Raw genomic sequence first — 41560 nt, 5'->3', positions numbered from 1 at the left:
CTTTTACATCAATTATGGCTACGTCTGATGCCAGCATACTTTTTAGAACACCACCCGATAATCATCTAGCTGATAACCGTTGTTTAACGCTTCATGGTAGTAGGTGTCAAATAATTGTACCAAGTCTGCTCTTGGATGTGTTTGGATATCGCCATCAAACCAGTGTTTTAAACCTTCTTTTTTTAGGCGAGGTAGCGAATATTGGTGGCTAAATTGGCTACCCATGTCTGAATAATGCAAGATCTTCATGTCTTCGATTGCTAAATTTTCGCCATCAACACAATTGTAACTGTCTTGATAAGGCTCAATCAGCTGAGGATTTTTTTTGATGACTTTCATGAGTTTCCGATGACTACTGGCATCTTTTCTCAATTTTTCTATGTTCGGAATAACTGTTTTTGCTTTTTGACAATCCCATAGACAGGTACATAATCGCGTCATATCGCTGTGAGATTTGGCAGCAACAATCGCTTGCCCTTCAATAGGATGCTGCCATAATGATGCGAGGTCATCTAATACGATCATATCGGTATCCATATAGATGGCGCGTCCTTGATAGCCACAATACTCAGGAATCGCCCAGCGAAATCCTGAAAAAGGCGTTGCCCATTTCACCGTATTCCAACCTTCACCTGTTTCAGGGTTAGAATACCAATAACTATCTGGATTGCGTGATAGCTGCATCCAAACAATCTCAACAGGTAAACTTGTGTGCTTATGGATGCTGTAATCGAGCACCATCATCTGCTCTAGATCACAGTTGTTAGGATCACAGCCCACAAAAACCTTAATAACTTCATCACTCATAATTAAATCCTAATAAATACAATAAAAATTACCATATGTTAATGCTGTTTAATGATTACAAACTCATAAGACGATTGATAAAAAATCGTGTTCGGCTATGCCTATCTATTAATAATCTCTATAATACGGAAAAACTTCTAGGCTAGACTCATTTTAAGTTGATTGTATTATTATAAGGCTCGTATTATGACACCCACTGAACAATCGTCCTCTTATGCTCAGCCTATAAATACTGGCTTAGATAACAAGTCTGAACAGCCGCATGCAAAATCCAAATCTTGGCGCTGGTTTGGGTTATTTTTAATGGCTTACTTTTTGATTTGGTCCATCATACCAAGCTTTCTCGCTAGTAGTGTGCCCTTTGATGTTAGCGAAGGTATCAACTGGGGCAGCGAATGGCAGTGGGGCTACTATAAACATCCTCCACTATCGTCATGGGTATTATACAGTTTTTATCAGCTATTTGGTCATGTCGGCCCTTATTTACTCAGCCAATTATCTGTCTTACTGACCTTAGTCCTAATTTATCACTTAGGTAAGAAGCTTTGGTCACCGACCACCGCTCTAATTGGTAGTGCGTTAACTTTAGCGGTTCTGTACTACACTTACCCTAGCCTTGAGTTTAATCACAATGTCGCTCAATTTCCCATTTGGGCAGGGTTGTACTTAGCGTTTTATCAATCTTTGACTCAAAACCGTCTCAGAGATTGGATATTACTGGGTGTGCTCGGTGGACTTGGGATGTTGACTAAGTACACGGTGATATTTTTATTAATACCGATGGCATTCTATTTAGTACTGCCAAGACAGTGGCCATTATTAAAACAACCGAAACCGTGGATAGCGGCTTTTGTCATGTTGGTTATCTTCGCACCGCATTTATATTGGTTAGCAACGCACGATTGGTTGCCACTTAGTTATGCCAGTGGACGCTCGCAAGAGGTTGCTGCGGGGGCGTATAACATCAAGCGGCATTTTAGCTGGATAGGATTTGTCATTGCTCAGCTTGTTGCTCATATTCCGTTACTCATTATGCTTGCTGTTAATCGCAAGCGTTTATTAAAGACTGATGACTACAAGCACAGCTTGCCGCAGAACGCAGCATTACTTTGGTATATGTGGTTATCGCCAATCGCAGTATTGGTTGTTTTAAGCTTGGTATTTGGGGTGGGCTTGCGTGATATGTGGGGTATGCCAATGTGGGCACTGTCAGGGTTGCTCGCTGCCTCCTTGATAGCACCTGCCACTCAATTATTAACCGCCATCAAGCTAAGAAAAGCACTGACTATTTGGTTGTCCCTTGTTACCGTACTAATGGTAGTATATGTGGGCTTCGGCGACAAGATTCGTCATAAGCCTTCTCGTATGCAGTGGCCGGAGCAGGTATTGACAGTTCAAGCACAGACTACTTGGCAATCGTTGAGTAGCTGTACACTTGATAGCGTTTCAGGTGATCGCTGGCTTGGCGCATTAGTCGCGATGAATAGCGGCTTTCCCTCACAAATGATATCCGGTCCTGCCAGCCACTCGCCCTGGATGAACACCCAGCGCCTACAAGAAAATGGCACGTTGGTCATGTGGCAAGAGGGCGAAGAAGATATCGTCCTGCCGTTGCTTGATGATGTTGATGCTATTGCCACTACTGAAGTAGACAATAGCCATAACAACGCTAATGCCTTAATTAAGCAGCAGGGTCAATGGCAGATTGATTGGCGTGACGGCAAGATAGAAAAGCCGTTATTGATAAACTGGGTGGCTTATGTTCCAAGTCGCTGCTTTCAGGATTAAAAATAAAGCCTTATTTTTCAGTGGCTGGTAAATAGCCATTTATATGAATAAAATAATTGAGTGTTTATGCTAGATCAGTTGTCACAATCTCGCCCTTATTTGTCGATTATTATGCCTGCGTATAATGATGCTGAAGCCTTACAATCCTTTTTGCCAGAAGTCTTCGCCTTTACGCAGACACTACGCGTGCCAGTAGAGATAGCATCGGCCGAGCAAAATATAGAGGGCTCAACATCAAGAATAGCGAGCTGTGAGATTATTATTGTTGATGATGGCAGCCGCGATAACTTAGTCGAGGTAGTCACACAGTTAATGCCTACTCGTCCAGCAAATACCGACTTAGAGCTCATACGTTTATCGCGTAATTTTGGTAAAGAGCCGGCACTCAGTGCTGGTCTAGCAGCCGCGCGAGGCGAGATAGTTGCTATGATTGATTCAGATGGACAGCATCCTTTACCAGTATTAGCACAAATGCTAACGATGATTGAGCAAACGGATATTGATATGGTCGCGGGTATTCAAGCCAATCGCCCGCATGAAAGCCGGCTCGCAAAAACTTTAAAAGGCAGTTTTTATCATTTTATCCAGGACAGTCAGCGTTATGAGATTCGTCCTAATGCCGGTGATTTTCGGGTGATGAATCGCAAGGTGCTAAATGCTTTACGCTCATTACCCGAGCGCCAACGCTTTATGAAAGGCTTGTATGCTTGGGTTGGCTTTAATACTGTTTACTTGCCCTTTACCGCTGCCAATCGCGATACTGGTGAAAGTAAATTTAACTATGGCAGCTTGTTTGAATTGGCACTTGTAGGTATTACCTCCTTTTCTCAGCGACCACTGCGGCTGATTTCCCGCATAGGTTTTGCAGTCTCTGCATTGGCTTTTTTATACGGCTTATATATCGTGATAGATACCCTAATATTTGGTAGCGATGTCGCAGGCTGGGCAACGGTTGCCGCAGGAATTATGTTTTCTACTGGTATACAACTGGTTTGTATTGGCGTAATTGGCGAATATGTCGGTAGACTCTATGAAGAGGTTAAGCAGCGACCACTGTATTTAATCGATGAAGTCATCAATAGCAAGTCTGCGCATACTACTCATCAATACGCTAATAATTACCTACAGGCGACGGCCAAAAGTGCAATGGACAAACCAGCTGATGAATAACACAGCAGAAACGCAATCGAATGCTATGCAAGCCCTTTGGTTTTTAGCCGTTGGTGCCAGTGCGGCTTTGGTTCATTTTTTAGTACTGGTCAGTATCGTCAATCTCACGACTGCCACGCCAGCATGGGCCAACGTAGGCGCTTTTTTAATTGCTTTTATCGTCAGCTTTTTCGGGCATTTTTATTTTACCTTTAAACAATCAGAGTATTCAGATAAGAGTATTCGGCCAAACAATAATCATATTCATAAAAAAAGGCATCTTCCTGCTTTAGGAAAATGGTTTAGCAGTTCCGCAGCAGGATTTATTGCCAATCAAGGCTTATTCGTTTTAGGGCTACGTTGGTTTGGCGAGCAGTATTATATGCTGATATGGCTGCTGGTCACGGGCGTTATTACCGTTATGACCTTTGCCTTGGGCAAGTTTTGGGCGTTTAAATCATGAGCCATCCTCATTATCAAAAGCAAGCTGCTTCGCTCTCTAACACTGCCCGCCCTGTGATTATTAACGTTGATGATTTAGGACTGTCTACTGCCGTCAACGATGCGGTCATTCATCTTGCCGAACTTGGGCGTATTGGTGCCAGCAGCTATATGGTTGGCGGTACAATTACGGATAGCAACATCAATCGTCTGAACCAACTCAATGTCGATATTGGCTTGCATTTAGATCTGACGGGTATATTTGCTTCCGCTCTGCGTGGTTCATTGAAATCAATCATTATCGCAAGCTACTTGCGTCGTTTGAATCCCATGCAAGTAAGCGATGTTATTAAACAGCAATTAGATGGATTTGAAGAACGCTTTAATCGTGCGCCTGTATTTATTGACGGACATCAACATATTCATCAGTTTCCTGTTATTCGTGAGGGTTTGATTAAAGAGCTCACTAACCGCTATAGTGATGAGATAGCAAAAGGCATGCTGAGCGCACGCGTTACTACACCGCTTATCAATGACGTAAAGTCTTGGATCATTTATATACTAGGTGGTTATGCTTGGCGAAGATCTTGTCAGCATCATCAAATTCTAACCAATGATAAATTTGGTGGGGTTTATGGTTTTGATGCTGATCGTCAGCAATTAGCAATGTTATGGAAAAAGTGGCTGCAAGCTGCACCCTGTCATACAGCTAACGTATCACCTACACTGATTATGTGTCATCCTGCTGTTCCTGAAAGTAGAAGTAATAGCTGGCAGGATGACATCAAAGCGGCTCGTGAGATTGAGTATAAGTGGTTAATCAGTGACGAGTTTGCAGAGTTATTAGCTCAGTATGAAGTAAAATTGATGCGCTGGTCAGATATAACATTAACCTCTTGAACCTTTAATAATTATCAAAGTCATAATAAAAGTGACGCAATGATAAAGAGAAAAAAGCTAAGACTGAAACAGTCTTAGCTTTTTTATTTGTACGATATAATTTTAAAAATAAAATGCAGCTTTAAAAATTAATCAATAAAGCTTAACCAATCCATATACTGCTCATTGCGACCATGGACCACATCAAAGTATAAGGTTTGCAATTTTTCAGTCAAGGGTCCACGACTACCGTTACCGATAACCCGATCATCATATTCACGAATAGGTGTCACCTCAGCCGCGGTGCCCGTCATAAAGATTTCATCTGCTAAGTAAAACTCATCACGAGTGATGCGGCGCTCAACAACCTTGATACCCAAGTCATCCGCAAATTCGATGATAGTACGACGCGTGATACCATCTAATGCACCGCCACCTAAATCAGGAGTATGTAACACGCCATCTTTTACTAAAAACAAGTTCTCGCCAGCACCTTGGCAGACATAGCCTTGTGGGTCCATCAAGATGGCTTCGTCATAACCATTACGCGTGACTTCTTGATTGGCCATGATAGAGACTGGATAGTTGCTTGAGGCTTTTGCCTTACACATAGTTACATTGGTCATATGGTGGGTAAATGAAGAGGTTTTGACACGGATACCATTTTTGATACCTTCTTCACCAAGGTACGCGCCCCAATGCCAAGCCGCAACCATCGCATTGATGCTATTGTCACGTGATGACAGGCCTAGTTTTTCTGCACCCACCCAAATCAGTGGACGAATATAGGCTTCTGCGAAGTTGTTTTGCTTGACCACGTCTTTGTGCGCTTGCTCAAGCGTTGCTGCATCAAACGGCACGTCCATCTGAAAGATTTTTGCTGAACCCAATAGGCGCTCAGTGTGCTCTTTTAGACGAAAAATTGCTGTGCGATTGTCAGCCGTTTGGTAAGCACGAACGCCTTCAAACACCGCCATACCATAATGTAAGCTATGCGTCAGTACATGGACTTTGGCATCTGGCTGTTCAATCATCGTGCCATTCATCCAAAGCTTACCATCTTGTGTTGCCATGTTCATTTTATAATCCTTATGCTAGCACTAACGGCTAACTTTTTTAGGTATAGTCAACGCACTTGAAAATGGCCACAATATTAACCTCGTGCAATGTAATATTTACGCTCGGTTACCTTGTACCCACCTTAAACTGCTTCGACTAGAGGTTGTATTTAGTCGTATTTATCAACATCATATGATAACACCGCAGCGTCAATTTTTACTGCTAAAATACCGCTTTATTATTAATGACTGACGACAGTATTACCATGAGCAAGCGATTATATCACTGGCAATGCTGACAAATGCAACCTTTTGGTTTGTGGTTAAATGATTTTTGTTTATAGTGGTGCCTATTCTTCTTCTATTGAGTCGACGCCCATCAAATGTTGCCATTGATCTTGTACCAATGTTCGCGTCTCCTTCCATAGCGATTCATCGACTAACAATGACTGCTCTGACAATGCCAGCTGGTGAGTGGCAGCACGTATTCTTAGATAAGCATCGGTCAAATCCTGACAAACTTGCGCGTCCCAAATTCCTAGTAACGCAACTTCTTCAAAAATACGGACGTTGTCACTCCACTTAGTCAAACTTGGATATTCGTGCGAATAAGCCAGCACCGCAAATTGTGCTAAAAACTCAATATCAATTATGCCGCCTGCGTCTTGTTTAAGATGAAACTTGCCCGCTTGTTGTTGCCACTGACTGGTGCCTAGATGTTTTTGCATCTTAATACGCATACTGGTGACTTCACTACGCACTTGTTCTATCGTGCGCGGTAGGGCCAGTACCTCTCGTCGGATATCACAAAAACGTGCTGTCACACGTTTGTCGCCACAAATCGCCCGTCCCCGCACCAATGCTTGATGCTCCCACGACCATGCTTTGTCCATTTGATAGGTTTCAAAAGCATGGCAAGATACTACCATCATGCCAGCGTTACCCGAGGGGCGCAGACGCATGTCAATCTCATAAACGCGGCCATCTCGAGTTTGAGTATTGAGGTAATTCATCAGCTTTTGTACCAAACGCGCAGCAAATTTCATCCCACTGACTGATTTTTCGCCAGTAGTCATGCCCTGCTCTTTTATCTTGTGTAAAAACACCAAATCTAAATCGGATGAATACGACAACTCTAACCCACCAAGCTTGCCGTAGCCAATGATGGCAAAGCCGCAATCAGCCTCAGTCACTGGGTCACCATCTTGACCAATGGGGTAACCGTAGCGTTTGACGATTTCTGCAAAAGCACGCTCTAGTGCCGCTTCTAATACCACAGCAGCGATATAGGTTAATGAGTCCGACACCTTCATAATTGGACGCTCAGCCAATACATCACTGGCAGCGACCGCCAATACTTGGTTCTTTTTGAATAGTCTTAATACGCTGAGCAACTCTTCTTCATCATTGGGCTCAACCCGCAAAAGTTGTTGGCGCAAAATATCACGAAGCTCAGGCTTATCTGGCAAATGACGATAGCGTTGCTGTAAAAAAGTATCTAAAAGCACCGGATAATGTGCCAACTCTTTTGCAATCCAAGGACTGGCCGACAGCATCGGAATCAGCTCAATCGTTGCGTTGGGGTTCTCAGCAATCATGACCAAATAGATAGAACGGCGACAAATCGCTTCGAGCAAAGCAATGAGACGCGGTAAGGCGGTATTAGCCAGTTGCTGCTGCTCTTGATGAGCGAGTAATGCATGGATAATGACAGGATAAGCATCGTCCAAACGCTCTCTTGCTTCGTCACTTAAGTTGGCAACCATCTTTGATTGCCAAAAACCCTGCAATAGCTCGCGATTTTCTGGGGTGAGTACTTCATTCAACCGCGCAATCTGCTCATCGAGGTGTTCTGGCTCAAGATTCATATCGTCTTGGTCAGGTATCTGGCGCTCGGTGACCATACGCTCAAACGGAACATTGACATTGTCGCGATGATGATTAAGCGTGCTTAGCAATGCTTGCCAGTTATCAAACCCAAGTGTTATCGCTAAATTGCGCTGCCACTGTAAATCATGTGGTAAGCGCTGAGTCTGCTGGTCATTGATGGCTTGAATACCATGCTCCAATCGGCGTAGAAAACGATAAGCCACTTGCAGCTGCTCATAGGTGACGGTCTCTATATACCCAAGCTTATGTAATGCCTGCATTGCCTGTAAGCACGATTTAACCTGTAGTTGAGGATGCCGCCCACCATAAATCAACTGGAATGCTTGCACAATAAACTCAATATCCCTGATACCACCAGCACCAAGCTTAATATTATCCAAATCTTCACGCTGTACCACTTGGTTTTGGATAAGCGACTTCATTTCTCTGAGTGCTGAAAAAGCACTGTAATCAACATAATAACGAAAGACAAATGGTTTAATAAGCACCTGCAACTCATCATAGAACGGCTGCTCTATCTGCCCAACCACTCGAGCTTTTAGCCAAGCAAAACGCTCCCATGCACGGCCATGCTGCGAAAAATACTTCTGTAATGCCGATAAATGGATGGCCAAGTCGCTACCGTCACCCCACGGACGCAGACGCATATCCACTCGAAACACAAAACCATCAGCGGTCTTGTTATCAAGCAACTTAATAATACCTTGACCCAGCCGAGTCATAAAACGCTTGTTATCTATGCAGCGGGTGCCTTTGGCTTTATCGCCATTGGTCTCACCACGTGCCTGATGGACAAAGATAAGATCGATATCACTGGATAAATTTAGCTCATGAGCGCCAAGTTTGCCCATGGCCATAATCGCCATATCGTCAATTTGTACATTGCCTTTAGCATTAATAAACGTCGGTTCGCCATACTGTTTGATAAGATGCTGATAGGTATACTCTTTGGCAAAAGAGATACAACCATCTGCAAACTCAGACAGCTCATCGGTTAACTGCTCAAGCGTAATCATTTGTAATGCATCTTGCCATATCCAGCGCATCATCAGCAGCGTACGCAAATGGCGCAAACCACTCATCACCTTCATTTCAGCGGCGAGTTGGTAATTATCATCCAAGGTATAGTCTTGGATTAAATCATCAATTTGCTGACGTGTTAGGGTTTGGTCTAATGGGTAACTGCGCAAAAAAGTCTGGCATGAAATGGTCCGACTTTCCCAAATTTGATAGGCAAATTCACTCGCCGTCTGCAATACTTGCAACTGATCTGCCGTAGGCTGATAATCTGTCCCATGAGTCGCACGTAAAGACATAGCAGATAACATAGAGGAATGAACTCCTTACATAGAATAATAAGACGACGTAAATCTAGAACCTAAGTCTAGATTTTTTCTGCCGAGCCAATCACAGCATCAAATAAGCTTACTCAATATCTGAGTGTTCAGCAACGTTTAACAACACGGACACTATTTGATTCTAGCGGCTTTATGGTAGCATGAATAACTTTAGCACGAACAGCCATAACCTTAGGCCACCAGCCGTGATGAATAATAATGAAAGTGTCAAATTATAAAAAACAAACTATAAAAATCAGGATAATAAAATGAATCATTCAAATTTAAAACAACAAAACCAGGAAATTGTATTGGCTGAACACCCTTCAGGTTTGCCAACAGAAAACACCTTTAAAATTAATGACATTGATATGCCTCAGCTCAAAGCGAGCGAGGTCTTAATAAAAAGTATTTACGTCTCTGTCGATCCTGGTATGCGCGGCTTTATGAATAAAGGCGATGACGATGCTGCTGGCAATAAATTTCAGTTAAACAAGCCGATTACCAGTCGAACGGTTGCACAGATCATTGAAAGCAATGATGATGATTTTGCAGTAGGTGATATTGTGCATGGGCGCTTTGCATGGCAAAAATATCAAACCGTTAAAATTGCAGACATTGAAAAAGTAGACCCGACGCTTGCACCTATTTCCACCGCTGTCAGTATGCTTGGTATTCCCGGCCTCTCCGCCTATTTTGGTATGCTAACTATTGGTCAGCCAAAAAAAGAGGAAACAGTCGTTGTCTCTGGTGCAGCAGGCTCAGTAGGCAGTATTGCTGCGCAGATCGCTAAGATAAAAGGCTGTAAAGTTATCGGTATTGCAGGCTCTGCCCAAAAAATTGCGTTCTTAGAAGATGACTTAGGCTTGGATAAAGGCATCAACTATCATCAAACTGACGACATGGAAGTGGCGATCAAAGAAGCCTGTCCCGATGGTGTTGATGTGTTTTTTGATAATGTCGGCGGAGAATTGTTCGATGCGGTTTTTGCCAATATTAACAAACACGGCCGTGTCGCTATTTGTGGACAAATTGCAGAATACAACGCAGACAATCCGCCACAAGGTCCAAGACCCATGCAAACCTTAATCAAGAAAAGCGCCCGTATGGAAGGGTTTGTTGTCTACGATTTCGCAGATGAGTTCGATGCCGCCAAAAAGCAAATCGCAGAATGGTATAATGCTGGGCAACTGAAATACAAAGAAAACCTTATCGAAGGATTTGAAAACATTCCTTCCGCCTTTATTGGTCTCTTTACCGGTGAAAACATCGGTAAGCAAATGATCAAAACTGGCGATTTAGAAAAATAAATTGAATCTGGCTTTTAGACTTGAACGGTTGACCATGAACCGTTCAAGGTCGGTTTATTAAAGACTTTTTAGTCACTACCTATCAATCAACAACCACCTATAAATTGCGATGCTACCGTTATGACCACGCCTACAACCACGGCCTCTACCCCATTACTTCTAATCACCGCTGATCCTAGTCACCCGCTTGCTCAACTAGCGCTACGTTATGCACGCGCTTATCTTCAGAGCAGCTCAAACCAAGAAGAGGTGGGCAGACGCAGCCCTTTAAACGTCTTTTTTTATGCAGACGCAGCGCATACTGCCAATCGTTTACGCTGGCAGTCGGCAGACCAAATCGACTTGACCAAAGAATGGCAAACGCTCGCTGAGCAATATCAGTTATCACTGCCCGTTTGCGTCAGTACCGCACTCAGTCGCGGTATTAGCGATAGCGATAACAGCAAACGACATCAGCTAGACACTGAAAATCTGGCACAAGGTTTTACATTGGTAGGATTGAGTGAGCTTGCAATGATGATGCAAGAGGACTGTCGCTTGGTGCAGTTTTAATACAATTTTGATGCAGGTTTTATAAAATTGATGACGCCAAGACAATACTTATTAGCGAGTAACATTCTAAGCCAGCAATCAGATTAGGAACATACCATGAAACTATTAATTCAGCTGCATACCCCGACTGAAATGGTCAGTTATGAAGGCTGTGCACTGGCACTAACGCTGGCAACCTTTGGGCATGAAGTACAGTTGTATTTAGATGCGCCTGTTTTTGGCTTTTTGATGCAGCATGAGTCACGTTTGCACGGCATGATTCAGTCACTTGAGCTCTATGATATGCCAGCGGCTTGGTTACCAGACGATGTGTTTAGTGGCTGGGTCACAGGTATGTTGCCAGCCGATTTGGCCTCGCAGCTAACATTGATACCAGAAGTGGTGAACTCAAATGACTTTGAGCAAATACTGACTTTTTAATAAAAAAAACAATGAATACTATCAAAGCAAATGGATACCGTTATGGCAACCTTATATCAATTACACAGTAAGATAGACACCCTCAGACGCAGTGTCGAAGAGATGTCGCGCACATGGTGCAAAGGTGACAGTATCGTCTTACTTGGCACCACGGTCGCTTTTATTGACTGGTTTGATGCCTACTTAGGTGATAGCGAGATACAAGGTATTACGGGTATTTATGCGCTAGCCGATGATGTGGCTCAACTCACGACCAATACCAGAGCCAAGCTAAACTTAGAGGCCAAGTTAAGCTGTATCTTAACCGATAGTGAATGGGTCAAACTGACTCAAAATGCTAACGTTAGTAATGCTGGATTTGATAAAGTAGTGACCATCGCCTTATGAATAATAACGACAACACTATTAACGACAACGCTATTAAAATTATGACAACAATCGATGTTGAACTGGATCAAGACGGCCACTTATGTGATTATACGATTTGGACGGCTGATATTGCCCAGCAATTAGCCAACACCCTAGAGGTACATTTAGAGACTGAGCATTTGCAAATCTTACAACAGGTACGGGCTTTTTTTACCAAGTTTAATCATCCACCAGCGACGCGACCACTTATCAAGTGGCTACAGAAAACGTTGCCTGAGTGTGACATTAGCAATCAAAAGCTGCAGCAATTATTTAATACAGGCTTGGTTGCTCGTCATGTCAATCGCTTGGCTGGTTTGCCAAAACCCCCTAATTGCTTATAATTTTCTCAATCCATAAATACATAGTCGGTTCAATATGAACCGCTATTTTGGGTCGTATACTGTCAAGGTCTCATAACCGATGCTACGCCCTTCATCGCCCTCAAACCCTTGCTGCCGCCACACCTCATACAGACATATAGACACGCTATTAGACAAGTTCAAACTGCGTGAATCCGGTAGCATGGGCAACCTAAGCCAGTTACCGCTGCCGATATCTTCACGAATTGAATCCGGCAGACCTGCTGTCTCAGAACCGAAAACCAGAGCAACATTAGATCTCACATTGGCATTCCCTTTTAAGCTTGTAAAATCATAATCATAAAATGGCTTGCTAAGCTTGGTAGTCATTGCCGTAATCATATCGCAGTCCGCTGCTAGCAATGATTGTTTTGCAGCTGCCCAATTATCATGGACTTGCAAATGGGCGTATTCATGATAGTCCAACCCTGCACGGCGCAGTTTTTTATCATCTAACTCAAACCCCAAAGGTTTGACTAAATGCAGCTGCGCACCAGTATTGGCACATAGGCGAATAATATTACCGGTATTGCTCGGCATTTTTGGAGCTACCAGTACGATGTGTATGGTCATAATATTTCCGTAGATGATTTTAGACTCACCGTAATCAAAAGTTACAGTTTACTGTCAATAATTACATTTTGATACTGTGCAGCGTTTTTAACTTTCACTATGATGTCTGTATTAGATAACAAGACGATATGTCGATGTCGGTATATTGTGGCGCTATCTTATACCAAACCAATAATGTTCGCGCAAATCGTTTAACGTTATTGGTATAACACGCCAGAATCCATTTATTTTTGAGGACACTATTATGAAAAAAGTAATCATTGCATCTTTAACAGCTATGTTCGTATTGACCGGTTGCAACACTTTTAAAGGTCTAGGCCAAGACGTGTCAAGCGCTGGCGATGCTGTAACTGGCGGCGCACAAGACGTACAACAAAAAATCTAAGTCTTAGCGTTTTAGATTTAAAGCTAAAAAGGTTTGCCATTTATTTGGCAAGCCTTTTTTTATTACCTATACTAAGAAAGCTTCGTCAAAACTAAAAAATCTTCGTCAAACAAGCTTACAAAAACACTCGTAATATTTGATTGAGGTAACGCTGCCCCAATTTTGTTGGTTGCAAATGCTCGGCACTGTCGACCAATAAACCTTGAACAACCAATTTATCTACCTGCTCCGCAATATCGCTATATCTCAATCCTGTTCGTGCCTCAAAAAGCGACCACATCACCCCGTCGTGCAGACGTAGCGCATTCAGCATAAATTCACTTACCAACTCATCACTATCAATCACTTGCCAACCAACCATCTTTGGTGCACTTTGGCTTAATGTAGATTGCTCGGCGTCAGCTTGGTAGTCCATGTCTTGATGACTTATGTCCTGATAATTTACATAGTCTTTAGGCAAGCGTGACTTACTAAAACGATAAATGCCAGAATCTAGCAACAACTCATTTCCATTTAATTCTGTCGCTTTACCTGCAACCGTTAACTTGCCATGTGCCCCAGCACCAATGGCGAGATAATCCCCAAATTGCCAATAATTGACATTGTGCCGGCATGGCTTATCGGACGCGCCTGACCAAGCAGATACTTCATAATTGTTATAACCCAATTTTTGGAGTAACGCCTGCCCTGCCTGCTCAATATCTGCCAAGTTATCCTCATCTGGCAACACGGGCTGACTGCGATAAAACACGGTATTGGGCTCAATCGTCAGCTGATACCACGAAATATGCGTTGCACCTGCATCGTGTGCCATCTGAATATCGTCTAGTGCTTCATGCATCGTTTGCTGCGGTAAGCCATGCATCAAGTCGACATTGACTCGCTCAAACCCCGCTGTGCGAGCCGCATGAATCGCTGCGAGTGCCTGAGCAGGATCATGTATACGTCCCAGCGTTTTCAGCTTATCAGCCGCAAAGCTTTGCACACCAATCGACAATCGATTGATACCGACATCCAAATACTGCGCAAAAGGCGCATGCTCTAGCGTACCTGGATTGGCTTCCATAGTAACCTCTATGTCAGCAGAAAAATCAAAACACGCCCGCAGCCCAGCGAATAAGCGTTGATACTGAGCAATCGGCAATAGCGATGGCGTACCACCACCGATAAATATCGAGCTGATTTTGCGCCCTTGAGTCAACGTCTGCTGCACCTTTGCATCTAACAATAATGCATCGACATACTCGTCATACATCAATGACTGACTGTCTATCGGCAGCTCATGCGAGTTAAAATCACAATAAGGGCATTTTTTGACACACCAAGGAATATGGATATATAGCGCCAATGGAATAGTGTTTACCACTATGGTATTCGCAACAGAATGATTCAGAGCACTAGAACTAATGGATGAGTGAGCAGGTTTGATATTTAACATAAAAGGATTTATCTATAAATAGGTAACTGCTGTCATTAGCAGAAAGTAGCGCTAGGATAACGGCTAAGCTCATTAAAAAAAAGGCCTTGTTAAAGAAAGTTAGATTAATAACAAAACCAGTAACAAACGCTCATGTTAATGGCACTTCCGTACAGGCAGAATAGTTAAGAGTGATAGTATAAAATATACTATAGGTTAAACGACCTATCATAAAAAAGTGCATGGTTAACGATAATTAATAGGATAAAAAGATGGCTTACTGGTTGATGAAATCCAACCCCAAGTTTTTTGGTATTGATGACTTACAGCGCTTGAAAACCGACAGCTGGGATGGCGTGCGCAATTATCGCGCGCGTAACTTTATGCGCGATGATATGAAGGTCGGTGATAAGGTCATCTTTTATCATTCTAGCGCCAAGCCTTCTGGCGTCGCTGGTATCATGACCGTCAGCAAAGCAGGCCATCCTGACCCCTCCCAATTCCATCCTGAGCATAGGCACTATGACCCTATCGCAACCGAAGACGAACCGCGCTGGTACATGGTAGATGTCACTTTCGAGCAAGCTTTTACCGATATACTCCCACTAGCAGAGCTTAAGTTTCTGCCTACGCTTGAGGATTCCTTATTGTTAAGAAAAGGCTGTCAGCAGCTGACCGTCATTCCACTAGAACCCAAACACTGGAATACCATTATGAACATGGCAGAAGAGCTGGAGCTAATACCAGATGAAACAGACTCTATTTAACCGTTTTCAGCCCATTTAGAGACTAAAGATGGTTAAAAATATTTAAGTAAAAACTATTGATTGAACTGAGGACAGGCCCTAATAAACGCTTCCAAAATATTGACTTCATCGCTTAGTTTCTTTACCATCTTATTTGTTTATGACCTGTCAATTCATCGCTTGAATTGATGGGTTATTTTTATTTTAGCCTCGTCGATTTTATTTGTACGCGCAGACTATACAGCCTTATTCATAATCTACTTGCTCATATTATTTATCAGAGTATTATCGTCGCACCACTATAGTCACTGCACCATAAAAGAGTTATGCCTTGGACAAATATCATAAAATAATTTAGATAAGTCGTTTTCCATCCAACCTTGACGTAGAAACTTCACTTGAGCCCATTTCTTTTCAATGGGATTTAGATCAGGACTGTAAGGCGGTAAGAATAGAAGCCTGTGACCGTGCCTGTTGAGTAGTCTTTGGACTCGCTTATGAAAGCTAGCATTATCCATGACAATCACACATTTTCTCTTAAGGTTTGGGATTAGCGTGTACTTGCACCAATCATAAAATATATCCCCATTGATGTTCTTCTCGAAGTAATCTAGCGCAAACAGCATCTTGCCATAGAGAGCACCAATGACGTTGGTTCGTTTTTTACCTTGCCAGTTATAGCGGTCGATGCAAGGGGTTCCGATGGCAGCATAGCCGTAGAGTCTAATAGTCTCGGCCTCAAAGCCACTCTCATCCATATAAACAATGGGATAGCCTTGAGCGATGAAGTCGTTAAGTTTTCTTAGATACTTAGCTCTCTTTAGGGGGCAAGCTTTGGGATGCTCAAGTGTCTTTTTTTTTGCTAATACCAATACGCTTTAAGGCTTTACTGATGCCTGTTGGGCTACAATTAAAACGCTGTGCCCGCTCATAGTGATAATCGTCAGGGTGGTCTTTGACATCTTGAGCTAAGGCTTCATCTTCTATTTTGTAGGGCTTGATATCTCGAGTAGTTTTGCTGTGAAGACGTTTTTTCCACTTCTGGATAGTCGTTGGACTGATATCATAGAAAACGGCAGCTTCGGCAAAAGTCATGCCCTCATCTAAGCTTTTGAGGACTTGTTTGCGATAATCTAGGGAGTAAGTCATGGTCATTTATAGTGGTAATCGTTTAGTTGATTTGTTTTATAACATTTTTGAAGTCATTTGACTATACTACATTACTGTCTTACTATTCATTTATTAACGGCAGTATTTGCTCATCAATACCATTTTTTAACAAAAATAATTACCGTAAAGAATAAAAAGTTGCTCACTATGGCTTTCCCATTATCTTTTAGAGATTTCAAGAGCTACAGTTTACGCTTAGGCGTGCTCGCGCTACCTATTTTGATTACTCAATTTTGTCAGGCAGCGCTTGGTGTTGTTGATGCCATTATGGCCGGTCAAGTCTCTGCACTTGATTTGGCCGCCGTGGCCGTTGGCTCTGGCATTTGGCTGCCTCTGTTTTTATTAGCCACTGGTATTTTAATTGCTACCACGCCACTCATTGGTGAAGCAGTCGGTCAAAACAAACATGACCAAGTCCCACATATTACCCAGCAGTCTTTATGGACGGCTGGTGTCATTGGTATTCTTGGTTTTATCATTGTCAATTTAGCCCCCAACATCCTTGGGGTAATGGGAGTACCTGAAAATATTCAGCCCATAGCGACGCAGTACTTGCATGGTGTATCGTTCGGTTTCCCTGCCTTGGCAGTCTATGCGGTGTTGCGTAGTTATTGCGAGGCGCTTGGTCGGCCTGAGCCAGTCACTATTATCAGCATCATTGGGCTATTGGCAGATATACCACTGAACTATATTTTTATTCATGGTTTGTTTGGTATGCCTGAGCTTGGCGGCGCAGGCTGCGGGATCGCAACGGCCATGGTACTATGGATAAATGTCCTATTACTTGGTGCTTATACCAGCTTTACTAAGCGTAAGCAATTTGCTACTACGCGCTTTTTTTATGGTTTCGCCAGCCCCAATCGTGCACAAATCAAAAAGCTACTTAAGCTTGGTATTCCTATCGGCGTCTCTATCTTTTTTGAAGCCAGCCTATTTAGCTTAGGGGCACTCGTTATCAGTCCACTAGGTGAGTTGGCAACGGCATCGCATCAAGTAGCATTAGCAGTGACCTCGCAGCTGTTTATGATACCTATATCGGTCGCGATGGCGCTAACCATCATGATATCCAATCGCTTTGGCGAAAAAAACCTTTTGGCATTACGTCAGGTGCAGGCCACTGGTCTAATATGGACTGTCATGATTGCTTTGACTTCTATGCTCGGCGTTTGGCTATTTAGACCACAATTGGCAGCGGCTTTCACTGACAACCCAGTCGTCAGGGCCCAAGCCATGCACTTACTTATTTTTGCACTGGCTTATCAGCTGTTTGATGGCTGGCAAGTGAATGTTGCAGGCATATTACGCGGTATGCAAGACACCACTATACCGATGTGGGTCACGCTATTTTGTTATTGGATCGTTGCTTTACCGCTTGGTATATACTTGGTGCGCTTCACTGATCTTGGGCCAGAGGGATTTTGGATGGCATTAATTACTGGACTATTCCTAGCTTCTATTTTATTGACATTACGTCTGCGCTATCAACAAAAGCGTTTGACAGCTTTATGGGGCTGATAGTGTGGCTTTGTTGATATAAAACCATCCGAATGTCATAACGAATAGCATCTATTAGCATCTAATAACCGTTACTCATCACTGGGACTGGCGCTAAGTAGCCACTTAGACTATGATAATTTATTAGATATTTCTTACGCGTAAGAGTACTAACGTCATAATATGTAAAAAAACTCAGTTAACAACTGTACATCGATTGCTCATTGCCGTGAATATAGGTATCATTAGCAATTACCTACACAATATTTAGTTACACTATTTCTTGAATTTAGTACAAGGCAAAAATAAAATTATGGATATCGAAAAAATACGTACCCTAATCGCCCTCATGGAAGAAAGTGAACTGGTTAACTTAGAAATCAGCTCAGACGACGAACACATCAGTTTGACACGTCACTATGATGCACCTGCACCAACGATGATGGCTGCTCCTACTGCTGGCGCGGCTCCTATCGCTGCTGACGCAAAAACAGCTGTTAAAGCTGGTAGCGTTGAGACATCACCAATGGTTGGTGTGTTTTATTCTGCACCAAGTCCTAATGATCCGCCGTTTGTAAAGGTCGGTCAAAAAGTGCAAGCTGGCGATACCTTAGGTATTATCGAAGCGATGAAAATCATGAATCCTCTTGAAGCCACCCAAAGTGGTGTTATTGATGAGATATTAGTGGATAACTCTGAAGTTGTGCAGTTTGGTCAACCTATCGTAAGCTATAAAGCGTAACTATATTTGCCAATCTTTACTTCGTTATGATTGAGACTCGTTATGGTTCGGCATCTTAGTTTAAGTTATCTTAACTATCTTCGCTTAACTTTATAATGCCAATAATAGAGACTCTATCAGTGACTGCCGCTTCGACAAGGATGACCCCATGATAAAAAAACTGCTCATCGCCAATAGAGGTGAAATCGCCCTGCGTATCGTTCGAGCTTGCAAAGCGCTTGGCATTGAAACCGTAGGCGTCTACTCCACAGCTGACGCTAACTTGATGCACTTGCGCTTTGTTGACGAGGCAATCTGTATCGGCAAGCCTAATGCCAATCAAAGCTATCTTGACATCAATACTATTTTAACCGCTGCTGAGATTGCTGGTGCGGATGCTATCCATCCTGGTTATGGTTTTTTAGCTGAGAATGCTGAGTTCGCTGAACGCGTTGAAGAAGCAGGATTAACGTTCGTTGGTCCTAACGCTGACCATATTCGCCTAATGGGCAATAAAGTCTCTGCTATCAATGCGATGAAAAAGGCTGGCGTACCAACCGTACCCGGTTCAGTTGGCGCGGTGACACTCCACAACGCTGAAGAGCAAGCACGTAATATTGGCTTTCCATTATTGATTAAAGCCGCGTCTGGCGGTGGTGGTCGTGGTATGCGTGTAGTTGAGCGTTTTGAAGAGGTTATCGGTCAAGTACAGGCGGCCAAGCAAGAAGCTGAGCTATGGTTTGGTGATGATACCGTTTATATGGAACGTTACCTACAAAATCCGCGCCACGTAGAAATACAAGTGCTTGGCGACGGTAACGGCAATGCCATTCATCTGTATGACCGAGATTGCTCGTTGCAACGTCGTCATCAAAAAGTATTAGAAGAAGCCCCTGCCCCTGATATCCCTGATGACGTACGCGAGCCTATCTTAAGAGCCTGCGTAAAAGCTTGTGAGTTAGTCAAATATCGCGGCGCTGGTACTTTTGAGTTCTTATTTGAAAACAATGAGTATTTCTTTATTGAGATGAATACTCGTGTGCAGGTTGAACATCCAGTAACTGAGATGATTACCGGTATCGACGTGGTCGTCGAACAGCTCAAAATCGCGGCAGGTTACGGTTTATCTTATCGCCAAAGTGAAATTGAAATTCAAGGTCACGCCATCGAATGCCGTATCAATGCTGAAGATCCAGCCACATTTATGCCCTCTCCTGGTAAAGTGACGCAGCTGTTTGCCCCAAGCGGTGCTGGCGTGCGTTTTGATTCGCACTTATATCCTGGGTATGACATTCCAAGCTATTATGACTCATTGATTGGTAAGCTTATCTGTCATGGACAAACACGCCAGCAAGCCATCTCTAAAACGCTTCACGCACTTGATGAGCTGGTAATCGAAGGTATTAAAACCAACATCCCATTACACCGTGACGTGATTTTAGCAGATGATAATTTTGTTAACGAAGCACAAAATATTCATTATCTTGAAAGAGAGTTGTTAACTGGCAATAAAGAAAAGGCTGATTCATAATTTGCCTCAATATCTTTATAAAAAAACCGCTATCTGTAGAGATAGCGGTTTTTTTTGGTTGGCAGTAACTCAATTAACGCAAATGGCTAAATTAACGCAAATGGCTACGGCAGAACTCTATTAAAGTTCATAAAACATTGTGTCCCTTCAGGATCGGCACACCACTGCATCTGGTTGCCATCATGGTTTAAAAACGCAATCAACGCCTCATCAGTTTGGTCTACTTGATTGCCTGAACAATCCACTTCATTGTTATCATAGAGCGTCTTGAGCGCGATAATGGGCAGTCCTTCCTCACGGTGCGTAATTAGGTAGCGGCCATACGTCCACTCTTTACCGCTGACTGCCCACATCTCATTGTCGGCTGCAAAATTATATAACTCACGGCACTGATTGGCTTTCTTAGCGGAGGCAATTAATTTGTTTTTAGTGTTCGGCTGAATGTTGAGGACACGCTTTTCATTTTGAGTCAGGACACCGCCATCTGCACCAGCGATTACTTTAGGTTCGTCACTTTTTGCACCTTTCATATTTTTTGATGCTGCTTGCTTCGCTTTGGCTTCTTTGGTCATGGTGATACTGCTATCTAAATCTATCTCCCATTGTCCAGCGATGGCCGGACTAATATGTGTGGTGATGGTCGGTTCAGTAACGACTTCGCCATTTACGGGCAGTGATGCCAAAATAGATGCCAATGAAAATGACGCAAATGATATAGGTTCCATAATTAACCTTTTATTTATAATAGTATGTACAACGTACATTAGCGTAAGTCTTCGTCACCAAAAACACAAGTAACTTTATGCTATTAGGCGCAAAGAAATAACGCCATCGCTTTGCTTGCGAAGGGCAAGGAGCCATGACGTTATTAAACTTAAGTATTTATTATTACTCACTACCTTGCATTAAGCGGCAGCGGTGCTAATTGCTTGGGCAAAGGCTGATAACGCGCCTTTAAGCATTGCTGATACGGTACTGCTACAAGTACCAATACCTGAATATACCTCACCATCAACATTTAATTGAATATAAGCTGCCGCGTTGGCGTTGGTTTTGTTGTCAGTATTAGTGCCATCGTCGATACCGTTACCATCACTATTAACATCGTTGTGCTGCGGATTGATCGCATGCTCAGCATAATTAATGACGTGAATTGATTTACCCGTATGCTGAGCAAGTCCATCGATGAATGAAGATAGTGGCCCATTACCCGTGCCAGCGATGGTGATGCTGTCACCATTCATCTGCACCTGACCATCAAAATAGACTTCACCGCCTTTATTGTTGACACTATAATCTAGTAGCTCAAATTGGCCTTGCTGTAGATAAGTGTCCTCAAAGGTTTGTAAAACCTCATCATTCTGTAATTCACGAGCAGCTGTTTCGGCTTGTCTTTGTACCACACCACTAAAGTCAATTTGCATCCAACGTGGCAAGTTAAAACCATAGTTACGCTGCAAGATATAAGCTACGCCGCCTTTACCAGACTGGCTATTGATGCGTACCACGTCTTGATAGCTGCGACCGATATGAGCAGGGTCAATAGGTAAGTACGCGACGTCCCAGACGTTTTCAGTCTCTTCGACATGCTTCTCATTATAATCAAGGCATTTTTTGATGGCGTCCTGATGCGAGCCACTAAAGGCCGTAAATACAAGCTCACCAACGTAAGGATGACGCGGATGTACTGGTAAATTATTACACTCGCTCACTACCTGTACAATCTCGCTCATATTACTAAAATCAAGCTCTGGATCGATACCTTGGCTAAACAAATTCATCGCCATGACCATGATGTCCATGTTACCCGTACGCTCACCATTGCCTAGCAATGTACCTTCGATACGATCCGCGCCAGCAAGTACGCCAAGCTCAGCGGCAGCCACAGCACAACCACGGTCATTGTGTGTGTGCAAACTGACGGTTACATGCTCGCGTTTGGCAAGGTTACGGCAAAAATACTCGACCTGATCAGCGAAAACATTAGGTGTTGATGCTTCGACCGTCGCTGGTAAGTTTAAAATAACTTCTTGACCATTTTCAGGCTTCCACACATCACAAACGGCATCACAAACCTCTACGGCATACTCAGTCTCGGTTTGACTAAAGCTCTCAGGTGAATACTGGAACACCCACTCTGTTTCAGGATATTTGGCAGCATATTCAACCAACAAATTTGCCCCAGTAATGGCAATCTCTTTAATCTCAGCTTTATCTTTGCCATATACTTTTTCGCGTTGGATACGGCACGTTGAGTTATAAACGTGAACAATGGCACGTTTTGCCCCTTTTAATGACTCAAAAGTACGAGCAATCAAATGCTCACGAGCTTGCACCAAAACCTGTAAAGTAACATCATCTGGAACGTGGTTTTCTTCAATCAATTTGCGGGCAAAATCAAACTCAACTTGGGCAGCTGATGGGAAGCCAATTTCAATCTCTTTAAAACCCACGTCTACCAAGGTTTTGAAAAAACGCATTTTTTGTTCGATAGTCATTGGATCAATCAGTGCTTGGTTACCATCACGCAGATCTACACTTGCCCAGATGGGTGATTTCTCAAGCGTTTTGCTCGGCCAAGTACGATCTGGTAACGAAGGTGCAAACGCAAACGGACGATATTTTTGGAAATCGAAGGCGGCATTTTTTGGGGTAATCTTTGCAGTCGAAGTACCTGCATTGCGTGTTGCTTGATTAGACATAATCAATCCTTAGATAATAATAAGTTCGTATTTATAGTGAGGCAACCAATGCCTAAATCATGCTTTATCATACGATGATAATAACAGTTTATACCATTATAATAGCAAAGTTTATAAGGTGAAAAACAACTTTATTTTATGTAAATTACTATTATTTTAGTGATAAACCCTACAACTATAGTTATAATTAAATTAATCCACTAGTAACGAAACATATTATGCCAAATAGCCATCTTGCGGACACATTGACCATCGATATTGATGAAACGGATAAACAGTTATTACGCTTATTACAGACCCAAGCACGCATGAGCATCACGGATCTTGCTGAGCGCGTCAACCTCTCAGCCACCCCTTGCGCCCGCCGTATTAAGCGCTTAGAGGATGCAGGGGTCATCACTGGTTATCATACCCAGACCGATGCACAAAAGCTTGGCTACCCCTTGGCGGTATTTATCGCTATCAGTATGGATCGCCATACTGCCGAGCGCTTTGAGCAGTTTGAGCGTAAAATCCAGAGCTTTGATGAGGTTATCAGCTGTAGCATCGTTACTGGCCGCACTGAAGATTATCTTATTAAGGTACGCGTGCGTGATATGGCACATTATGAGGAGTTTTTATTGCACCGTCTTAACCGTATCGAAGGTGTGGCCCAAGTACATACCAGTTTTGAGCTACGAGAAGTATTTAAGCGTAGTGTGGTTTAAATAATATGGTTTAAGCAGTTATCACAGCCTGCCGCCGAAACCATAAAAGAAGTACTAAACCAACAATCAATCCAGTGGCAGCAACCAGTAACCCAGCATTAAAATTGTCATTTTTCCCCGCCAATGCCACAGTCACCAAAGGCCCCAAGAATTGTCCTAACGCATAGGCCAGAGTTGCCAACCCTATGAGTAAATTAGAGTAAGCAGGGTTAATATTTTTAATCAACGTCAGCGTCATCGACACCATACCGACAAAGGTCAGTCCTAGAATAACGGCATTGCCATAAAGCCCAACAGCCCCCTCAAACCATATGGGTAAAAACATCCCAAACGCCTGTAATATCGTTAAACCCATCAAGGTTTTGACTTCACCAATACGCTTGGCAAGCGCGCCCCAGATAGGGTTTGATAGCATGGCAAAAATACCAACGATCAACCAAATAATCAATCCTGAATAAGTCTGGGTAGTTAATCGCTGCGCTGCCATCACTGGCAAAAAAGTCGCAGACGTAATGTAACCAAACCCTGCCAGCATATAGCTTGCCGACAGTAAGACAATAGCCTTCGTGTGACCGGAGGCAGCTTCATATAAAGAGCGTTTAAAATTAAAATAGGTTTGCTGCACGGATATGCGCTGATTGCTGTGATTTAATTCCGCTGGTTTTGAGTGGGAGAGCTGTAACTTAGGGGATTGTAACTTAGAGGCCGATAATGTAGATGCTTGCGACTCAGGTGATGTCGAGCTTTGCGGTCTAATGGCATAAAGCAGCCATAATAGCGGAAGACTAATAACACCTGCCACCAGCCAAATGACATCGAAATGATAGCCAAGCGTCAATAACCACCACGTCAGTACAGCAGAAGCGCTGATACCGACCCCAATACCTGCATAATGCAAGGCTGAAAGTACAGAGCGACGCTCGTGACTAAAGCTTTGAACCACCAGCGACGAGCTCAAAATCATCGCCACACCGCTTGCGATACCAGATAGCAGCCGAATGACATACCATAGGTTTAATGACATATTTGGCACGACCAATAGCATGGTAGTGACGACACTGACAACTGTCCATAAGAGGAGCATCCGCCATGTCAAACGCTGCGGCACAAACATCGCAATAAGCGCGCCAATGAAATAACCAATATAATTAATCGATGCCATCCAGCCTGCAATGGTCGTCGATAGCGATAATTGGGTCATAATATCGGGTAAAGTCGCGGTAAATAAAAACCGTCCAAACCCCATGACCACCGCCAGACAATACAGTCCTATCCAAGCGATGGCTATTTCATTGGTAATGGTAATAAAAGCACGGCTTTTGAGAGCAGTCATCATGACAGAGCCATTTTGTGGCAGTGAGCACACAATCCTTTGTGTTAAAAACAGTCAAAAGCAATCATATATAATCAAAGACAGGATTAAAGAAAGCATTAAAGAAAATACTAAATGCTAACGTTAATACTAAGAAACATCCAGCGTTGGCGTACTGGATTGGTGATCTGTCTCTTCTCGTCCTAACATCTGTACTCGCTGGTCGCTAAACATATCCATGTCAGGGGCAAGCGTACGCATAAAGCGATCAAAATATAACATCTGCTTGGTTAGCAAGGCAAAATCGCGTGGGAAATGAATACCGTGACGCTTACCGACTTCAACAATCTCAAGCATCATTGTATTCAGCTCATCAGCCTGCTCTTTGCTATTAAAAGGCACGCCACTGGTAAAGGCTTTGTCTTCCGCCATGATGGTTTTCATCATCCGCTGCAAGTCGCTACCTAATGCGACCACATCGACCTGATTGTTACCATGGGTCATTTCCATATCAATCATATGGCGCGCCATCGCTTGATAATCGTTATCCTGCATCGCTTGCATCATACCCATGCACGCACGCCAGCTTTCAGCTTTGAGTTTACCGACAATACCAAAGTCCAAAAAGCCAATGCGTCCATCGGTTAATAGCATCAAATTGCCCGCATGCAAATCGGCATGGAAGCTATTACACAGCATAAGGCTGGCAAACCATGTATTTAGCGTATCTGCCATTACTTGTGCAGGATCGCTACAATACTGACGCATCAAAGTCTCATCCACCATAGAGACGCCATATAAGCGGCTCATGGTCAGCACGCGTTTGGTAGTGAACTCTTCATATACTTTTGGTGCAACCACTCGCGTATTACCGGATACCGCCAAAAATTGCTGGAAGTCGCGAATATTTTGCGCCTCAGCAATAAAGTCTGTTTCTGCTAGCATTCGCAGACGAATCTCATCAATAATCGGCGCGATACTGGCAAACCTCATGGATGGCATTAGCAGCTCAACCAACTTAGTCACCCCATGCAAAACGCCTAAGTCTGTCTGCATAATAGTTTCAACGCCAGGTTTTTGTACCTTTAACACTACTTCATCACCATTATGCAATCGTGCGGCATGGACTTGAGCAATAGAAGCTGACGCTAGCGGCTTTGTGTCAATATGGGCAAACTTATCCTCAAACGTCAGTCCATCAACCGCCAGCTCCTCTTTTAATACCTGTTCGATATAAGCATAGGATAATGGCGTGGTTTGATCCAAACAGCTTTGAAATGCTTGTACGTATTCACGGGGAAATAACGAGGGTGTACTGGCAATAAACTGGCCAATCTTGATATAGGTCGTACCCAATTGCTCGAAAGTCTCTTTAAGCAACATCGCATCAGGTTTTTCACCTTTTGCCACTCTGAGCGCTGAGAGACCAGCGACACTTGCCGTTTGACGAACACGATTGACGACATTAAAGGTATGTTTTAATAAATGTGGACGATGAATTTTCATAAAAAACAACTATGGTCATAAAAAAGATGGTTGAGAGCGGATAGGCGCAAATGTAAAAATATAAATGTTTGCTAATGAATGGCGCAAACCGGACAATGCGTATCTTTTCGATAGCCCATCAGCCGTTGCTGCATCTGGCTACCATCCCATATTAGCAGCTTATTTGTCAGTGGATTTTTGGTTAATCCTAGATATTGCAAGGCGGCATTGGCCTGCAAATTACCCATAATGGCAGTGGTACTGGCGAGCACCCCTGAATTGGCACAAGTACGTTCATCCGCCTCTGCATCGAGCACCACTGAACCAAACACACAATGATAGCAGCCCGTATCCAAATGCGGCTCAAACAATGCCAACTGCCCTTGCATGGCTATCGCTGATGCAGACAACAAGGGAATCTGGTAGCGCACACTAATGCGATTGATCATATCGCGCGTGGCAAAATTATCAGTACAATCTAAGAGTAAATCAGGCTTACCAGAGGCCATATCGAGTAATTCATAAGCGTTATCTTCGCTCAACCTTGCGACCGTACCACGGGCGATGCTGAGAGGATTAATCTTCGTTAACATTTGTGCGGCCGTGATGGCTTTGGGCTTACCAATATCTTCAGGTAAAAACAGCGTCTGACGCTGCAAATTACTGGCTTCAATCTCGTCATCATCTATCAGCTGAACTTGTCCTAGTCCTGCTCGTACTAACGTCTCAGAAGCCGGACAACCAAGTCCACCTGCGCCTATCATCACGATACGCGAAGATTTTAAGCGTAATTGCGCATCGATATCCCAGCCATCAAGCAATATCTGCCGTGCGTAACGCAGCAGTTCTTCATCTAACAACTGACCTGTTTCTAATGACTGCACCATATTTATCACCAAAACTCATCATCAAGATTTATTATTAAACACCCGTTCTTAAAAGACCACTTATCACAGCTGACCCAAAGTTATTCTGTCATTACCACCAAAATCTTTGATGGTTTTTATATCAGAAAATTTATTGTCGGCAAATAACTGACGGACTGCTAGCCCTTGATCAAAGCCGTGCTCGACCGCTAATAAACCACCTACTCTTAGATATTTTGGTGCCTGCTGCGCGATATGTTCTATATCAGCAAGGCCGTGATTGGCCGCACTTAACGCGCTAATAGGTTCTGCTTTTAAATGTGCTAAATGCGTATCGGACTCATCAATATAAGGTGGATTAGACACAATAACGTCAAATAATTTATCAGCAGCAATAGGCAGCTCTTGATACCAACTGCTTTGTATAAATTCAATCGTATCAATATTATTCTGCAAGGCGTTATCACGAGCCACTTTTAACGCTTCTAACGAAAAATCCACAGCCACAATTTTCCAGCGTGCTTTTTTTAACTCACAAGTAAGTTTTAGCTCATGGGCAAGGCTAATCGCAATGCAACCAGAACCTGTACCCAAATCTAATAAGCGTTTGTTTTCAATACCATCTGACTGCTCAGCAGGCTGCTCGTTTATCCATTCAAGTACTGTTTCAACCAAAACCTCAGTGTCGGGTCTAGGTATCAGCGTATGCTCATTCACTTTAAAAGTAAGCGACCAAAACTCTTGCTCACCTGTCAGGTAAGCTAAGGGAATGCCCTGCTGCATCTTGGTCACGCCAGCATTAAATTGTTCAGATTCACTAGCATTCAGCTGGTAATTCTCATCTGTGATTAAGAATAGGGTTGGTTTATCGATGACATACAGCAGCCAATCGGTTATCCAAAACGGCGGAACGGCTAGCTTTGTAGCCGTTTGCACTGCTTGCTGTTTAATTTGCTGAATCGTCGCCATATTACTCTGTCGCTCGTGGTGGCTCACTGGTTTTAGTGAGATTTGGATTGGCTTTGGTCAATTTATCACCACCGTTGCCATCACCGCCATTATCATCATCGTCGCCGTAGATATCATCATTGTCACCAATAGCGATATGCTTATCGACTAAATAAATCAGCCCTAAGATAGGAATACCAATAGCAAAGGTAAACATAAAAAAGAAGGGGTAACTGGTACTATCAACGATAGCGCCTGAGTAACCGCCTATTACTTTTGGTAGTAGTACCATGAGCGATGAAAATATCGAATACTGTACCGCAGTGAATTTTACAGAAGTGAGCGCTGATAAAAAAGCAATAAACACAGCACTAGCAAGACCAGCAGCAAGATTATCTAAAATCACCGCAAGATACATATAAGGCAGGCTACCGGGATGATAAGTCAGCAATATAAACAGTAAATTCGTCACACAAGCAAGGATAGCGCCGACCATCATAGCGCGCATGATACGCATTTTTTGCGCCAATATACCGCCCAAAAAACCACCAGCGATAGCCATAACCACACCAACGAGCTTGACCGCATTGGCGATGTCCACTTTGGTAAATTGCATGTCTTGATAAAATACGTTTGAGATAACCCCTGCAACGATATCAGAGATGCGATAAAGTCCAATCAACGCTAACAATAATAAGGCTTTCATGCCATAACGACGAAAGAAATCCACTATAGGCTCAATCCAAGTGGTATAAGCAAACTCCTGCTTTACTAGCTTGGCTTTGACCAAGCAGTAGCCGATGAATAAGGCTGCTGCTAGACTCATAAGCATGCGTATGACTTGGACTAAAAATTTTGAAAATACGTCTTCAGTCGCAGGTAATATTAACCCTGCGTTGGCAAAAACAAACACAAACCCTACTATGGATATAGCAAAGACAAGTACCAAGCGCATATAATCAGACGTTTTACGTTCGACGACTACTTTCTGGCTTATGGGCTCATGTATTATCAACGTCGTAATAATACCAACACCCATGACACCTGCCATAATCCAGTAAGTATTACGCCACGCCTCATAACTGTACAGTGCCTCGGTCGAACCAAAATAATCTGCTAAATATAACGCCCCTGCTCCTGCGACTATCATACCGATACGATAGCCTGTCACGTACATGGCAGACAGTACCGCTTGCAGATTTGGCGGAGCCAGCTCAATCCGATAAGCATCAATGACGATATCTTGTGTCGCTGATGAGAACCCTAATAACACCGCACCTGCTGCCATCAATACTAAGCTACCCTCAACAGCAGGGTTGACGTTTGCCATCATGCAAATCGCTATGATAATCAAAATTTGCGACACTAAAATCCAGCTTCGACGGCGACCCAACCATTTGGTCAAAAATGGCACAGGTAATGCATCTATTAATGGCGACCAAATAAACTTAAAGGCATAGCCTAATGCTGCCCAACTAAACATGGTAACGACAGTACGGTCAATACCCGCTTCACGCAGCCATAACGAGAGGCTGGAGAAAATAAGTAAGATAGGTATGCCAGCGACAAAGCCCAAAAACAGCATGATAATCGCTCGACGATCGAGATAAGCTTTTAGGCTTTCACTTAGTGATTTTTTGGCGACAGGAGGCTTAGGCGATATAGATTTGATAACAGACATAATAACTCACCAACACTTGAGACAAAGAACACAACTGCGCACAATTTTTATTAATCATTAGGATTATCAATAAAGCGGATAAATAGCACTGACAAACAGGATTGATAAAAATTGCTCTGCGTTGCACAAAACCAGCATTACCACAAAATTGAATTATGGTACTTGAGAACGCTAACCTTGACTAGAGGTTTTTGCATTAACTTATTTTTTAATGGCTATAAGCCAAACTATGTATTTCGAGTTAGTAACAGGATGTATCATAGACCTTCTTTAATATTAAATTGTTTTGAAACCTTATTGACTATCTCTTTAATTAAAGTTTATGCGTGCCAATGAATATTATTCTCTCTAAAAGTCGCAGAATAGACTTTCTATATTCCAAATTACTATAAATTCATAGCTATTTATTATATACAAGAATAATAGCTATGATTTACACTGGCAGCTCACTGTATATTTGTACATTTTTATTTTATGTATACAGACAGGGTTTGTATATTTACACAATAGGATTAAGTTATGGCAATCGACGTAGTGGTCAATCAGCGGCATTTACAAATCCAACTCAAACAGTTGGAAACAGTATGGCATACGGTGATCAATGGTTATAACTTAAGTCAAGCGGCTACTGTGCTGCATACCAGTCAATCAAGCCTATCAAAGCATATTGCAGCGCTTGAAAACCAACTTAAAACCGAAGTATTCGTGCGCCAAGGCAAACGCCTGACTGGACTGACGACAATGGGCACCGCACTCATGCCCCATATTGAATCCATTTTTGCAGAAATCCGTACCATTGAAAACCTTAGCCTTGATTTTAATAATCCTAATATCGGTACACTGACCATTGCCACGACTCACACGCAAGCGCGTTACGTCTTACCGCAAGTGGTCAAGGCATTCAAAGAACGTTTCCCTAAGGTTAACTTGATTTTGCAACAGGCAGATCCTGAAACTATCGCGCAAATGGTGATACGCGGCCAAGCCGATATTGGCATTGCCACGGAGTCTTTGCTACACAATAATTATCTGCGTTGCTATCGTTATTATGATTGGACGCATCGCGTCATTGTACCGAGCGACCATGAGCTTGCAGGGCTAGAATCTATCGACTTGCCAACACTTGCCAGCTACCCCATTGTGACCTATCACGGTGGTTTCACTGGACGCGGTGCGATTGACAAAACATTTGAAGAGGCAGGCTTGGAGCCAGATATTGTACTGGCAGCACTTGATGCCGATGTGATTAGTACTTATGTGGGGCTTGGCTTGGGTATTGGCATCATCGCGGAGATGGCGTTTGAACCCAGTCATTATCAAAACTTGACGGCTATCCCAATCGAGCACTTCGGCCGCTTTACCAGTTGGATGGCAGTCCGTGATGACGCAGAAATCCGCCAATATGGGCGCGCCTTTATGGAGCTGTGTCAAAAACAGTTTGCTAAATAGCAAACTGATAAGACTTAACCTTTATCTTTTTCGTACACATAAAATCTGCATAAAAAAGCACCCAAGATTAAAAACTTGGGTGCTTTTTTGTCTGTCTTATTGGTGGGTCTGTCAAATACTCGACAATGGCACTGATAGTGGGGTTATCAGTGGCTATCTTTTAGACGATTCGACGTTAAAACCAATAAGTTTTGTTATTAGTATGAGCACTGACCTTTATATATGGATTAATCGCCCCATTATATAGGGTGTTAAGCATTCAGTATTTGCACTGCAATAAATAACTTAAGAATAAAAAAGCAAACTGATACTTTTATAACAATACGACTTTTTAAAAAAACTTATAACAAAATAATAATGCCTATATCCATGCGGCATTATAAAAATAGGTGATCTATGAATAATACAATTCCATTATCTTTTTTAGACTTAGCGCCCGTTCCTGAGGGTAAAACCATCGCTGAAGGTATCGCCCAAACGGTTGAGACAGCGCAGCAAGCAGAAAAATTTGGCTTGAACCGCTATTGGATGGCCGAGCACCACAATATGCCAGGTATCTCTAGTGCAGCGACTTCAGTACTATTGTCACACATCGGTAGTCAAACCAAACGCATACGTATCGGTGCAGGCGGTGTGATGCTGCCCAATCATGCGCCGCTGGTCATTGCTGAGCAATTTGGTACGTTGCATGCGTTATATGGCGATCGTGTCGATTTAGGTTTGGGCCGTGCACCTGGTACTGGTGGCGCTACCTTTCAAGCATTACGTCGGCAAATGAAAGATGCTGAGCGTTTCCCGCAAGACGTACAAGAGCTCATGTACTTCTTAGGTGATGGTACAGATGACAGTCCTGTACAAGCCTTCCCTGGGGCCAAGTCAAACATTCCTATTTGGATATTAGGCTCGTCTTTATTTGGGGCTACTTTAGCGGCGCACTTAGGATTGCCGTATGTATTTGCTTCGCACTTTGCACCGCAAATGCTCGCTCAAGCGATTAGTACCTATCGTGAGCAGTTCAAACCGTCCGCTTATCTAGATAAGCCTTATGTCATGCTGGCCGCAAACTTACTGCTTGCTGACGATGACGCAACTGCCAATTATCACTTTACCTCAGCCCAGCAAAGCTTTGTGCGTCTGCGTCGCGGCGAAACGGGTCAAATGCCTAAGCCAACCCATGATATGGATAACATCTGGAGTACCGCTGAGAAGATGATGGTAGATAGTGCGTTATCGGTATCGTTTATCGGTTCTGTCGAAACTGTCAAACCGAAACTTGCTGAGTTTCTTGCCCAGTATCAACCAGACGAGCTAATCGTCACTGCCAACGTTTACGATCAGGCAGCACGCCTGCGTTCACTTGAACTTACACCAGAGCTAAATTTATTTACTTTACAATAGTCTATAAGGGTTGCATAATTATTGATAAACCCTAATGGGATTAAGGTCATGGAACCCTCTGTCTTTATTGGCTCATCAATATTTTTATACATCGTGGCATTTATTGCGGTTTTGGTTGTTGGTGGTTATCTTACTTACCGGATCAGCCCAAAGCGTAAGCAGCGTCGAAAAGAAAAGCGCAATAAAGACAATCTAAATTAGCAACCACGATAAAACCTCGATTGGTTTATTCATTTCCAATATTAAAAATAATAATACTAAAGGCCCTCTTTTCTTATCAGAGAAGAGGGCTTTCTTGTCTGTATCTAGCAGTATATTTACTCACAAACCATAATACTACTGACAATCACATGAATCCAAGCACTCGTAGTATCGCCGCGCCAATCGCCATTCCAAACAGCCCCACTACTGTCGTAAATGCTAAAATATTGGCCGCTAGTACATCATTGCCACCCATCGCTTTTGCCATCACATAACTGGCTGCGGCAGCTGGCGAAGCAACCATCAAAAAGAGCACACCCATATGCACGCCTGATAAACCAAAGCTCAACCCAACGGCAATGGCTACTATGGGAGCAATGACAATACGTCCGATACTGGCTTGCATAGACAGCCCAGACGGGTGCAACATCGACTTTAAATCGATGCTCGCTCCAGCGCAAATTAGTGCCAGCGGTAATGCTACTGCTGCTAATAAATCACCAGTAGTGTGGATGACTCCAGTAATAGGCGGCAGCGGCAACGCTTTATAAGCAAAAGCCGCCACCAAGGCGATTATCAATGGGTTGGTGAAGAGTTTTTTAACAACCATCGTGCTACGACTGACCCACGTATCGTCTGCACTTTTGGACACACGACTGAGGGTAATGACCGCTAGGATATTAAACAGTATCGTCACCACGCCCATGTATACAGCACCAATACTTAAGCCTGCCTCGCCATAAGCGTTGGCAACCGTTGCGAGCCCAATGATGGCCATATTGCTACGGAAGATACCTTGTACGAATACCCCTTGGTCAGCAGGTTTACTAATGAAATACTTGGCATAAATTTCTGACCCAATAAATAAAATAAAGGTCACAAGAATACCTGCCATGATCAGGGTGATTTGCTTAGCATAATCAACGTCGCTATCGACCACGCTAAAAAATAGCAAACAGGGCAAACAGTAATTAAAAACAAAACTTGAGGCTTGATCGATAAAAGCTTGGCTCGCTTCACCGCGCCGTTGCATAAAAAAACCCAACCCCATCAAAAAAAGGTTGGGCAATACGATGGTCATAGCAAAAATAATAGCAGCGATCATAAGTAAGCTCAGGTTAGCGGTGTATCCAAAGCTATATTGTTAAAGAAGTAAAAAACAATGGCTAGCAGTTGGTTAAAAATCAGTAAGTTTGGACAATGAAAGACTGTTTTATTATAGGATATAGTCGGCTCACTTTAAAAACGATACCGTGCTATTGACTATAAAAAAGCCCGTAACACTTTTTATTACGGGCTTTTTTAGCATTTTATTTTGTTTTTAACTTTCCTTAGCTACAGATAAATTAAGCAGCCATAATTAGAAAATTACAGTTAGGTTAAGAATGTAGAGCCGCTTTTATCTTCTTCTGTTTTTTGACTGTCATCGCTAATAATTGAACGGCGGCTGGGGTCACACCACTTACACGCCCAGCTTGGGCCAATGTCGCAGGACGTATTTGCGTGAGCTTTTGTACAATCTCGTTCGATAGTCCTGATACGATACTATAATCAAAATCCAGCGGCAGCGCCGTATTTTCTAGACGCTTCATCTGATCAATTTCTTCTTGTTGACGATCAATATAACCTGCGTACTTGACTGAGATTTCTATCTGCTCACCCACTTGCGCGTCAACTTGTGAATCAGTGATAGCAGCGATATCATTAAAATGTATCTGTGGACGCTTAAGCAAATCATAGGCATTCGCTTCTTTTGACAACACCTCTCCTGTTTGCTCAGTCACTTGCACCCCTAGCGCATTAGTAGGCGTGGCCCACATATCTTTGAGACGCGAGGATTCTGTGGCAATGGCTTCCATCTTTTCCTGATAGGCTTGCCAGCGCACGTCATCAACCAAACCGAGCTTACGCCCCGTTTCAGTCAAGCGTTGATCGGCATTGTCTTCACGCAACAGCAAACGATATTCTGCGCGACTGGTAAACATGCGATATGGTTCAGTAGTACCATGGGTGATCAAGTCGTCAACCAACACGCCAAGGTAGGCCTCATCACGGCGCGGCGTCCACGTTTCAAACTCACTATTCTCACGCGTGACCAACGCCGCATTGCTACCCGCTAATAAACCTTGCACACCCGCTTCTTCATAGCCAGTCGTCCCATTGATTTGACCAGCAAAATACAAGCGGTCAATCGATTTGGTTTCAAGCGTTGGCTTTAAATTTTGTGGATCGAAGTAATCGTACTCAATGGCATAGCCTGGACGGGTAATATGCGCATTTTCCAGCCCTTTCATACTATGAATAAAGTCTAGCTGCACATCAAACGGCAAGCTGGTCGAAATACCATTTGGATATAGCTCATGCGTGGTTAAGCCTTCTGGCTCGATAAATATCTGATGGCTATCTTTGTCAGCAAACCGGTGAATTTTATCTTCAATAGACGGACAATAACGCGGGCCAACGCCTTCTATTTTGCCAGAAAACATTGGTGAGCGTTCTAAGTTGTCGCGAATAATGTCATGAGTACGGGCATTGGTATGGGTGATATAGCAATTGACTTGCTCTGGGTGCATATCCACGTTACCCATATAGCTCATCACTGGTAGCGGCGTGTCACCCGGCTGTACTGTCATGGCGCTGAAATCAACGCTGCGCGCATCGATACGAGCCGGTGTACCTGTCTTTAGACGCCCAACTGGCAGCTTTAGCTCACGCAAACGGTCGGCAAGCCTAATAGAAGGCTGATCTCCTGCGCGTCCACCTTTTGAGTTTTCAAGACCAATATGAATGACCCCGCCTAAGAAAGTCCCTGAGGTCAGCACCACAGTTTGAGTATTAAAAATAATACCAGTAGAGGTTACCACTGCCGTCGCACGGCCATTTTCTACCAAAATATCATCAGCTGCTTGCTGGAATATATCCAGATTGGGCTGATTTTCTAGCGTCTGACGTATAGCAGCTTTGTACAAAATACGATCTGCCTGTGCGCGCGTGGCTCGTACCGCAGCGCCTTTACGGCTATTTAACACACGAAACTGAATACCAGCTTTATCCGTCGCTAATGCCATCGCCCCACCAAGCGCATCAATCTCACGTACCAGATGCGACTTACCGATACCGCCAATTGCGGGATTACAGCTCATCTGCCCGAGTGTCTCGATATTATGGGTCAATAGCAAGGTCTGCGCGCCCATACGTGCGGCTGCTAAAGCAGCTTCTGTGCCGGCATGACCGCCGCCGATCACTACCACGTCGTAATTTTTTGGGTATTGCATGTATGCCTCACTTGACTCATAACGCTGCTTTTACCAACATGCTATTGTCACCCAAACACTATGGTGAAATAGTATGGCAAACGGCAAATAAACGTCAGTCGGATTTTAAAAAGAAATAACGACTCAAATAAGCCGTTAGTCATTGGTTAGATAACGCATAATTATAACAATTTTTTGCTATTTAAAAAACGTTATACTAAAAACTATTCAGATGATCGTTAAAAAATATCGTATAAGACATCGTCCGAACTTAAAATAGTATTTAGTTGCCGGGACTCAGCGGTACAATACGATCTGCCTGTCCACTTCCCAGCATATGATGGCTGCCGTAGCCTTCTGGATTAATCTGCAAATAGGCATTCATCTGACCAATTGCATCGCCATCATCACTGGCCAGCACCTGTTCTTTAATCATATCTACTGGCGGCAGTGGCAAGTTTTTTAGTAGTGCCAAACGCTGAGTGTTATCGCCTTTATTAACCACCAGCTCGATCAGTTGACGCGCATCAATCGGCAAATCTGGCGTATTCTGCGCCAATAGCGCCAAATGATACGCACCAGCTGCGTCTTGGTCTGCGATGATACGCTGCTCAATAGCAATATAAGTCGCTTCCGTTGCACCGCCTATTACACTAAGTTGATGAACACATTTGAGTGCAGAGTTCGGCTCATTGCCAGCGATATCGATGATACGTGTGGATTCAGCTTTTAAGCGCTCACGACGTTTTTCGATAGCCGCTTGCTCGGCAATTTCTGCTTCATTGGCTTGTGACTCTATGGATTGATTATTCATAATACTCTCTAATTATTAATATTTTGATAATACTTAATCTTGAGCCATATATGGGGGCTAAACTCACAAAAACAATAAAAGCCCGAGCGACCAGTGACGGTCTTACTCGGGCTTTTATAGATAAAGCGCATTAGCTTAATAATAAAAAAAAGCTTAAATAAGTCTTTTTAGATTAAGCGGCAGGGCTATTGGCTTCGACCAAAGGCTTTAGCTCGCCTGATTGATACATTTGTAAAATGATGTCTGAACCGCCCATCAATTCACCGTCAATCCATAACTGTGGGAACGTTGGCCAGTTACCGACCTTTGGTAAAGTGGCGCGAATCTCTGGATTTTCTAAGATATTAACAAAGGCAAAAGGACGTCCAATTTGAGTAAGGACTTCAATTGATTTGGCAGAAAAACCACACTGTGGGAACTGCGGCGTGCCTTTCATATAAAGAATCACTTTATTGTCTTTAATTTGATCGCGAATCAGCTGTTCAACATCGTTTGCAGCAGTGTTTGGGGTTTGCTCGCTCATAAAAGCTCCTATTGAAAATAGCGGTTCGTTAAAATATAGTTGTTTATACTATAAAATAATTGGGGAAATGCTTGGCTGATACATGGGGCAATAGCTTGTATATTACAAGTATGGTTTGTATATTGATTCAGCCAATAGCGGTTAAACGTCAACCACATTAGGCACTAATAATACCACGGCATTAGCCATGATGCCCTCTTGCCGACCAGTAAAGCCCAGTTTTTCAGTGGTGGTGGCTTTTACACTAATGTTACTCACATCGGTCTGCAAGTCACTGGCAATATTATCGCGCATGGCTTGATTGTGTGGCGCAAGCTTTGGGCGCTCACACATGACGGTGATATCAGCATTACCAAGCATATACCCTGCTTCTTGTACCTTACCATAGACATAGCGTAGTAATACTCGCGAATCGAGCCCAGCATGGGCGGCATCGGTATCAGGAAAGTGCTGACCGATATCACCAAGCGCCAACGCGCCAAGCAATGCATCAGCAAGCGCGTGTAATACTACATCGCCATCGGAGTGCGCTAGCAGACTGTGACTGTGCTCGATAGGTACGCCCGCCAATATCACGTATTGCTGCTGCTCACCCGTATTATGAAACGCATGAACATCGATACCTTGACCAATTTTTATCATTATTATTCCCAGTAAATAAATGGCGATTGAAATAGTTCAAAACCATTATCTGAATTTTTAAAGTGATTTTACTCGCCGTAAGATGCCATAGCTCGCCACCAGTTTCAATTAACTGATATAATAGGACGCTTATTTTATCATAATACCCAATCCAAAAATAAATCAACACTGTCGCCTATTTGCTAAAATCAGCATTTCTAGCCATTGTATTGGTCTTCAGTGCCATCATAAATCTTGGACAAAGTATAAATAGTTGAGCCGCTTTATGTCAGTCATGCCAAACACCTCAAGCATACCAGTTTCTGATTCTTTTGACACCCATCGTCCTTTGACCCTTGCCGATATTGATAATCCTAGCGCAAAGCATGTGATTGTCGGTATGTCAGGTGGGGTCGATTCTTCTGTGTCTGCTGTTTTACTGCAGCAAGCAGGCTTCAAGGTCGAAGGTCTGTTTATGAAGAATTGGGAAGAAGACGACGGCACTGAATACTGTACGGCTATGGAAGACCTCGCGGATGCACAAGCGGTCTGCGATAAAATCGGTATGACCCTGCATACGGCCAACTTTGCGATGGAGTATTGGGATCGGGTCTTTGAGCATTTCTTAGCCGAATACAAAGCGGGACGTACGCCCAATCCAGATATTTTATGCAATAAAGAAATCAAGTTTAAAGCGTTTTTAGATTATGCTTTGACACTTGGTGCTGATTATATTGCCACTGGTCACTATACCCGCCGCAGTGTTAACTATCCGAATGCTAATGGCGAAACAGTGGCACAGCTATTGCGTGGCCTCGATAACAATAAAGATCAAAGCTATTTCTTACATGCTGTTGGCGGCGACAAACTTGCCAAGACTCTATTTCCAGTCGGTGAGCTTGAGAAACCAGTGGTTCGTCAAATTGCTGAAGAGCATGACTTAATTACTGCTAATAAAAAAGATTCAACCGGTATTTGCTTTATTGGTGAGCGCCGCTTTAAGGACTTCTTACAGCAGTACTTGCCGGCACAAAAAGGCGATATCGTCACTGACGATGGCTTCACTATTGGTACTCACGATGGTCTAATGTACTACACCTTAGGTCAGCGCGGCGGTATCGGTATTGGCGGTGTCAAAGATCGCCCTGAAGAGCCATGGTTTGTACTCGCAAAAGACTTAGATAAAAACCGTCTAATCGTCGGTCAAGGTCACGAACATCCAATGATGCTGAGCAATGAGCTGCAAGCTTATAAGCTTGATTGGATCGATGGTGTACCGCCTGCGGATATATTTAGCTCAGATGGCTTACGCTGTATGGCAAAGTCTCGCTATCGCCAGCCTGATCAGGCTTGTACCGTATTTGCTAGCAATGAAGACGGCTCTGAAGTACGAGTGGCTTTTGATAAACCACAGCGTGCGGTCACTCCCGGTCAATCAGCGGTATTTTATATTGACGAGGTTTGTTTAGGCGGCGGCGTGATTGCGTCTATTGATGCGCCTTGTGGGTTTTAGTACTATTACCTATTTTTAAAAACTGTTCTATTTTTTATTTTCTTTCACTTCTGAATGTCTTTTCGTTCTTATTATTTAAGGTATTACTATGAATCTCCTCACCGCCCTCTCCCCGATTGATGGTCGTTACGCCTCTAAAGCCGACAGCTTACGCCCTTATTTATCTGAATTCGGTCTGATTAAAGCTCGCGTCACCGTTGAGATTCGCTGGTTGCAGTCTTTGGCGGATAACAGTGCTATTGGTGAATTGGCAGCGTTTGATGAAGATACTAATAGCTTTTTAAACAGTATCGTTGATAGCTTTAGCGAAGATGATGCCCAAGCAATTAAAGATATTGAAGCGACGACCAACCATGATGTGAAAGCGGTTGAGTACTTTATTAAAGACCGCTTTCGTGGTAATCAGCAGTTAGAGGATAGCCTAGAGTTTATTCATTTTGCTTGTACCAGTGAAGATATTAACAACTTATCTTATGCGCTGATGCTAAAAGACAGCCGCGAGATTGTCGTTGCTAAAATGCAGCAAGTGACTGATAGCATCGTTGATTTAGCGATTGTCCATGCTGACCAACCCATGCTGTCACGCACACATGGTCAGACGGCAAGTCCGACGACCCTTGGCAAAGAGATGGCAAACGTCGCTTATCGCCTAGCTCGCCAAATTAAGCAAATCGGTCAAGTAGAGCTATTGGGTAAAATCAATGGCGCGGTCGGTAACTATAACGCTCATTTTTCAGCGTATCCTGATGTCGATTGGCAGACCCATGCTGAGCAATTTATTGACCAGCGTTTAGCGCTAACCTTTAACCCGTACACCACCCAAATTGAGCCGCATGACTATATCGCTGAGCTATTTGATGCGGTCAAACGTTTCAATACTATCTTAATCGATTTTAACCGTGATATTTGGCAATATATTAGCTTAGGCTATTTTAAACAGCGCCTAAAAGATGGTGAAGTGGGCTCTTCTACCATGCCGCATAAAGTGAATCCGATTGATTTTGAAAACTCTGAAGGTAATCTAGGCGTTGCTAATGCCATGCTTGCGCATCTGGGTGAAAAGCTACCTATTTCACGTATGCAGCGTGATTTATCAGATTCTACCGTGTTGCGTAACATCGGTGTTGGTCTGGCACAAAGTATGATTGCTTATGATGCTTGCTTAAAAGGTGTCGGTAAGCTTGAATTAAATGCGCAGCGTTTAAATGATGATTTAGATAATGCACAAGAAGTATTGGCTGAGCCGATTCAAACCGTCATGCGTCGCTACCGTGTCGAAAACCCATACGAGAAGCTTAAAGCCTTGACCCGTGGTAATGCCATGACTCGCGAAGCCATGCTGACATTCGTTGAAAGTGATGAATTGTCTGCTGTCAGCGATGCTGATAAAGCGCGCCTACGCGAGATGATACCTGCAACTTATACGGGTAATGCAGCTGAACAAGCGCGTACGATTAAAGAATGGATTGCTAAGATTTAATGGATAATGCGTTGGTTTTAGCAGCTTAAAAGCCTAGAAAAAGGCTAAGCAGTTATAATTGACTGCTTAGCCTTTAGTAAAAAACAACCTTACTTTAAATACTATGATTTGTCGGTGTAATGGACATTATTCATGCTGTCATAGGGTCTAACGCTATATACTGTCTAT

At 43.2% G+C, this 41560-nt stretch carries 38 protein-coding genes and 1 pseudogene; 20 read left to right on the top strand and 19 right to left on the bottom strand.

The window, feature by feature from the left end:
• Nucleotides 1–51: 51 nt before the first annotated feature.
• Nucleotides 52–807 (bottom strand): annotated as a pseudogene (locus EI162_RS04415) (glycosyltransferase); the annotation flags it as partial.
• Between the two features lie 186 nt (nucleotides 808–993).
• On the opposite strand from EI162_RS04415, the gene EI162_RS04410 reads away from it, so the two are divergent.
• The 4 genes from EI162_RS04410 to EI162_RS04395 all read left to right on the top strand — a co-directional run bounded on the left by EI162_RS04410 (nucleotide 994) and on the right by EI162_RS04395 (nucleotide 5085).
• Nucleotides 994–2595 carry a glycosyltransferase family 39 protein gene (locus EI162_RS04410; protein WP_192523217.1) on the top strand — a complete coding sequence of 534 codons (1602 nt, stop codon included), beginning with the start codon at nucleotides 994–996 and terminating at the stop codon, nucleotides 2593–2595.
• Between the two features lie 66 nt (nucleotides 2596–2661).
• Nucleotides 2662–3765: a glycosyltransferase family 2 protein gene (locus EI162_RS04405; RefSeq protein WP_192523216.1), complete on the top strand. Its 1104-nt coding sequence runs from the start codon at nucleotides 2662–2664 to the stop codon at nucleotides 3763–3765.
• Nucleotides 3758–4207 carry a GtrA family protein gene (locus EI162_RS04400; RefSeq protein ID WP_192523215.1) on the top strand — a complete coding sequence of 150 codons (450 nt, stop codon included), beginning with the start codon at nucleotides 3758–3760 and terminating at the stop codon, nucleotides 4205–4207. The genes EI162_RS04405 and EI162_RS04400 overlap by 8 nt, the downstream gene beginning before the upstream one ends.
• Complete coding sequence (locus EI162_RS04395) at nucleotides 4204–5085, top strand: ChbG/HpnK family deacetylase (protein ID WP_192523214.1); 882 nt, start codon at nucleotides 4204–4206, stop codon at nucleotides 5083–5085. The genes EI162_RS04400 and EI162_RS04395 overlap by 4 nt, the downstream gene beginning before the upstream one ends.
• 128 nt (nucleotides 5086–5213) lie before the next feature.
• Here the strand turns inward: EI162_RS04395 and EI162_RS04390 are convergent, their stop codons facing one another.
• Both EI162_RS04390 and glnE read right to left on the bottom strand, forming a co-directional pair.
• Entirely contained in the window at nucleotides 5214–6143 is a 930-nt protein-coding gene (locus tag EI162_RS04390; protein ID WP_192523213.1) for a branched-chain amino acid transaminase, read from the bottom strand.
• A gap of 329 nt (nucleotides 6144–6472) precedes the next feature.
• Nucleotides 6473–9340, bottom strand: a complete 2868-nt coding sequence (glnE, locus tag EI162_RS04385; protein ID WP_192523212.1) for a bifunctional [glutamate--ammonia ligase]-adenylyl-L-tyrosine phosphorylase/[glutamate--ammonia-ligase] adenylyltransferase — start codon at nucleotides 9338–9340, stop codon at nucleotides 6473–6475.
• A gap of 278 nt (nucleotides 9341–9618) precedes the next feature.
• Here glnE and EI162_RS04380 point away from each other — a divergent pair, with 278 nt between their 5' ends.
• From EI162_RS04380 to EI162_RS04360, 5 genes are all read left to right on the top strand, one after another.
• Nucleotides 9619–10659 carry an NADP-dependent oxidoreductase gene (locus tag EI162_RS04380; RefSeq protein WP_192523211.1) on the top strand — a complete coding sequence of 347 codons (1041 nt, stop codon included), beginning with the start codon at nucleotides 9619–9621 and terminating at the stop codon, nucleotides 10657–10659.
• Nucleotides 10660–10779: 120 nt separating this feature from the next.
• Complete coding sequence (gene tusD, locus EI162_RS04375) at nucleotides 10780–11211, top strand: sulfurtransferase complex subunit TusD (RefSeq protein ID WP_192523210.1); 432 nt, start codon at nucleotides 10780–10782, stop codon at nucleotides 11209–11211.
• A gap of 96 nt (nucleotides 11212–11307) precedes the next feature.
• Nucleotides 11308–11631 (top strand): hypothetical protein, encoded by a 324-nt coding sequence (locus EI162_RS04370; RefSeq protein ID WP_192523209.1) that lies wholly within the window; start codon nucleotides 11308–11310, stop codon nucleotides 11629–11631.
• Between the two features lie 42 nt (nucleotides 11632–11673).
• Nucleotides 11674–12018: a hypothetical protein gene (locus EI162_RS04365; RefSeq protein ID WP_192523208.1), complete on the top strand. Its 345-nt coding sequence runs from the start codon at nucleotides 11674–11676 to the stop codon at nucleotides 12016–12018.
• A gap of 41 nt (nucleotides 12019–12059) precedes the next feature.
• Nucleotides 12060–12383: a TusE/DsrC/DsvC family sulfur relay protein gene (locus tag EI162_RS04360; protein WP_192523219.1), complete on the top strand. Its 324-nt coding sequence runs from the start codon at nucleotides 12060–12062 to the stop codon at nucleotides 12381–12383.
• Between the two features lie 42 nt (nucleotides 12384–12425).
• On the opposite strand, the gene EI162_RS04355 is transcribed toward EI162_RS04360, so the two are convergent.
• Nucleotides 12426–12974, bottom strand: coding sequence for a tRNA (cytidine(34)-2'-O)-methyltransferase (locus EI162_RS04355; protein WP_192523207.1), 549 nt, complete (start codon nucleotides 12972–12974; stop codon nucleotides 12426–12428).
• A gap of 244 nt (nucleotides 12975–13218) precedes the next feature.
• Between EI162_RS04355 and EI162_RS04350 the strand changes: the two genes are divergently transcribed.
• Nucleotides 13219–13359 carry an entericidin A/B family lipoprotein gene (locus EI162_RS04350; protein ID WP_192523206.1) on the top strand — a complete coding sequence of 47 codons (141 nt, stop codon included), beginning with the start codon at nucleotides 13219–13221 and terminating at the stop codon, nucleotides 13357–13359.
• Nucleotides 13360–13474: 115 nt separating this feature from the next.
• Here EI162_RS04350 and hemW read toward each other — a convergent pair whose 3' ends face one another.
• On the bottom strand, nucleotides 13475–14797 hold the full coding sequence (hemW, locus tag EI162_RS04345) for a radical SAM family heme chaperone HemW (RefSeq protein WP_192523205.1): 1323 nt from the start codon (nucleotides 14795–14797) through the stop codon (nucleotides 13475–13477).
• Nucleotides 14798–15048: 251 nt separating this feature from the next.
• On the opposite strand from hemW, the gene EI162_RS04340 reads away from it, so the two are divergent.
• On the top strand, nucleotides 15049–15543 hold the full coding sequence (locus EI162_RS04340; protein WP_192523204.1) for an EVE domain-containing protein: 495 nt from the start codon (nucleotides 15049–15051) through the stop codon (nucleotides 15541–15543).
• 284 nt (nucleotides 15544–15827) lie between these two features.
• Here EI162_RS04340 and EI162_RS04335 read toward each other — a convergent pair whose 3' ends face one another.
• Complete coding sequence (locus EI162_RS04335) at nucleotides 15828–16394, bottom strand: IS630 family transposase (RefSeq protein ID WP_192523203.1); 567 nt, start codon at nucleotides 16392–16394, stop codon at nucleotides 15828–15830.
• Nucleotides 16366–16677, bottom strand: a complete 312-nt coding sequence (locus EI162_RS04330; protein WP_318779287.1) for an IS630 transposase-related protein — start codon at nucleotides 16675–16677, stop codon at nucleotides 16366–16368. Before EI162_RS04330 ends, EI162_RS04335 begins: the two co-directional genes overlap by 29 nt.
• A gap of 162 nt (nucleotides 16678–16839) precedes the next feature.
• Between EI162_RS04330 and EI162_RS04325 the strand changes: the two genes are divergently transcribed.
• The 3 genes from EI162_RS04325 (at nucleotide 16840) to accC (ending at nucleotide 20438) form a co-directional block, all read left to right on the top strand.
• The gene (locus tag EI162_RS04325; RefSeq protein WP_192523202.1) at nucleotides 16840–18207 is read left to right on the top strand and encodes an MATE family efflux transporter; all 1368 of its coding nucleotides are present in this window, start codon (nucleotides 16840–16842) and stop codon (nucleotides 18205–18207) included.
• 292 nt (nucleotides 18208–18499) lie between these two features.
• Nucleotides 18500–18928 (top strand): acetyl-CoA carboxylase biotin carboxyl carrier protein, encoded by a 429-nt coding sequence (gene accB / locus EI162_RS04320; protein ID WP_192523201.1) that lies wholly within the window; start codon nucleotides 18500–18502, stop codon nucleotides 18926–18928.
• A 148-nt stretch (nucleotides 18929–19076) separates the two neighbouring features.
• Nucleotides 19077–20438 carry an acetyl-CoA carboxylase biotin carboxylase subunit gene (accC, locus tag EI162_RS04315; RefSeq protein WP_192523200.1) on the top strand — a complete coding sequence of 454 codons (1362 nt, stop codon included), beginning with the start codon at nucleotides 19077–19079 and terminating at the stop codon, nucleotides 20436–20438.
• Between the two features lie 104 nt (nucleotides 20439–20542).
• On the opposite strand, the gene EI162_RS04310 is transcribed toward accC, so the two are convergent.
• Both EI162_RS04310 and leuA read right to left on the bottom strand, forming a co-directional pair.
• Complete coding sequence (locus EI162_RS04310) at nucleotides 20543–21163, bottom strand: hypothetical protein (protein ID WP_192523199.1); 621 nt, start codon at nucleotides 21161–21163, stop codon at nucleotides 20543–20545.
• Between the two features lie 180 nt (nucleotides 21164–21343).
• Entirely contained in the window at nucleotides 21344–23140 is a 1797-nt protein-coding gene (gene leuA / locus EI162_RS04305) for a 2-isopropylmalate synthase (RefSeq protein ID WP_192523198.1), read from the bottom strand.
• Between the two features lie 218 nt (nucleotides 23141–23358).
• Between leuA and EI162_RS04300 the strand changes: the two genes are divergently transcribed.
• A complete protein-coding gene (locus EI162_RS04300; protein WP_192523197.1) occupies nucleotides 23359–23847 on the top strand; it encodes an Lrp/AsnC family transcriptional regulator in 489 nt (162 codons plus the stop codon).
• Between the two features lie 10 nt (nucleotides 23848–23857).
• Here EI162_RS04300 and EI162_RS04295 read toward each other — a convergent pair whose 3' ends face one another.
• The 5 genes from EI162_RS04295 to EI162_RS04275 all read right to left on the bottom strand — a co-directional run bounded on the left by EI162_RS04295 (nucleotide 23858) and on the right by EI162_RS04275 (nucleotide 30139).
• Complete coding sequence (locus tag EI162_RS04295) at nucleotides 23858–25183, bottom strand: YbfB/YjiJ family MFS transporter (RefSeq protein ID WP_192523196.1); 1326 nt, start codon at nucleotides 25181–25183, stop codon at nucleotides 23858–23860.
• A 126-nt stretch (nucleotides 25184–25309) separates the two neighbouring features.
• Nucleotides 25310–26665, bottom strand: coding sequence for an ABC1 kinase family protein (locus EI162_RS04290; RefSeq protein ID WP_192523195.1), 1356 nt, complete (start codon nucleotides 26663–26665; stop codon nucleotides 25310–25312).
• Nucleotides 26666–26736: 71 nt separating this feature from the next.
• A complete protein-coding gene (locus EI162_RS04285) occupies nucleotides 26737–27531 on the bottom strand; it encodes a HesA/MoeB/ThiF family protein (protein WP_192523194.1) in 795 nt (264 codons plus the stop codon).
• Between the two features lie 63 nt (nucleotides 27532–27594).
• Nucleotides 27595–28479: a peptide chain release factor N(5)-glutamine methyltransferase gene (prmC, locus tag EI162_RS04280; RefSeq protein ID WP_192523193.1), complete on the bottom strand. Its 885-nt coding sequence runs from the start codon at nucleotides 28477–28479 to the stop codon at nucleotides 27595–27597.
• A gap of 1 nt (nucleotide 28480) precedes the next feature.
• The gene (locus EI162_RS04275; RefSeq protein WP_192523192.1) at nucleotides 28481–30139 is read right to left on the bottom strand and encodes an AmpG family muropeptide MFS transporter; all 1659 of its coding nucleotides are present in this window, start codon (nucleotides 30137–30139) and stop codon (nucleotides 28481–28483) included.
• A 519-nt stretch (nucleotides 30140–30658) separates the two neighbouring features.
• Here EI162_RS04275 and EI162_RS04270 point away from each other — a divergent pair.
• The 3 genes from EI162_RS04270 (at nucleotide 30659) to EI162_RS04260 (ending at nucleotide 33187) form a co-directional block, all read left to right on the top strand.
• Nucleotides 30659–31588 carry a LysR substrate-binding domain-containing protein gene (locus tag EI162_RS04270; protein ID WP_192523191.1) on the top strand — a complete coding sequence of 310 codons (930 nt, stop codon included), beginning with the start codon at nucleotides 30659–30661 and terminating at the stop codon, nucleotides 31586–31588.
• A 396-nt stretch (nucleotides 31589–31984) separates the two neighbouring features.
• A complete protein-coding gene (locus EI162_RS04265) occupies nucleotides 31985–32986 on the top strand; it encodes an LLM class flavin-dependent oxidoreductase (protein ID WP_192523190.1) in 1002 nt (333 codons plus the stop codon).
• A gap of 48 nt (nucleotides 32987–33034) precedes the next feature.
• A complete protein-coding gene (locus EI162_RS04260; RefSeq protein ID WP_192523189.1) occupies nucleotides 33035–33187 on the top strand; it encodes a hypothetical protein in 153 nt (50 codons plus the stop codon).
• 145 nt (nucleotides 33188–33332) lie between these two features.
• Here the strand turns inward: EI162_RS04260 and EI162_RS04255 are convergent, their stop codons facing one another.
• The 5 genes from EI162_RS04255 to ispF form a co-directional block, all read right to left on the bottom strand.
• Complete coding sequence (locus EI162_RS04255) at nucleotides 33333–34292, bottom strand: AEC family transporter (RefSeq protein ID WP_192523188.1); 960 nt, start codon at nucleotides 34290–34292, stop codon at nucleotides 33333–33335.
• A gap of 274 nt (nucleotides 34293–34566) precedes the next feature.
• Nucleotides 34567–36462, bottom strand: coding sequence for a tRNA uridine-5-carboxymethylaminomethyl(34) synthesis enzyme MnmG (gene mnmG / locus EI162_RS04250; RefSeq protein ID WP_192523187.1), 1896 nt, complete (start codon nucleotides 36460–36462; stop codon nucleotides 34567–34569).
• 262 nt (nucleotides 36463–36724) lie between these two features.
• Nucleotides 36725–37255, bottom strand: a complete 531-nt coding sequence (locus EI162_RS04245) for a hypothetical protein (protein ID WP_192523186.1) — start codon at nucleotides 37253–37255, stop codon at nucleotides 36725–36727.
• 172 nt (nucleotides 37256–37427) lie between these two features.
• Complete coding sequence (grxD, locus tag EI162_RS04240) at nucleotides 37428–37778, bottom strand: Grx4 family monothiol glutaredoxin (protein WP_192523185.1); 351 nt, start codon at nucleotides 37776–37778, stop codon at nucleotides 37428–37430.
• 141 nt (nucleotides 37779–37919) lie between these two features.
• Nucleotides 37920–38420, bottom strand: coding sequence for a 2-C-methyl-D-erythritol 2,4-cyclodiphosphate synthase (gene ispF / locus EI162_RS04235; protein ID WP_192523184.1), 501 nt, complete (start codon nucleotides 38418–38420; stop codon nucleotides 37920–37922).
• A gap of 274 nt (nucleotides 38421–38694) precedes the next feature.
• Here ispF and mnmA point away from each other — a divergent pair, with 274 nt between their 5' ends.
• Nucleotides 38695–39912: a tRNA 2-thiouridine(34) synthase MnmA gene (gene mnmA / locus EI162_RS04230; protein ID WP_413038375.1), complete on the top strand. Its 1218-nt coding sequence runs from the start codon at nucleotides 38695–38697 to the stop codon at nucleotides 39910–39912.
• Nucleotides 39913–40000: 88 nt separating this feature from the next.
• Nucleotides 40001–41392: an adenylosuccinate lyase gene (gene purB / locus EI162_RS04225; protein WP_192523182.1), complete on the top strand. Its 1392-nt coding sequence runs from the start codon at nucleotides 40001–40003 to the stop codon at nucleotides 41390–41392.
• Nucleotides 41393–41560: the final 168 nt, after the last annotated feature.

The organism is Psychrobacter sp. FME6 (assembly GCF_014861365.1).
In the GTDB taxonomy this organism is placed as follows: Bacteria; Pseudomonadota; Gammaproteobacteria; order Pseudomonadales; family Moraxellaceae; genus Psychrobacter.
Note: the sequence above shows the minus strand (reverse complement) of the source record. Positions and strands in the feature narration are given on the sequence as shown.

Coding starts and splice junctions, on each gene's coding strand:
- EI162_RS04410 (WP_192523217.1), top strand. CDS start 994: ATGACACCCACTGAACAATCGTCCTCTTATGCTCAGCCTATAAATACT.
- mnmA (WP_413038375.1), top strand. CDS start 38,695: ATGCCAAACACCTCAAGCATACCAGTTTCTGATTCTTTTGACACCCAT.
- EI162_RS04380 (WP_192523211.1), top strand. CDS start 9,619: ATGAATCATTCAAATTTAAAACAACAAAACCAGGAAATTGTATTGGCT.
- glnE (WP_192523212.1), bottom strand. CDS start 9,340: ATGTTATCTGCTATGTCTTTACGTGCGACTCATGGGACAGATTATCAG.
- EI162_RS04340 (WP_192523204.1), top strand. CDS start 15,049: ATGGCTTACTGGTTGATGAAATCCAACCCCAAGTTTTTTGGTATTGAT.
- tusD (WP_192523210.1), top strand. CDS start 10,780: ATGACCACGCCTACAACCACGGCCTCTACCCCATTACTTCTAATCACC.
- hemW (WP_192523205.1), bottom strand. CDS start 14,797: ATGTTAAATATCAAACCTGCTCACTCATCCATTAGTTCTAGTGCTCTG.
- EI162_RS04405 (WP_192523216.1), top strand. CDS start 2,662: ATGCTAGATCAGTTGTCACAATCTCGCCCTTATTTGTCGATTATTATG.
- EI162_RS04390 (WP_192523213.1), bottom strand. CDS start 6,143: ATGAACATGGCAACACAAGATGGTAAGCTTTGGATGAATGGCACGATG.
- EI162_RS04300 (WP_192523197.1), top strand. CDS start 23,359: ATGCCAAATAGCCATCTTGCGGACACATTGACCATCGATATTGATGAA.
- accC (WP_192523200.1), top strand. CDS start 19,077: ATGATAAAAAAACTGCTCATCGCCAATAGAGGTGAAATCGCCCTGCGT.
- EI162_RS04255 (WP_192523188.1), bottom strand. CDS start 34,292: ATGATCGCTGCTATTATTTTTGCTATGACCATCGTATTGCCCAACCTT.
- EI162_RS04265 (WP_192523190.1), top strand. CDS start 31,985: ATGAATAATACAATTCCATTATCTTTTTTAGACTTAGCGCCCGTTCCT.
- EI162_RS04295 (WP_192523196.1), bottom strand. CDS start 25,183: ATGATGACTGCTCTCAAAAGCCGTGCTTTTATTACCATTACCAATGAA.
- leuA (WP_192523198.1), bottom strand. CDS start 23,140: ATGTCTAATCAAGCAACACGCAATGCAGGTACTTCGACTGCAAAGATT.
- EI162_RS04285 (WP_192523194.1), bottom strand. CDS start 27,531: ATGGTGCAGTCATTAGAAACAGGTCAGTTGTTAGATGAAGAACTGCTG.
- purB (WP_192523182.1), top strand. CDS start 40,001: ATGAATCTCCTCACCGCCCTCTCCCCGATTGATGGTCGTTACGCCTCT.
- EI162_RS04370 (WP_192523209.1), top strand. CDS start 11,308: ATGAAACTATTAATTCAGCTGCATACCCCGACTGAAATGGTCAGTTAT.
- EI162_RS04270 (WP_192523191.1), top strand. CDS start 30,659: ATGGCAATCGACGTAGTGGTCAATCAGCGGCATTTACAAATCCAACTC.
- EI162_RS04275 (WP_192523192.1), bottom strand. CDS start 30,139: ATGTCTGTTATCAAATCTATATCGCCTAAGCCTCCTGTCGCCAAAAAA.
- EI162_RS04330 (WP_318779287.1), bottom strand. CDS start 16,677: ATGACCATGACTTACTCCCTAGATTATCGCAAACAAGTCCTCAAAAGC.
- EI162_RS04365 (WP_192523208.1), top strand. CDS start 11,674: ATGGCAACCTTATATCAATTACACAGTAAGATAGACACCCTCAGACGC.
- EI162_RS04400 (WP_192523215.1), top strand. CDS start 3,758: ATGAATAACACAGCAGAAACGCAATCGAATGCTATGCAAGCCCTTTGG.
- EI162_RS04245 (WP_192523186.1), bottom strand. CDS start 37,255: ATGAATAATCAATCCATAGAGTCACAAGCCAATGAAGCAGAAATTGCC.
- mnmG (WP_192523187.1), bottom strand. CDS start 36,462: ATGCAATACCCAAAAAATTACGACGTGGTAGTGATCGGCGGCGGTCAT.
- EI162_RS04260 (WP_192523189.1), top strand. CDS start 33,035: ATGGAACCCTCTGTCTTTATTGGCTCATCAATATTTTTATACATCGTG.
- ispF (WP_192523184.1), bottom strand. CDS start 38,420: ATGATAAAAATTGGTCAAGGTATCGATGTTCATGCGTTTCATAATACG.
- grxD (WP_192523185.1), bottom strand. CDS start 37,778: ATGAGCGAGCAAACCCCAAACACTGCTGCAAACGATGTTGAACAGCTG.
- EI162_RS04395 (WP_192523214.1), top strand. CDS start 4,204: ATGAGCCATCCTCATTATCAAAAGCAAGCTGCTTCGCTCTCTAACACT.
- prmC (WP_192523193.1), bottom strand. CDS start 28,479: ATGGCGACGATTCAGCAAATTAAACAGCAAGCAGTGCAAACGGCTACA.
- accB (WP_192523201.1), top strand. CDS start 18,500: ATGGATATCGAAAAAATACGTACCCTAATCGCCCTCATGGAAGAAAGT.
- EI162_RS04350 (WP_192523206.1), top strand. CDS start 13,219: ATGAAAAAAGTAATCATTGCATCTTTAACAGCTATGTTCGTATTGACC.
- EI162_RS04360 (WP_192523219.1), top strand. CDS start 12,060: ATGACAACAATCGATGTTGAACTGGATCAAGACGGCCACTTATGTGAT.
- EI162_RS04325 (WP_192523202.1), top strand. CDS start 16,840: ATGGCTTTCCCATTATCTTTTAGAGATTTCAAGAGCTACAGTTTACGC.
- EI162_RS04355 (WP_192523207.1), bottom strand. CDS start 12,974: ATGACCATACACATCGTACTGGTAGCTCCAAAAATGCCGAGCAATACC.
- EI162_RS04290 (WP_192523195.1), bottom strand. CDS start 26,665: ATGAAAATTCATCGTCCACATTTATTAAAACATACCTTTAATGTCGTC.
- EI162_RS04310 (WP_192523199.1), bottom strand. CDS start 21,163: ATGGAACCTATATCATTTGCGTCATTTTCATTGGCATCTATTTTGGCA.